Origin of the sequence: Marinactinospora thermotolerans DSM 45154, from assembly GCF_900167435.1 — a bacterium.
Classification (GTDB): domain Bacteria; phylum Actinomycetota; class Actinomycetes; order Streptosporangiales; family Streptosporangiaceae; genus Marinactinospora; species Marinactinospora thermotolerans.
On sequence record NZ_FUWS01000008.1, the window covers coordinates 167,404 to 225,074 of the forward strand.

Annotated in this window: 42 protein-coding genes and 1 pseudogene; 27 read left to right on the forward strand and 16 right to left on the reverse strand. The window is 72.5% G+C overall.

What is annotated here, in order from left to right; translation table 11 throughout:
• Together B5D66_RS25515 and B5D66_RS15710 are read right to left on the reverse strand one after the other, a co-directional pair.
• Positions 1–824: pseudogene (locus B5D66_RS25515) on the reverse strand (hypothetical protein); the annotation flags it as partial.
• 485 nt (positions 825–1,309) lie between these two features.
• On the reverse strand, positions 1,310–1,897 hold the full coding sequence (locus B5D66_RS15710; RefSeq protein ID WP_078762486.1) for a YbhB/YbcL family Raf kinase inhibitor-like protein: 588 nt from the start codon (positions 1,895–1,897) through the stop codon (positions 1,310–1,312).
• A 235-nt stretch (positions 1,898–2,132) separates the two neighbouring features.
• Here B5D66_RS15710 and B5D66_RS15715 point away from each other — a divergent pair, with 235 nt between their 5' ends.
• The 3 genes from B5D66_RS15715 to B5D66_RS15725 all read left to right on the forward strand — a co-directional run bounded on the left by B5D66_RS15715 (position 2,133) and on the right by B5D66_RS15725 (position 8,545).
• Positions 2,133–5,459: an AfsR/SARP family transcriptional regulator gene (locus B5D66_RS15715; protein WP_159457274.1), complete on the forward strand. Its 3,327-nt coding sequence runs from the start codon at positions 2,133–2,135 to the stop codon at positions 5,457–5,459.
• Positions 5,460–6,275: 816 nt separating this feature from the next.
• Complete coding sequence (locus tag B5D66_RS15720) at positions 6,276–6,794, forward strand: PH domain-containing protein (RefSeq protein ID WP_235001030.1); 519 nt, start codon at positions 6,276–6,278, stop codon at positions 6,792–6,794.
• Positions 6,791–8,545, forward strand: a complete 1,755-nt coding sequence (locus B5D66_RS15725; RefSeq protein ID WP_078762489.1) for a PH domain-containing protein — start codon at positions 6,791–6,793, stop codon at positions 8,543–8,545. Before B5D66_RS15720 ends, B5D66_RS15725 begins: the two co-directional genes overlap by 4 nt.
• A 12-nt stretch (positions 8,546–8,557) precedes the next feature.
• On the opposite strand, the gene sepH is transcribed toward B5D66_RS15725, so the two are convergent.
• The gene (gene sepH / locus B5D66_RS15730; protein ID WP_078762490.1) at positions 8,558–9,583 is read right to left on the reverse strand and encodes a septation protein SepH; all 1,026 of its coding nucleotides are present in this window, start codon (positions 9,581–9,583) and stop codon (positions 8,558–8,560) included.
• 557 nt (positions 9,584–10,140) lie between these two features.
• Between sepH and B5D66_RS15735 the strand changes: the two genes are divergently transcribed.
• Positions 10,141–11,250, forward strand: a complete 1,110-nt coding sequence (locus B5D66_RS15735; RefSeq protein ID WP_078762491.1) for a hypothetical protein — start codon at positions 10,141–10,143, stop codon at positions 11,248–11,250.
• Positions 11,251–11,315: 65 nt separating this feature from the next.
• Here the strand turns inward: B5D66_RS15735 and B5D66_RS15740 are convergent, their stop codons facing one another.
• Positions 11,316–12,617, reverse strand: coding sequence for a D-arabinono-1,4-lactone oxidase (locus B5D66_RS15740; protein WP_078762492.1), 1,302 nt, complete (start codon positions 12,615–12,617; stop codon positions 11,316–11,318).
• Between the two features lie 113 nt (positions 12,618–12,730).
• Between B5D66_RS15740 and B5D66_RS15745 the strand changes: the two genes are divergently transcribed.
• From B5D66_RS15745 to B5D66_RS15755, 3 genes are all read left to right on the forward strand, one after another.
• Complete coding sequence (locus B5D66_RS15745) at positions 12,731–13,765, forward strand: ferrochelatase (RefSeq protein ID WP_078762493.1); 1,035 nt, start codon at positions 12,731–12,733, stop codon at positions 13,763–13,765.
• Positions 13,766–13,868: 103 nt separating this feature from the next.
• On the forward strand, positions 13,869–15,896 hold the full coding sequence (locus B5D66_RS15750; RefSeq protein ID WP_078762494.1) for a S9 family peptidase: 2,028 nt from the start codon (positions 13,869–13,871) through the stop codon (positions 15,894–15,896).
• A gap of 44 nt (positions 15,897–15,940) precedes the next feature.
• The gene (locus B5D66_RS15755) at positions 15,941–16,765 is read left to right on the forward strand and encodes an inositol monophosphatase family protein (RefSeq protein WP_078762495.1); all 825 of its coding nucleotides are present in this window, start codon (positions 15,941–15,943) and stop codon (positions 16,763–16,765) included.
• A gap of 73 nt (positions 16,766–16,838) precedes the next feature.
• Here the strand turns inward: B5D66_RS15755 and B5D66_RS25520 are convergent, their stop codons facing one another.
• On the reverse strand, positions 16,839–17,009 hold the full coding sequence (locus B5D66_RS25520; RefSeq protein WP_159457275.1) for a hypothetical protein: 171 nt from the start codon (positions 17,007–17,009) through the stop codon (positions 16,839–16,841).
• Positions 17,010–17,548: 539 nt separating this feature from the next.
• Here B5D66_RS25520 and B5D66_RS15760 point away from each other — a divergent pair.
• From B5D66_RS15760 to B5D66_RS15775, 4 genes are all read left to right on the forward strand, one after another.
• A complete protein-coding gene (locus tag B5D66_RS15760) occupies positions 17,549–18,202 on the forward strand; it encodes a response regulator transcription factor (RefSeq protein ID WP_078762496.1) in 654 nt (217 codons plus the stop codon).
• Entirely contained in the window at positions 18,199–19,509 is a 1,311-nt protein-coding gene (locus B5D66_RS15765; RefSeq protein WP_078762497.1) for a sensor histidine kinase, read from the forward strand. Before B5D66_RS15760 ends, B5D66_RS15765 begins: the two co-directional genes overlap by 4 nt.
• A gap of 449 nt (positions 19,510–19,958) precedes the next feature.
• Positions 19,959–20,258: a DUF4193 domain-containing protein gene (locus B5D66_RS15770; RefSeq protein WP_078762498.1), complete on the forward strand. Its 300-nt coding sequence runs from the start codon at positions 19,959–19,961 to the stop codon at positions 20,256–20,258.
• Positions 20,259–20,434: 176 nt separating this feature from the next.
• Positions 20,435–21,325: a hypothetical protein gene (locus B5D66_RS15775; RefSeq protein ID WP_078762499.1), complete on the forward strand. Its 891-nt coding sequence runs from the start codon at positions 20,435–20,437 to the stop codon at positions 21,323–21,325.
• Positions 21,326–21,368: 43 nt separating this feature from the next.
• Here the strand turns inward: B5D66_RS15775 and B5D66_RS15780 are convergent, their stop codons facing one another.
• Positions 21,369–21,653, reverse strand: coding sequence for a DUF4235 domain-containing protein (locus tag B5D66_RS15780; RefSeq protein ID WP_078762500.1), 285 nt, complete (start codon positions 21,651–21,653; stop codon positions 21,369–21,371).
• A 186-nt stretch (positions 21,654–21,839) separates the two neighbouring features.
• On the opposite strand from B5D66_RS15780, the gene valS reads away from it, so the two are divergent.
• The 10 genes from valS to B5D66_RS15830 all read left to right on the forward strand — a co-directional run bounded on the left by valS (position 21,840) and on the right by B5D66_RS15830 (position 40,239).
• On the forward strand, positions 21,840–24,413 hold the full coding sequence (gene valS, locus B5D66_RS15785; protein ID WP_078762501.1) for a valine--tRNA ligase: 2,574 nt from the start codon (positions 21,840–21,842) through the stop codon (positions 24,411–24,413).
• Between the two features lie 105 nt (positions 24,414–24,518).
• Positions 24,519–25,007 (forward strand): dUTP diphosphatase, encoded by a 489-nt coding sequence (dut, locus tag B5D66_RS15790; protein ID WP_078762502.1) that lies wholly within the window; start codon positions 24,519–24,521, stop codon positions 25,005–25,007.
• 53 nt (positions 25,008–25,060) lie between these two features.
• Positions 25,061–25,924, forward strand: coding sequence for a DUF3710 domain-containing protein (locus B5D66_RS15795; RefSeq protein ID WP_078762503.1), 864 nt, complete (start codon positions 25,061–25,063; stop codon positions 25,922–25,924).
• Between the two features lie 84 nt (positions 25,925–26,008).
• Positions 26,009–26,740, forward strand: a complete 732-nt coding sequence (locus tag B5D66_RS15800; RefSeq protein WP_078762504.1) for a PIG-L deacetylase family protein — start codon at positions 26,009–26,011, stop codon at positions 26,738–26,740.
• Positions 26,741–27,282: 542 nt separating this feature from the next.
• The gene (locus B5D66_RS15805) at positions 27,283–35,775 is read left to right on the forward strand and encodes a non-ribosomal peptide synthetase (RefSeq protein WP_078762505.1); all 8,493 of its coding nucleotides are present in this window, start codon (positions 27,283–27,285) and stop codon (positions 35,773–35,775) included.
• Positions 35,772–37,118 (forward strand): cytochrome P450, encoded by a 1,347-nt coding sequence (locus tag B5D66_RS15810; RefSeq protein WP_200813661.1) that lies wholly within the window; start codon positions 35,772–35,774, stop codon positions 37,116–37,118. Before B5D66_RS15805 ends, B5D66_RS15810 begins: the two co-directional genes overlap by 4 nt.
• Before the next feature lie 56 nt (positions 37,119–37,174).
• A complete protein-coding gene (locus B5D66_RS15815; RefSeq protein WP_144390162.1) occupies positions 37,175–38,299 on the forward strand; it encodes a tryptophan dimethylallyltransferase family protein in 1,125 nt (374 codons plus the stop codon).
• A 65-nt stretch (positions 38,300–38,364) separates the two neighbouring features.
• Positions 38,365–39,117 (forward strand): glucose 1-dehydrogenase, encoded by a 753-nt coding sequence (locus B5D66_RS15820; RefSeq protein ID WP_235001031.1) that lies wholly within the window; start codon positions 38,365–38,367, stop codon positions 39,115–39,117.
• The gene (idi, locus tag B5D66_RS15825; protein WP_078762509.1) at positions 39,114–39,662 is read left to right on the forward strand and encodes an isopentenyl-diphosphate Delta-isomerase; all 549 of its coding nucleotides are present in this window, start codon (positions 39,114–39,116) and stop codon (positions 39,660–39,662) included. Before B5D66_RS15820 ends, idi begins: the two co-directional genes overlap by 4 nt.
• Before the next feature lie 58 nt (positions 39,663–39,720).
• Positions 39,721–40,239 carry a GNAT family N-acetyltransferase gene (locus tag B5D66_RS15830; protein ID WP_078762510.1) on the forward strand — a complete coding sequence of 173 codons (519 nt, stop codon included), beginning with the start codon at positions 39,721–39,723 and terminating at the stop codon, positions 40,237–40,239.
• A gap of 10 nt (positions 40,240–40,249) precedes the next feature.
• On the opposite strand, the gene B5D66_RS15835 is transcribed toward B5D66_RS15830, so the two are convergent.
• A complete protein-coding gene (locus B5D66_RS15835; protein WP_078762511.1) occupies positions 40,250–41,344 on the reverse strand; it encodes a serpin family protein in 1,095 nt (364 codons plus the stop codon).
• A 286-nt stretch (positions 41,345–41,630) separates the two neighbouring features.
• On the opposite strand from B5D66_RS15835, the gene B5D66_RS15840 reads away from it, so the two are divergent.
• Complete coding sequence (locus B5D66_RS15840) at positions 41,631–42,413, forward strand: DUF3159 domain-containing protein (RefSeq protein ID WP_078762512.1); 783 nt, start codon at positions 41,631–41,633, stop codon at positions 42,411–42,413.
• A gap of 46 nt (positions 42,414–42,459) precedes the next feature.
• On the opposite strand, the gene B5D66_RS15845 is transcribed toward B5D66_RS15840, so the two are convergent.
• Both B5D66_RS15845 and B5D66_RS15850 read right to left on the reverse strand, forming a co-directional pair.
• Positions 42,460–43,128, reverse strand: coding sequence for a potassium channel family protein (locus tag B5D66_RS15845; RefSeq protein WP_078762513.1), 669 nt, complete (start codon positions 43,126–43,128; stop codon positions 42,460–42,462).
• Entirely contained in the window at positions 43,128–43,817 is a 690-nt protein-coding gene (locus B5D66_RS15850; RefSeq protein WP_078762514.1) for a potassium channel family protein, read from the reverse strand. The genes B5D66_RS15845 and B5D66_RS15850 overlap by 1 nt, the downstream gene beginning before the upstream one ends.
• A 272-nt stretch (positions 43,818–44,089) precedes the next feature.
• On the opposite strand from B5D66_RS15850, the gene B5D66_RS15855 reads away from it, so the two are divergent.
• Positions 44,090–45,349: a class I SAM-dependent RNA methyltransferase gene (locus B5D66_RS15855; protein ID WP_078762515.1), complete on the forward strand. Its 1,260-nt coding sequence runs from the start codon at positions 44,090–44,092 to the stop codon at positions 45,347–45,349.
• A gap of 590 nt (positions 45,350–45,939) precedes the next feature.
• On the opposite strand, the gene B5D66_RS15860 is transcribed toward B5D66_RS15855, so the two are convergent.
• Positions 45,940–46,449, reverse strand: coding sequence for a lytic polysaccharide monooxygenase auxiliary activity family 9 protein (locus tag B5D66_RS15860; RefSeq protein WP_078762516.1), 510 nt, complete (start codon positions 46,447–46,449; stop codon positions 45,940–45,942).
• A gap of 958 nt (positions 46,450–47,407) precedes the next feature.
• On the opposite strand from B5D66_RS15860, the gene B5D66_RS15865 reads away from it, so the two are divergent.
• Both B5D66_RS15865 and B5D66_RS15870 read left to right on the forward strand, forming a co-directional pair.
• A complete protein-coding gene (locus B5D66_RS15865) occupies positions 47,408–48,340 on the forward strand; it encodes an LLM class F420-dependent oxidoreductase (protein ID WP_078762517.1) in 933 nt (310 codons plus the stop codon).
• A 358-nt stretch (positions 48,341–48,698) separates the two neighbouring features.
• Complete coding sequence (locus B5D66_RS15870) at positions 48,699–51,482, forward strand: aconitate hydratase (RefSeq protein ID WP_078762518.1); 2,784 nt, start codon at positions 48,699–48,701, stop codon at positions 51,480–51,482.
• A 105-nt stretch (positions 51,483–51,587) separates the two neighbouring features.
• Here the strand turns inward: B5D66_RS15870 and B5D66_RS15875 are convergent, their stop codons facing one another.
• From B5D66_RS15875 to B5D66_RS15895, 6 genes are all read right to left on the reverse strand, one after another.
• Positions 51,588–52,016 carry a lasso peptide biosynthesis B2 protein gene (locus B5D66_RS15875; protein ID WP_078762519.1) on the reverse strand — a complete coding sequence of 143 codons (429 nt, stop codon included), beginning with the start codon at positions 52,014–52,016 and terminating at the stop codon, positions 51,588–51,590.
• The gene (locus B5D66_RS15880) at positions 52,013–52,300 is read right to left on the reverse strand and encodes a lasso peptide biosynthesis PqqD family chaperone (RefSeq protein WP_078762520.1); all 288 of its coding nucleotides are present in this window, start codon (positions 52,298–52,300) and stop codon (positions 52,013–52,015) included. Before B5D66_RS15880 ends, B5D66_RS15875 begins: the two co-directional genes overlap by 4 nt.
• Complete coding sequence (locus B5D66_RS15885; protein ID WP_078762521.1) at positions 52,297–54,105, reverse strand: asparagine synthase-related protein; 1,809 nt, start codon at positions 54,103–54,105, stop codon at positions 52,297–52,299. Before B5D66_RS15885 ends, B5D66_RS15880 begins: the two co-directional genes overlap by 4 nt.
• 44 nt (positions 54,106–54,149) lie before the next feature.
• Complete coding sequence (locus B5D66_RS25525) at positions 54,150–54,287, reverse strand: hypothetical protein (protein ID WP_159457276.1); 138 nt, start codon at positions 54,285–54,287, stop codon at positions 54,150–54,152.
• 353 nt (positions 54,288–54,640) lie between these two features.
• On the reverse strand, positions 54,641–55,045 hold the full coding sequence (locus B5D66_RS15890; RefSeq protein ID WP_078762522.1) for a nitroreductase family deazaflavin-dependent oxidoreductase: 405 nt from the start codon (positions 55,043–55,045) through the stop codon (positions 54,641–54,643).
• A gap of 100 nt (positions 55,046–55,145) precedes the next feature.
• Positions 55,146–55,721: a nucleoside/nucleotide kinase family protein gene (locus B5D66_RS15895; protein ID WP_144390163.1), complete on the reverse strand. Its 576-nt coding sequence runs from the start codon at positions 55,719–55,721 to the stop codon at positions 55,146–55,148.
• 182 nt (positions 55,722–55,903) lie between these two features.
• On the opposite strand from B5D66_RS15895, the gene B5D66_RS15900 reads away from it, so the two are divergent.
• Entirely contained in the window at positions 55,904–56,275 is a 372-nt protein-coding gene (locus B5D66_RS15900) for a hypothetical protein (RefSeq protein WP_078762524.1), read from the forward strand.
• A 121-nt stretch (positions 56,276–56,396) separates the two neighbouring features.
• Positions 56,397–57,578 (forward strand): ROK family transcriptional regulator, encoded by a 1,182-nt coding sequence (locus tag B5D66_RS15905; protein WP_078762525.1) that lies wholly within the window; start codon positions 56,397–56,399, stop codon positions 57,576–57,578.
• Positions 57,579–57,671 lie beyond the last annotated feature (93 nt).

A 57,671-nucleotide genomic window follows, 5' to 3' on the forward strand; every position in this document is an offset into this window, starting at 1 on the left:
GAGGAGGGAGCGCTCAGCGACGAGGAGGCCGCGAGCGGGTCCCGTTCGGCAGGAGCGTCCTCCCACTGCCGCTGCTGGGGGGAGGAGCCGGCCGGGGGGTTCCACACGACCGTCGCGTCCGTGGCGGAGGAGGTGGACGACGAGGACGGCGGGGGAGGAGAGGCCTGCGGAGCGTCGTCGCTGTGGCCGAGGCTGGCGAGCATGGCCAGGTTCGGGTCCGCGATGGTCGCCCCGCCGTCGGCGGGCGCCTCCGCTGGACGGGGCGCGTCGTCGCGGGAGCGACGGCCACGGGACGGAGGGGCGGGCTCGTCCTCGTAGAGGTCGTCGTAGTCCTTGTCCCGCACGGCCTCCATGGCCTGCGTGGACTCGTTGCGCGTGTCGCGCCGTCCGGCGGCACGGTCGGACTCGCGGGGTTCGTCGCGGTCCCGGTCGTCGCGCTCCCCGAAGGGGGTGTCCTCCTCGTCGGCCAGGCTCGACCAGAAGGCGTTGTCCGACATGCCGTCGGAGTCGTCGCCCCAGTCGTCGTCGCGCGGGCGGCGGCCACGGGAGCGACGGGCGGGACGGGGCTCGTCCTCGTCCTCGTCCCGCGACCGGCGTTTGGCGCGTTGGCGCGGGGCCGGCTCGTCGTCGGGATCGTCGTCGCGGGCGGAGGCCCGGCGGGAACGACGCGGCCGTTCCTCGGGCTCCTCGCCGCCCTCCTCGGTCTCGTAGTCGTCGTCGTAGTCGTCGTCTCTGGCGGCGTTGGGGCCCAGAGCGCGCATGCCCAACACGACGAGGATGAGCACGACGATGATGACGACGATGGCAACAAGCGCAATGATCATGGTGAACACACCACCCTAGGCCCCATGGCCTTGTAGAGGACAACAGGTGCCACCGGCGGTGGTGATGGTACTGGCCGGTAACGGACCGCGCCCGTGACATGGGCGGCCGGACGGTCGGCCGTCCGGACCGGTCCTTCTGGCACGCGATGGAAGCCGGGGCAGCCCCGGACGTGCCCGCCGGATCCGGCGGGCTGGGAAATGGACCCCCCGGCGTGGCCGGCGAGGCGCGCCCGACCGGGCGCGGTCCGCTCTGAGGCTCGACCGCTCCGGCGCGACTGCGTACACGGAAAGAATTCGGTCATCAGAAAATCAACGGGGGGCACGGCCCCACTTTATGCATAGATGTGTGGTGCGTGCAGTGGGCGGCTGAAGACGCGTGCTGTGACCGTCCGAGGCGTGATGTCGTGAATCCGCGCCGGAGAGCCGAGGCGGAGCCGGTGACCGTGGCGGATTTCACCGCCACGTCCCCTGAGCGGCCACCGGGATCACCCACCGGTCGCGCTGAGCCGGCCCCGCGCCAGCGTGTTGCTCGCGATCGCGCCCAGCGCCTCGTCCAGTGGGGCGCTCTCGGGCAGGTCGATCTCCGAACCGAGCGCGTAGACGGTGAAACGGAACTCGTGCTCGTCGCCGTCCGACGGACAGGGGGGCTCATAGCCGGTCGCGCCGGAGCTGTTCACTCCCTGACGGCCGGGCTGGGGGACACCCCCTTCGGGAAGCTCGGGGTTCTCCGGGTCCAGGCCGTAGACCACCCAGTACACCGTGGCCCCCGCGTCGGCCTCGGGGTCGTCGACCACCACCGCGATCGACTCGGTCCCCGAAGGCAGGCCGGACCAGCGCAGCGGTGGGGAGACGCCGTCACCGTCGCAGGTGTAGCGGGCCGGGATCGTCTCGCCCTCTCGGATCATCGGGCTGGTCACGGTGATGTCGTCGGTCGTTTCGCCGTTGGCGCCGCCGGTCAGGATGCCGCAGCCGGTGGACGCGGCCAGGAGGACGGCGACCCCTCCGGTCACGACGGGCAGCCGGCGCCCTCGGGTGCGCCAGGGGACCGGAGAGAGACGTGCGACCGGGATCATGGGGCTCCTGCGAAACGCGGCGATCGGGCGGGACGGACGGACACCCGCCGGAGCGCGCCGGCCGGCCCGACAGAAAGGGCGGCGGCCCGCTCCCCGGCGGAGTTCCTTCCGAACCTTACTGCGGTCTACGCCCACGCGGACCCTGGATGCGCACAGTGCAACCGTGGCGTGACAAGGAGTCACCTCCATGTCGGCGCGGTACCGGGCGCGCGATCCGATCGGTGACCATGGAACCGTGCGGTTTTCGATCCTGGGTCCGTTGACGGTCCACGACGTGGAGGGACGCGACGTCCCCGTCGCCGGCGCCAGGTTGCGCGCGTTGCTCGTGCTGTTACTGCTGCACCCCGGTCGCGCGGTCGGCGCCGACCAGCTCGTCGACGGGATCTGGCCCGACGCCCCGCCCGCGGGTGCGGCCAACGCGCTGCAGGCCCTCGTGTCGCGGCTGCGCCGGATCCTCGGCCGGCGGGCGCCGGTGCGCGGCGAGGCCGGCGGGTACCGTTTGGAGATCCAGGCCGACCAGGTCGATCTGTGGTGTTTCGAGGAGTCGGTGCGACGGGCCCGGGCGGCCCGCGACGCCGGTGACCCGCTGGCCGCGGAGCGGGAGTACGCGGGGGCCCTCGCGCTGTGGCGGGGACCGGCGCTGGCCGACGTCGCCGGAGTCGACGCGGCCGAGGGGATCGCCATCCGGCTGTCCCGGCTGCGCCGAGCGGCCGTCGTCGAACGGTTGGAGGCCCTCGTGGACCTGGGTCGGTACGCCGAAGCCCTCCCCGACATCGAGGCCGAGGTCGCGCGCGACCCCCTGAGCGAGCCGCCGGTGGGCCTGCTCATGCGGGCACTGGCCGGCGACGGGCGGCAGGCCGAGGCGCTGACGGCCTATGAGCGGCTACGCCGTGACCTGGCCGAAGAGCTCGGTGCCGACCCGTCCCGGCCCCTGCGCGACCTGCACACACGCCTGTTGCGCGACGAAGCGGGGGGAAGGCGGCCCCCCGTTGCCGAGTCCTCGGCAACGGTCTGCCTGCCCCACCAGATGACCAGCTTCGTCGGTCGCGACACCGAGGTGGAGACGGTGATCGGGCTGCTGGCCCGGGAGCGGCTCGTCACGCTCACCGGCCCCGGAGGGGCGGGGAAGACCAGGCTGTCCATCGAGGCCGCGGCCCGTCACGCGCGGCGCTGTCGACATCGGGCCGTGGGGGTGTGGTTCGTCGAGCTGGCCCCGGTCACCGACGGCGCGGCGGTCGCCAACACGGTCCTCGCGGCGTTGGGCCTGCGGGAGCGCGCAGTGGTGGGACTGGGCGTCGGCGGGGCGATGGCCGTCTCCACCCCGTTGGAGCGGCTGCGCGAGGCCCTGACGGACCGGCCCGTCCTGCTGGTGCTGGACAACTGCGAGCACCTGGTGCGGGAGGTCGCGGAGTTCACCGCGCGCCTTCTGGCGGCCTGCCCGGAGGTACGGGTGCTCGCCACCAGCCGCGAACCGCTCGGCGTGGCGGGCGAGCACCTGGTCACCGTCGGCTCCCTTCCGCTGCCCCCGGCCGACGCGACCCCGGCCCAGGCGCTGGCCTCCCCCTCGGTGCGGTTGTTCGTCGAACGCGCCGCGGCCCTGTCACCGGGCTTCGCCGTCGACGACGAATCGGTCGGCCACGTCGTGCGGATCTGCCGCGAGCTGGACGGCATCCCCCTGGCGTTGGAGCTGGCGGCCGCCCGCGCGCGGGCCATGCCGCCGGCCCTGCTCGCCGCGCGGCTGTCGGACCGCTTCCGCCTGCTCTCCAGCGCGCAGCGCCTCGCGTCGCCTCGGCACCGGACGCTCCAGGCGGTCGTCGACTGGAGCTGGGACCTGCTCGACGACGCGGAACGGGCGCTGCTGCGGCGCCTGGCCGTGTTCGCCAACGGCGCGACGCTGGAGGCCGTGGAGCGCGTCTGCGCCGATCCCGGCGCCCCGGGGCTGGTAGGCGGACGCGACGTCTGGTCGACGCTGTTCGCCCTCGTCGACAAGTCCCTCGTCACCGTCGAGGAACGGCCGGGTGACACTCCCCAGACGCCCCGCTACCGGATGCTGGAGACGGTGCGCGCCTACGGACTGGAGCGGCTGGCCGAGGAGGGAGAGCGGGAGAGGGTGGGCGAGGTCCACGCCCGGGAGGTGCTGAGGTTGTGGACCCGGGCCGATCCACGACTGCGCGGTCCCGACCAGCTGCGCTGGATGGCGCGGCTGCACGCCGAGTGCGACAACCTCACCGCCGCGTTGCGCTGGGCCTCGGACCGGCGCGACGTCGAGCTCGGACTCGACCTGGCCCACGCGGCCCAGTGGTACTGGCAGACGAGTGGGAGGTGGTCGGACGCGGCCCGATGGTCCTCGACGCTCGTCGCGCTGGCCGGGGAGCGGCCGACCGCGGGACACGTGGTCGCCTACGCCGAATGCCTGACCGTCATGGCCGTCGACGGCGAGGACCCGGGGGAGATCGACGCGCTGCTCTCCCGCGTCGAGGAACTGATGGGGGAGGCCGGTGAGGAGCTCCAGGACCACCCCAACCTCGTCTTCGTGCCGCTCTACCACGCCCTGCTGGCCGCGGGAACGGAGGCGGTGAGCGGACTGGGCACCGTGGCCACGTTGGAGTCCGCGCTGGAACGCATCATGGCGTGGCCACGCCAGGACGACCCGTGGCTGCGGGCGATGCGGGCCTTCCTGGAGGGGATCATCTCCTTCCAGGTCGGTCGGGCCGAATACGCCCGAGAGCGGTTGACCGCGGCGGTCGAGGGGTTCCGACGGAGCGGGGACCGCTGGGGGATCGCTCAGGTGTTGACCTCGCTGGCCGAGATCCTCCGTTTCTCCGACGTCGAGGCCGAACGCGCCGCCCTGGACGAGGGCATGCGGCTGGCCGAGGAGATGGGACTGATCGACGCCGTGGCGGTCTTCCGGATCAGGTTGGCATCGGTGGAGGCCGAGCAGGGCCGTCTCGACCAGGCGTACGCGCACCTGAGGGCCGTCAGGAGGCCTGCGGACAGCGGGATCCTGGAGGGACAGCTGTCCACCGTCGTGCGGCTCGCCGAGGTCGAGGTGGCCTGGCGGGCCGGCGACCATGACCGGGCCGAGGAAGTGCTGCGCGGACTCCTGCCGGTTCCGGAGTCGACGGGGGTGGCGCTGCGGGCCCAGCTGCAGGTCATCTGGCACTGGTATCACGCCCGCGTCGCCATCGACCGCGGGCGTCATCGGGCGGCCGGTGAGCATCTCGCCGCGGCCTGGGACAGCGCCCAGGGGTTCGCGGGCGGCCCCGATCTGGCGGCTCTTCTGGAGACGGTGGCGGTGCTGTTCGTCGCCGAGGGGAGACAGGAGCGGGCCGCGACGCTCATGGGCTACGCCGAGGCGTTGCGCGGCCTGCCCGATCTGACCGGTCATGAGGCGGCACGCGTGCGCGAGGCGCTCCGGGAAGTCGACACGGCCGCGATCCACGAGCGGGCCCGCCAGGCCACGCGGGCCCAGATCATCGCCGAGGTCGACGGCTGGTTGCGCGACCACCGCCGCGCCTGCGAGGAGGGGACGGCGGGCGCGCGGCCGGCCCATCGGGAGTAGCCCGCTCGGTGGGGGCTGCCCGGGGCGAAGGCCGTGGTGCCGGCGATCGGCCGGATCGCGTCCCGCCGCGACGGCCGGGCCGTCCGGCGTCGCGTCCCCGGTGTGGGCGAGCGCGCCCCCTCCGGGCGTCCGCTCGGCCTCCACGTGTGTGGGGCCGCCGAAGGCCGCGGGAACGCCCGTGGCGGGCCGAAGACGCTGATCGTCGCCGGCGCGCGGCGACGGTCCCATGGACGTCGGGGTCGGCCAGGGAGGAACCGGGAGGAACGCGGACGTCATGACCGCCTTGGCCGTTGCCGCGACGCCCGGCGCCATCGTCGCGGTCGGCGGGCGGCGCGCCCCGTCACCGGGGATCGCGCCGTTGGGAGGCCGGGGGACGAACGGCGGCCGGCGGAAGCGCTCGACGAACCCCGTCTCGGTGACGGTGGTGGGCGCGACGCCGGTGCCGGCCGTCGCGAGGGGTGTCGGCCGCGCGGTGAGGTCGGGGACGACGCGCCCCCACTGGGCCGCCGGCCGCCCGCCGTGGCCTCGCCCGACACGGCACGAACAGGCCGGCGGAGAGGCCGCGGGCCGGGCGCGGCTCTCTTCCCCGGCCGCCGCGGATCCCGGCCGGAGCGCGTCACTTCGGCGGGAGAGCGCGCCGCGCGGCGGTTCCCGGACCAATACGGCGGCGGGATGGGGAGCGGAACCGGGTGTGGCCTCCAGCGGCGTGCCGGCGAGGCCGGCGTCGGAGGGGCGAAACGGTGGGGTCGGACCGTGGCCGCGGCCGGCCCGGCGGGGCAGGCCGGCACGGGCGCGCCACACCCTAGACTCACACGGGTGAAGACCGCCACGCTCCGCCCTCCCCGCAATCGGGTCTCGCCGCGCGCGGTCCACGTGTGGACCGTTCGCCGGGCGATGGGGGCACTGATCATGACCGCCGGGTTGGCCGCGCTGGTCTGGGCCGCCTGGTACTTCGAGTGGTCCTGGATCCCCGCCCCGATCGCCGAGCGGCTGTGGTGGATCCCCACCCTCTACGGGATCTACCAGGTCGCCGCGACGCTCGTGGTGCCCCGGTGGCGTTACCGCGTGCACCGGTGGGAGATCGCCGCCGACGTCGTCTACACCAGGGTCGGCTGGCTCAACCGGCACTGGCAGCTCGTCCCGGTCGGCCGGATCCAGACGGTGGACCACACCCAGGACTGGCTGGAGCGCCTGTTCGGGGTGGCGACCCTGGTGTTCCAGACGGCCTCCCACGAGGGCTCCTCGCGGATCGAGGGGCTGGACGCCGCGCAGGCCCGGCAGCTCTCCGAGGAGCTGGCCGCGCGCGCCGGGGAACTCAGGGACGACGCGACATGAGCGGCGAGGAGGAACGCCACGCCGCCGAGGGCCGGCCCGAACCGGAGGCCGGCGAAGGCGGGAACACGTCCCAGGAGGCCTCGCGGTCCGCGTTCGCCGCCGGATCGCAGGGGCCGGGGGAGGAGCGCTCTCCCGTGGCCGGGTCCCCGGATCCGCTGCCCCAGGCCGAACCGGAGTACCGGCTGAGCCCGCTGACGGTCATCACGGCTCCGATCCGGTACCTGAAGTCGTTCATCGTCCCGATCGCCGTGGCCCTGGTGGCCGGCAACTTCAACCCGTGGGTCCTGGGCTCCTCGGCCGCCGTCCTGCTCGGCATGCTGGTCACCGGGTTCGTCACCTGGCGGACCTTCCGCTACCGGGTCGGCGCCCAGCGGCTGGAGATCCGCAAGGGACTGCTCAACCGGTCTCGGCGGACCATCCCCCTGGAACGCATCCGTGGGGTCGATGTCACCTCCACCCTGCTGCACCGGCTGCTCGGCCTTGCCGTCGTCAAGGTCGAGGCCGCCGCGGGCGGGGGCAGTGAGGAGGAGGGCCGGCTCGACGCGGTGCCCCGGGAAGAGGCCGAGCGGCTGCGCGACGTCCTGTTGCACCGCAGGGCCGTCCTGCGCGGTGAGGAGACGCCCGGGGAGGCCGGGGCCCCGGCCGACCACGCCGCTTCGGGGGCGACGGTCCCCGAGGACGGGAACACGCCGGAGACGGACGGATCGCACGACGTCGTCTACTTCTCGATGCCGCCGGGGTGGTACCTCTACGCGGTCTTGAGCCTGGGCTACCTGCTCACCCCGTTCGCCGCGCTGGCCGCCCTGATCGGTTTCGTGGGGCAGATCGGCGGCGACCTCGGTGTCGACGTGGCGGACGAGGCCGCCGACCTCATCCCCCTCCTCATGCGCGACGGCGCGGCGCTGCTGACACTCATCGCCATCGCCGGGGTGGTGACGCTCATCCTGCTCATGCCGGTCTTCGCCGTCGTCACCTACACGGTCGGCAACTGGGGTTTCACCCTGCGGCGCCGCGACCAGTCCCTGGTCACCGAACGGGGGCTGTTCACCAGGCAGAGCGTGACCCTGGAACACCGCCGCATCCGTGGCCACGAACTCATCGACAACCCGTTGGAACGGCTGCGCCGGGCGGTGCGCCTGCGGGCGATCGTCACCGGGCTGGGGGACGTCTCGACACGCGCCGCCCTGCTGCCGATCGGCCCGCGCGAGCGGGTGCACGAGGTGGTCGAGGCGGCGTTGACGCCCTATCGGGGGACGCTGACGCCCCACCCGCCCGCCGCCCGCTCCCGCCGGCTGTTCCGCGCGATCGTGCCCTTCCTGGCGCTGGGAGCCGCCGCCGCGCTGGCGGACCTGCCCTGGGTCGCCGCGGCGTGCGTGCTGGTGGCCCTGCTGGGGGTTCCGCTGGGACTGGACCGCTACCGTTCCCTCGGGCACGGGTACGACGGCCGGCAGGTCAGCGTCAGGTCGGGGTCGCTGCGTCGGGAACAGTCCGTTGTGCGGCGCGACGCGATCATCGGTTGGAAGTGGAGCAGCAGCCCGTTCCAGCGCCGGGCCGGTCTGGCGACGCTGCGGGCCACCGTCGGGGCCGGGCGGGGCGGCTACGACGCGATCGACGTCGGGTTCGCCGCCTCCGTGGCGTTCGCCCAGGAGGTGACGCCGGAGATGGTGCGGCCCTTCCTGGCCGAGGGGGACGCGGACGGAGGGGAGCCGCCGCTCACCGGGGGCGACGGCGGGCCCCGGCCGATCGGGTGATCGGCCGCGGGCTCACTCGGGCTTCTTCGCCCCGAACATGATCTCGTCCCACGACGGGACCGAGGCGCGTCGGCCACGTCCCTTGCGACGGGCCGCCTGGGCGCCGCCCCCGCCCGCGGCCGCGGCGGGCAGCGAGGTCTCCTCCTCGGGGGAGGGGGCGGGGTGGCGTGCGGGCTGCTCGGTCCGGGCCGCCGGCGCGGCCGGGTCCGAGGGGTCGGTGGCGGCGGGGCGGGAGGCCGGGGCGGAGTCGGCCACGGGCGAGACCGGGCGGACGAGCTCGGGGGTGATCGAGACGCGGCCGGAAGACGAGGCGGCGGGAGCCGGCGGCGCGGCCTCCCCTTCGAGGTCGGCCGGGGGCGAGGAGGGCTCGCCCGTCGCGGCCGGGGCCTCGCGCGTGGGCTGACGGCGGGGCACGAAGGGGGTCACGTTCGCGCTTCCCGGCCCGAGGTCCAGCGGTTCCTCGGGGACGGGGGAGGAGAAACGGGCGGCCTCGTCGTCGGCCGGGGTCACACAGCGGCGGCGTGGCTCATAGATCCAGTGGGCCAGTCGGGCCTCGCCGTCGGACAGGAAGGACAGTTGCACCTGCCAGGCCCCGTCCTCGCGTTTCCAGGAGTCCCACGTGGCGTCGCCGGTCTCGATCTGGTGCTGGCCGACGCGCTCGGCGACGATGTCGCCCAGGACCGGACCGGGGGCGGCGTCGCCCTGCCGGCGTACGGTGGCGCGCTGCGCCTGCTGGGCCATGTACTCGCGTTCCTGTAGCACCGGACCCTCGAACCAGCGCACACGCTCGATCGGGATGCCGGCGGCCTCGGCGATGGCCTCCGCGGTCTCACCGGCGCGGATCCTGGCCTGGATCTCCTTGGGGCGCAACGGATTCTCCACTTCGATCTCGTACTGGCCGAGCCGGGAGAACTGGCCGCGCACGGCGGCGCGGAGACGGTCGTCAACGGGCAGCGTGAAACGGGTCCCCCGGCCGGCGCTGGCCAACACCAGGTAGGTGCCGTCCTCGCTGACGGCGACGAGGCGGAGCTCCTGCATCGCCCTCCCTTTCGCGTCCCGTCGAGGGTAGGTCCTAAGCCATCCCCCATGTCTCAAGTGTCGTCGGCGTACGCCCGTTCGGCCAGTACCCCGTCCGGCATGTCCGAACCGCGCGGCCGTGGGACCGTCGGTGCCGCCCGCCGTCGCGATGCTGAAACGGCGGGGATGTGGCCCTGCCGTCCCCCATCTTGACATGGGCGGCCTCCCCATCCCCGTCAGCCGGGAACGGTTTCGGTCCGTCGGGTCTTGACGCCTGACGGCGATGCTATCTCCCGCCGGGCACCACCGCCCGATAGGTCCACTCCGTCGGGAACTTCCGCCCCTTTCGCCGGGAAGCAGGAGCTCATCGCGGGACTGAACGCAAATCGACACGCCGTATGCTGCGCAAAGGTGATCTATCAAATCTCTTTTGGTTATCGGAACATCGATGGGCGCGGCGGAAGTTGTCCACTTATGGACGAGAAGCGCCGGCGACGGCCGGCGTCCGCAAACGGGGCACGCCACCCCGACGAGCAACGGGGAGACCACCGCGTCCGGCGCGGTGACGGAGGGGGAGGATGAGCGAAGGCCAGGACGAGAAGAAGAGAAAACGCATCGACCTGAGCATGTCGCAGGTGGTCGGTGGCGGTCTGGCCACGCTGACCGCGGCGACCGCGGCGTCCTACCTCGGTGTCTACGGCACCATCATCGGCGCCGCGGTCATGAGCGTCATCAGCACCGCGGGGACCGCGGTGGTCCAGCACTTCCTGAGCCGAAGCGGGGACAAGGCCCGTGACTTCGCCGGACGCGCGCACCTGACCAGGAACCGGCGGCCGGAACCGCGCAGCGCCACCGAGGAGTTGCGCGCCGCGGGGCCGGGGCGGGTCGGCGACGCCGACACGCTGCTGGCGGCGACGACCGAGATCGGCGAGACATCCGCCGAGAGGGACGACCCCGCCACCCGGGTGCTCCCCACGGTGGGAGACGCCGCTCCCACGACCGTCTTCCCGGCGACCGGGCGGACGGAGGGACACGACGCCACCGAGCTGCTCGCCACGGGACGGAAGACGGGCGCGGCCCGTCCCGACGCCCCCGATGGGGAATTCCCGGACGAGCGCGTGGACCGGGGAGGGCCGGACAGCCGCACCTGGTGGCGGCGCAAGGAGATCATCATCCCCGCGGTGGGGATCTTCCTGTTGGTCATGGCCGTCATCACCGCGTTCGAGCTGTTCTCCGGCCGGACGCTGACGGCGACCGTGCACGGACAGGACGGCCGGTCCGCGCCCTCGTTGCTGGGCGGCAACGCGGCGCAGTCCACGGAGGAGACCCCCTCCCAGGAGACCGGGCCCGACACGGGCATCGAGGACCAGCAGGAGCCGACCGGCCAGCCCACCACGGCCCCCACCGAGGCGCCCGGAGGCCAGGGCGGTCCCTGGGGACAGCAGGACGAGTCCACCGATCCCACGGCCCCCGCGACCCCGGGAGACGAAGGCGACCCGACCGGCGCACCCACCGCGCCGGGGTCGGGCGAGACCGGGGACGGCACGTCCGGGCAGGACGGCCAAGGAGGCCAGGACGGGCAGGACGGCCTTGACGGCGGCGCCGACGAAGGCGCCGGAGGCGGCGGCCAGGGGAGCGGGGCGTTCCCACCGGCCGCTCCGCAGCAGCAGGGCCAGCCGGTGCCGTGACGCACCGGTGGGCGACGCGAGAGGCCGGGCGCCGCTCCCCGCGGGGAGCGGCGCCCGGCCGCCTGTCAGGGCCCGAACACCTGGTCCAGGTAGGCGTTGGCGAACCTGCGCTCGGGGTCGACCCGTTCCCGCACCTCCAGCGCGTCGCCCAGCCGCGGATAGACCGATTCGAGATAGGCGCGGTCGCGGGTGTGGATCTTGCCCCAGTGGGGCCGTCCGCCGACCTCCGTGAAGATCGGCTCCAGGTCGCCGAAGTACTCCAGGTAGGGGGAGCCCCGGTAGACGTGGACGGCGACGTAGGCGGTGTCACGGCCATAGGCGGTGGACAGCCACACGTCGTCGGCGGGGGCGAAGCGCACCTCGATGGGGAAGCCGATCCGGTGGTCGCCGCGCTTGAGCACCGCGCGGATCCTGCGCAGGACCTCGCGCAGGTGATCGGCCGGGATCGCGTACTCCATCTCGACGAACCGCACCCGGCGGGGGCTGGCGAACACCCGGTACGAGGCGTCGGTGTAGGAGCGCGCCGACAGCGCGCGCGCCGACACCTGGTTGATCGCGGGGATCGCCCGAGGCGCCCGCCGTCCCAGCCGGTTGACCACCTCGAACACCGAGTTCGACAGGAACTCGTCGTCGAACCAGGCGCGGAACGAGGACAGCGGGTCGGCCGGTCCGGCCACGCGGTTGTTGCGCTTGGTGTTGGTCAGACCCGTGTGCGGGAACCAGAAGAACTCGAAGTGGTCGTTGTCCGCGCGCAGTTCCTCCAGCCGTTCCAGGACCTCGTCCAGCGGCATGGGCTCCTCACGGGCGTGCAACAGGAAGGCCGGCTCCACCGCCATCGTCAGCGCGGTCACGATCCCGAAGGCCCCCAGCCCCACCCGGGCGGCGTGGAACAGCTCGGGTTCCTCCCGGGGCGAGCAGGTGACGACCCGCCCGTCGGCGAGCACCATCTCCAGGGCGCGCACCTGCGCCGCCAGCCCGCCGGCGTCGCGTCCGGTGCCGTGCGTGCCGGTCTGGACCGCCCCGGCCATGGTCTGCACCGCGATGTCGCCCATGTTCGCCAGTGCCAGGCCCCGGGCCGCGAGCGCCTCGTTGAAGTCGCACAGGGGCCTGCCCGCCTCGACGGTGGCGGTGCCGGCTTCGAGGTCGACCGAGCGCAGCGCGGTCAGCGCGCTGGGGGCCAGGAGGAGCCCGTCGGTGAGGGCCACCCCGGTGAAGGAGTGTCCCGTGCCGACCATGCGTACCCGCAGACCCTCCGCCGCCGCCGATCGCAGCGCCGTGACCACGTCAGCGGTGCTGTTGGGAACGGTCCACCGCTGAGGAACCGTCTCGTAGGTGCCCGACCATGTGCGCCACGTCACATTCGTCATGGTCCAGGAGGCTACACACGCCGGGCGCCAGGGGATAGGGTCACCGGCCCGGGTGACCTCCATTACGCCGGGTCACGGCTTTGTCGTGGCCGTGACCTGGTTTCATGGAGACCATGAGGCCCTACGACGCGTTTCTGCTCATCTCTTTCGGCGGCCCGGAGAAGACCGACGACGTCATCCCCTTCCTGGAGAACGTCACCCGCGGCCGCGGCATCCCCCGTGAGCGGCTGGCCGAGGTCGGCGAGCACTACTTCCTCTTCGGTGGTGTGAGCCCGATCAACCAGCAGTGCCGGGACCTGATCGACGCCATCCGCGCCGATTTCGACGCCGCGGGCGTCGACCTGCCGATCTACTGGGGCAACCGCAACTGGGACCCCTACCTGACCGAGACGGTCGCGCAGATGGCCAAGGACGGGGTGCGGCGGGTCGTCGCCCTGGCCACCTCGGCCTACAGCAACTACTCCAGCCACCGCCAGTACCTGGAGGACATCGACCGCGCCCGCGAGGCGGTCGGCCCCGACGCCCCGCAGATCGACCTGATCCGCCCCTACTTCGACCACCCGGGGTTCATCGACTCCTTCGTCGACCACACCCGGGCCGCGCTGGACCGCCTGCCCGCCGACCTGCGCGGCGAGGCCCGCCTGCTCTACTCCGCGCACTCCATCCCCATCGCGATGGCCCAGGCCAGCGGCGACCCGCGGCGTGAGCACGGCCCCGAGGGCGCCTACGTCGACCAGCTCGCCGAGGTGGCCCGGCTCATCACCGAGAGGGTCGGCGGGGAGCACGCCTATGACCTCGTCTACCAGAGCCGCAGCGGCCCGCCCAGCCAGCCGTGGCTGGAACCCGACATCAACGACCGGATGGAGGAGCTGGCCGCCGAGGGGGTCAAGGCCGTCGTCGTGGTGCCCTACGGCTTCGTCTCCGACCACATGGAGGTCAAGTACGACCTCGACGTCGAGGCGGTGGCCACCGCCGAGCGGCTCGGCCTGCGGATGGAGCGGGCGTTGAGCCCGGGCACCCATCCCGCGTTCGTGGCGATGGTCCGCGACCTGGTCGAGGAACGGGCCGAGGGACGCGAGCCCGCGGGGCTGAGCCGGCTCACCCGCGAGTGCCACGACTGCCCGCCGGACTGCTGCAAGCTCCGCTGACCCCGGCCGCCGCGCACATCCCATGGTCGGACGCCGCTCTGTCGAGCGTCCGACCGGTCCCGATAGGGTCGGAGGGATCCGGTGCCGGAGAACGGGGGTTGTCGTGGCTCGTCCTTGGTATGAACTGTCGGAGTACGTCCGGCTACGGCGGGTGGGGGGACTGCGTCTCTCACCGGACGGGACACGCCTGGTCGCCCCCGTCAGCGAGCTGAAGCCCGATGGGAAGTCGTTCGGCACCGCGCTGTGGGAGATCGACCCGCGCGGCCAGGCCGGAGCGCGCCGGCTGACCCGCTCCGCCGAGGGCGAGTCCGCGCCCTGCTTCCTGCCCGACGGCTCGCTGCTGTTCACCTCCAAGCGTCCCGACGCCCAGGCCGAAACCACCGACGCCTCCGTGCCCGGGCTGTGGCTGCTACCCGCGGACGGGGGCGAGGCCAGGCAGGTCGCCGCGCGTCCGGGCGGGATCGGCGCGGTCGCGGTGGCCGCCGAGGCGGGCACGGTCGTCTTCGCCTCCGCGACCTTCCCCGGTGCCGCCGACGCCGAGGCCGACGAGAAGGCGCGCGCGGCGCGGACGGACGCGGGGGTCACGGCGATCCTGCACGAGGAGCACCCCGTGCGCTTCTGGGACCACGACCTGGGGCCGGCTCGGCCGCGGCTGTTCGCCGCCGACCCGCCCGCCACCCCCGACGAGCCGCTGGGACCCCGGCGCGACCTCACCCCCGAACCGGGCAGCGCGCTGGAGGGGACGGCGCACGAGGTCACGCCGGACGGGCGGACCGTCGTCACCTCCTGGGCCGTCCCCGACGGCCCGGGAACGCACCACCACGACCTCGTCGCGATCGACCTGGCGACGGGGGAACGGAGGAGCGTCGCCGAAGGGGGCCCCGGCCGCGACTTCGACGGTCCGCGCGTCTCCCCGGACGGCACCCGCGTGGCCGCGATCCACTCCTTCGACGGCGACTACGACAACGAGGTCCGTGACGCCACGCTGTGGGTGGTCGACCTCGCCACCGGTGAGGGACGCGACGTGCTGGCCGGACACGAGCTGTGGCCCCTGGCCCTGGCCTGGGCGCCCGACTCCTCCGCGGTCTACTTCACCGCCGACCATGCGGGGCGCCGTCCGATCTTCCGAGTGGACCTCGCCACCGGCGACCTCCTCAGGCTCACCGCCGACGACGGCGCCTACAGCGAACTGTGCCCCGCCCCCGACGGGCGGACGCTGTACGCGCTGCGCGACTCCTGGGACGAGCCCCCCACCCCGGTCCGCCTGGCTGCCGATGAGGCCGGACAGGAGCCGGTGCGGCTGCCCGGCCCGGAGCTGCCCTTGGAGATGCCGGGGCGGCTGACCGAGGTCGAGACGACCGCGGACGACGGGACCCGGATCCGCGCCTGGCTGGTCCTGCCGCCCGGCGCCTCGGCGCAGTCGCCCGCCCCCCTGCTGTTGTGGGTGCACGGTGGCCCCTACATGAGCTTCAACGCCTGGTCGTGGCGGTGGAACCCGTGGCTGCCGGCCGCCCGGGGATACGCCGTCCTGCTGCCCGACCCCGCCCTGTCCACCGGGTACGGTCAGGACATGCTCCGCCGGGGCTGGGGCCAGTGGGGGCCGCGCACCTTCGCCGACCTGATGGCGATCACCGACGCGGCGGTCGCCCGCGACGACATCGACGCCGGGCGCACCGCGGCGATGGGCGGCTCCTTCGGCGGCTACATGGCCAACTGGATCGCCGGGCACACCGACCGTTTCAAGGCGATCGTCACCCATGCCTCCCTGTGGGCCCTGGACGGCTTCCACGCCACCACCGACTCCCCGCCGGTGTGGATGCGCGAGTTCGGGGATCCGCGCACCCAGCCGCAGCGCTACGAGCTGAACTCCCCCCACCGCCACGTCGCGGCCATCCGCACCCCGATGCTCGTCATCCACGGCGACAAGGACTACCGGGTCCCCATCGGCGAGGGGCTGCGGCTGTGGTGGGACCTCGTCAGCCACCGGGTCGACGCGAAGTTCCTGTACTTCCCGAGTGAGAACCACTGGATCCTGTCCCCGGGCAACATCAGGGTCTGGTACGAGACGGTGTTCGCGTTCCTGGACCACCACGTGCAAGGCAAGGAGTGGCGCCGTCCCGACCTGCTGTGACCCCGCAGCGCGCCGGGAAACGCCACGATCGTGAGGGGAGAAGCATGACCACGTCCGCATCGGCGACCGATCCGCGGGAGCTGCTGACATTGGCGGTGGAGGCCGCCGAGCACGCCGGCCGGCTGGCCGCCGAGGGCCAGGCCAAGGTCGGGGTGCTCGCCACCAAGTCGACGCCCACCGATGTCGTCACCGAGATGGACCGCGCCGCCGAACGCCTGATCCGCGAGCGCCTGCTCGGCGCGCGGCCGGGCGACTCGCTGCTGGGCGAGGAGGGGGGTGCCAGCGGTGGCTCCAGCGGGGTGCGCTGGATCGTCGACCCGATCGACGGGACCGTCAACTACCTCTACGGGCGGGCGGAATGGGCGGTCAGCATCGCCGCGGAGGTCGACGGCGAGGTCGTCGCGGGTGTGGTGGCCGCCCCCGTCCTCGGCGAGGTCTACACGGCCGTGCGCGGTCAGGGCGCCTGGTGCGCGGGGGAGCGGCTGCGCGTGAACGAGGGGGTTCCGCTGGAGATGGCGCTGGTCGCGACCGGCTTCGGCTACGCCGCGTCGCGGCGTGCCCACCAGGCCCGGGTGCTGAGCGAGGTCCTGCCCCGGGTGCGCGACATCCGCAGGGCCGGCGCGGCGGCGTTGGACCTGTGCGCGCTGGCCCACGGCCGGATCGACGCCTACTACGAGCGCGGACTCAACCCGTGGGACTGGAGCGCCGCCGCGCTGGTGGCCGAGGAGGCCGGAGCCAGGGTGGGCGGACTCGACGGGGCGCCGGTCGGCCCGGATCTCGCGATCGCGGCCGCCCCCGGCCTGTTCGAGGCCCTGCACGACCTGCTGGCGCCCCTGGGGGCCGACACCGATGGCGGGGACGGCCGGTAACGGGCCGCACGCGGCCGGCCGGGACCTGGGGTGGGTCCCGGCCGGCCGTACGCCCTGGGGTGTCGGGTGATCGCTAGGCGCAGTGGGGGTCGATCCCGTTGCGGACGGCGATGCGATGCAGGTCTTCGAGTTCCGACGCATGGGCGTCGACAAGGAACTCGTCTCCGGCCGCGCGAGCGGCTTGGAGGGAAACGGAGATCTCGGCGATACGGACGCGGAGCTCCGCCAGAAACTCGCCCATCATCACACTCCTCTCACCACATGGACAGCGGTTGCTGGGCATACCCATGTGAGGTCTTGGCTCAAACCTTGACTTTGGTCCTCTCCTGACCGGAGACGACCGGGCCCCAGCGTGTGGGGAGGGGGCGCCGACCCTGGGAATCGGTCCCCTGTTGGGCTCTTCCAGGGTGGCATGCGCCACAAACACCCGTTTGTTCTATTTCTTATTTCTTTCTTATCCCGGATGTGTCAGATTTGAGATGTGCGGGGTGAACGTCGCTGCCGGTGTGTTGGGGGATGCGCCGGCAGCGACTCCGTTCTTCCAGGGGCAGGAGCGCTCCCGGGAACGTTTCGAGACCACCGCGCCCTAGTCGCCTCCCCCTCGAAGGGGATAGCCTGACCTGCGTGTTCACCGACCTGTGGGTGAGGGATGGTTTACTCCATCCTTATCCGAAGTGTGGGAGAACGGTAGACGCAGCCGGGGGTTGACGCCGCTGCCGGTGTGTTGGGGGATGCGCCGGCAGCGGCCAGACCGGCCGGCGCGCCGTGGAAACGAAGGACGAAGTGCGCGTACTGGTGGTCGAAGACGAGCAGGTCCTCGCCGACGCGGTGGCCGTGGGCCTACGGCGGGAATCAATGGCCGTCGACGTCGTTTACGACGGAGACAGCGCCCTGGAGCGCGCGAGCGTCAACGACTACGACGTCATCGTGCTCGACCGCGACCTCCCCGGAACCCACGGGGACGACGTGTGCCGCTCCCTGGCCGCCGAGAGCTACCCCGGACGCATCCTCATGCTCACCGCGGCGGGCGAACTCGACGACAAGGTCACCGGACTGACCATCGGCGCCGACGACTACATGGCCAAACCCTTCGCGTTCGCCGAACTCATCGCGCGGGTCCGGGCGCTGGGCCGCCGAGCGGCGCCGCCCCTGCCGCCGGTGCTGCGCCGCAACGGCGTCACCCTCGATCCGGCCAACCACACGGTGCAGCGCGACGGCCGCGACATCGCGCTGACCCCCAAGGAGTTCGCGGTCCTCGAGGTGCTGATGCGCGCCAACGGGACCGTCGTCAGCGCCGAGGGCCTGCTGGAGAAGGCCTGGGACGAAAACGCCGACCCGTTCACCAACGTGGTGCGCGTGACCGTCATGACACTGCGCAAGAAGCTCGGTGAGCCGCAGGTCATCCACACCGTCCCGGGCGCGGGGTACCGGATTTGACCCCGGGCGCGCAGCCGGGGCAGCCCCGCGAGGGCGACGGGGCGTCCGTCCCCCCCGGCGAGGTCCCGCCCACCCCGCCGGGCGACACCGGGACGTGGCGGCGCCTGGTGACGCCCTCCGTCGAGTTGGCCTCCTCCCCGCGGTCGTCGATGGTCCGCAGGGTCGGCCACCTGACCGACAACATCAGCCTGCGGATGCGCCTGACGCTGATCTACGGCGCGCTCTTCTTCGCCGCGGGCTCGCTGCTGGTGCTGCTCAACTACGTCATCGTCGCCACGGTCCTGGACAGCCTGGAGTTCACCGTCGCGCCCGGTTACGACTTCGATCCGGCCGTGGTGGAACAGGGCAAGAACGACTTCATCGAGGGCGTGCTCGGCGAGCTCACCCGTTTCTCCATCTTCGCCCTGGTCACCGTGGGGCTGCTGGCGCTGGTGCTCGGTTACGCCGTCGCCGGGCGCGCGCTGTCGCCGTTGCACAAGATCACCCGCATCGCGCGCCGGTTGTCGGAACGCTCCCTGCACGAGCGCATCGCCCTGAGCGGCCCCGATGACGAGATCCGCGAGCTGGCCGACACCTTCGACGCGATGCTGGAGCGTCTGGACCGGGCCTTCGACGGTCAGCGGCGGTTCGTCGCCAACGCCTCCCACGAGTTGCGCACCCCCCTGGCCATCAACCGCACCCTCCTGGAGGTCGCGCTGGCCGACCCCGAGGCGTCCAGCGACCTCAAGACGGTGGGCCGTACCCTGCTGGAGACCAACTCCCGGCACGAACGCCTCATCGACGGCCTGCTCTTCCTCGCCAAGAGCGACCGCGAGCTCGATGTGCGCACCGGCGTCGACCTGGGCGAGGTCTCCAGGACCGTGCTCAGCCAGCTCTCCGGCGAGATCGAGGCGTCCGGCCTGACCCTGCGCTCGGACCTGCGCGGGGCCCCCGTCATCGGCGACCCCGTGCTGCTGGAGCGGCTCGTCGCCAACCTGGTGGAGAACGCGCTGCGCTACAACGTCCCCGACGGGGAGATCACCGTCCGTTCGGGGATCAACGAAGGCGCCCCCGCCGTCCAGGTCGAGAACTCCGGTCCGGTCATCCCCGCCTACGAGATCGAGGGACTGTTCGAACCCTTCCGGCGCGGCTCCGGCGACCGCGTCCGGTCCAACAAGGGAGCCGGGCTGGGGCTGTCCATCGTCCGCTCGGTCGTGCGCGCCCACGGCGGTTCGGTGACGGCCTGGCCGCGTTCGGGCGGCGGCATCGTCGTGACCGTCCGCTTCCCCCAGGACACGCATCGGACGGACACGGAGAGTCCGCACTGAGACGGTCGCGGGTCCTTCGCAAGGCCCCCGAAGACCGGTGATACCGATACGTGTCCGATGACACGGGCCCGCGCGGTCCGAACCGGTCGCGGGGATAGGTATGCTCTCCCGGGCGTGGACACGGCGAGAATTCTCCCGCCGTCAACGTGCCCGTCCTGACCTCGTCACCTGCCGTGAGTACCCGCCTCAGGCCGGTGCGGTGAAGGACGCGAGAAAAGGTCGAAATCCTTCTGGCGTTGGGTAGCACATGGGAATGGACCGGGCCGCGGAGAGGTTTCCGTTGACCGTGTCCGGCCATCACGCGCTGCCATCGGGTGCGACCGCATCCGGGAGGGGTCACAGTCCACTTACGCCACGGGATTTTTCAAGCCGATTTGGGCACAAGATACGTCTCTCAAGCGTTACACCCGCGCGATGAGGCATAGATCGAGGGGGATGGAGTAAGGAAGATGGCCACCGACTACGACAGCCCGCGTAAGACCGATGAGGACCTGAACGAGGACAGCCTGCAGGAGCTGCAGGCCCGCCGGGTGGACAAGGGCACCAGCACCATCGACGTCGACCCCGACGAGGTCGCCGAGGGCATGGAGCTGCCGGGTGCCGACCTGTCCGGTGAGGAACTCGCCGTGCGAGTGCTGCCGCGCCAGGCGGACGAGTTCACCTGCTCGCGCTGCTTCCTGGTGCACCACCGCAGCCAGCTCGCCGAAGAGCGGAACGGCCAGCTCGTGTGCAAGGAGTGTGCCGCCTGAAAGGGCGGGGTCCCTCTCCGTCGCCTCGAAGGCCAAATCCGCAGTGGCGCACGATGCGCTCCCGGTGAACCGGGAGCGCATCGTCGTTTCCGGGGGAATGTCACGCTTCCGGCGGGCACCTTCGGCGCGTCGCCTACGTTGGGGTGGACAGAACAGGCCATCGAAGGGATGAGGACGTGACCACTGGGAACGGACCGACCGGAGGATCCGATCACGGGCGGGAGCCCGAACAGGTCGATGGTCCCGGCGGCGACCTGGTCCCCGCCGCCGACGGCGACGTCGGCGCGCTGGTCGCCCGCATCGTCGAAGAGGACACCGGGGAGGACGGCAAGGAGCGCCGCGTCCGGCTGCTCGCCCGATTGAGCGGGGCCCTGGCCGGCAGCGCCCGATCGGCCGGCGCCGCGGGGGTCGCGGGAGGACGCTGGATCACCGACCTGTTCACCGACGAGATCGCGCCGCGCCTGCCCATCCGCGACGCCGAGACCCTCAGCCGCCACCACGGCGGACTAACCGGCGAGGAACTCGCCGACGCGCTGGTGCGCAACGCGGCGCGGGCCACCGCCGCGGTCGGCGCGGCCGGAGGGGCGCTGGCGGCCGTGCAGTTCACCGCGCCGCCCCTGTTGCTGACCGCCCCCGCCCAGATCGCGGCCGAGACCGTGGTCGTCGCCTCGATCGAGGTCAAGCTGATCGGCGAGCTGCACGAGGTCTACGGCCGGGCCGTGACGGGCGGGCCGCTCCAGCGCACCTCCGGCTACCTGGTCTCGTGGGCCAAGCGACGCGGTATCGATCCGCTACAGGGCGCCGAATCCCTCACCGTCGCCCTGGGGGCCGCGGCCAAGACCGCGCTGCGCAACCGGCTCATGAAGCTCATGGGACGTCACCTGACCACACTGGGCCCCTATCTGACCGGCGCGGTCGCCGGCGGGACCCTCAACCGCGCCGGGACCCTGGCCCTGGCCCGGGCGGTCCGCACCGACCTGCGCTCGACGGGGCTGGCCGGCGGCTCTCCCACCCGCCCGGTGGCGCCCTCACGGATGCGTCTGCTGCCGCGCTCCCGGCGCGACTAGGGCGCGGGTGGGGCGCCGGGGCGCCCCACCCGCGCGGCCCCCGCTACAGCGGCAGCTCCTCGATGTCGCGGTGGCGACGTGGCGCGAAGCGCTTGTGGGTGGCGCGCACCGCGAGCACGCGGGCCACCTCCATGCCGACACCGGTCAGCACGGCCCAGCCCAGCGCCTCGGCCAGGCCGATGTCAGGGGACTCGGGGTCGATCGGGGGCTCCTTGCCCACCGCCCGGGTCCAGGCGAATGTCAAGACCTTGCGGGTCGCGTAGGCGGCCGCCAGAGCGGCGGCGCCGCCCGCGATCCGCGCGACGAGCTCACCGTCCTTGTCTGCCATGTGGATCGTCCACTTCCGTTGTCGTCGTACACGGGTATGCGGGATGTCGCCGGAAATACTGTCATGCCCCGCCGACGTGGCGCAGGGGCCCGGGCGGGTGTCGAGGTCGCCGGAGCCGGGTCCTACCGGCCCGGAGGCTGCGATGGGCGGAGCGAACACGGCCGCGAGAGCAATACCATTAGCCCTATGACCAACCGCTCCCGTTCCTTCCGCGTGCCCGACAAGCCCTCGCTCGACGGTATCGAGGCGAAATGGGTAGACGCGTGGGACGAGTCCGGCGTCTACCACTTCGACCGCACCAAGAGCCGCGAGGACGTCTACTCGATCGACACCCCGCCGCCCACGGTCTCGGGGTCGCTGCACATCGGGCACGTCTTCTCCTACACCCACACCGACACCGTGGCGCGGTTCCAGCGCATGCGGGGCAAGGCCGTCTTCTACCCGATGGGGTGGGACGACAACGGCCTGCCCACCGAGCGGCGGGTGCAGAACTACTACGGCGTCCGCTGCGACCCGTCGATCCCCTACGACCCGGACTTCACGCCGCCGGCCAAGCCCGACCCGAAGAAGCAGATCCCGATCTCGCGGCGCAATTTCATCGAGCTGTGCGACCGGCTCACCGCCGAGGACGAGAAGGTCTTCGAGAGCATCTGGCGCCGGCTGGGCCTCAGCGTCGACTGGCGCCACACCTACGCCACCATCGACACCGCCTCCCGCACGGCCGCCCAGCGGGCCTTCCTGCGCAACCTCGCCCGCGGCGAGGCCTACATGGCCGAGGCGCCCACCCTGTGGGACGTCACCTTCCGTACCGCCGTCGCGCAGGCCGAGCTCGAGGACCGGGAACGCCCCAGCGCCTACCACCGGGTGGCCTTCCACCGCCACGACGGCACGCCCGTCCACATCGAGACCACCCGCCCCGAGCTGCTGGCCGCCTGCGTCGCCCTGGTCGCCCACCCCGACGACGAGCGCTACCAGGACCTGTTCGACACCACGGTGCGGACCCCGGTCTTCGGTGTCGAGGTCCCCGTCAAGGCGCACCGCCTGGCCGACCCGGAGAAGGGCTCCGGCATCGCCATGATCTGCACGTTCGGTGACACCACCGACGTCACCTGGTGGCGGGAGCTGCAGTTGCAGACCCGCCCCATCATCGGCTGGGACGGGCGCATCGTCGCCGAGCCGCCGGCCGGTATCGACTCCCCGCAGGCGCGCGAGGCCTACGCCAGGCTCGCCGGGGCCACGGTGCACACCGCGCGCGAGCGGATGGTCGAACTCCTGCGCGCCTCCGGCGATCTCGTCGGCGAGCCCAAGCCCATCACCCACCCGGTGAAGTTCTACGAAAAGGGCGACAAGCCGCTGGAGATCGTCACGACCCGCCAGTGGTACATCCGCAACGGCGGGCGCGACGAGGAGGTCCGGTCGGCGCTGCTGGAGCGCGGCCGGGAACTCACCTGGTACCCCGGGCACATGCGGGCCCGCTACGAGAACTGGGTCGAGGGGCTCAACGGCGACTGGCTCATCAGCCGGCAGCGTTTCTTCGGCGTCCCGTTCCCGGTCTGGTATCCGCTCGACGCCGATGGCAACCCGCGCTACGACGAGCCGATCCTGCCGGAGGAGGCCGCGCTGCCGGTCGACCCCAGCTCCGACGTCCCCCCCGGCTACACCGAGGAGCAGCGCGGTGTCCCGGGCGGCTTCATGGGCGACCCCGACGTCATGGACACCTGGGCCACCTCGTCGCTGTCGCCGCAGATCGCCGGTGGCTGGGAGCGCGACGAGGACCTGTTCCAGCGCGTCTTCCCGATGGACCTGCGCCCCCAGGGGCAGGACATCATCCGCACCTGGCTGTTCTCCACGGTCGTGCGCTCCCACTTCGAGCACGCGACCCTGCCCTGGCGCAACACCGCGATCTCCGGCTGGATCCTGGACCCCGACCGCAAGAAGATGTCGAAGTCCAAGGGCAACGTCGTCACCCCGATCGACCTGCTGGAGAAGTACAGCTCCGACGCGATCCGCTACTGGGCGGCCAGCGGCCGGCTCGGCACCGACACGGCGCTGGACGAGGGGCAGATGAAGGTCGGCCGCCGGCTGTCCATCAAGATCCTCAACGCCAGCAAGTTCGCGCTGTCCGTCGCCGGCGAGGACACCGTGCCCGATCCCGCCGCGGTCACCGAGCCGCTGGACCGGGCCATGCTCGCGGCGCTCGCCGACGTCGTCGACGACGCGACCGCGGCCTTCGAGGGCTATGACCACACCCGGGCGCTGGAGCGCACCGAGCGCTTCTTCTGGGAGCTGTGCGACGACTACCTGGAGCTGGTCAAGGCCCGCGCCTATGACACCGAGTCGGCGGCCGGGGCGTCGGCCCGGGCGGCCCTGCTGATCGCGCTGTCGGCGCTGCACCGGCTGTTCGCCCCGTTCGTCCCGTTCGTCGCGGACGAGGTCTGGTCCTGGTGGCAGGAGGGCTCCGTGCACGCCGCCTCCTGGCCGGAGGTCGCGGAGTTCCGCGCTGCCGCGCAGGACGGCGACCCCGCGGTCCTGGCCGCGGCCTCGGAGGTGCTGCGTTCGGTCCGCAAGGTCAAGTCCGAGGCCAAGCTGTCCATGCGCGCCGAGGTCGAGCGGGTCGTCGTCCGGGGCAAGCAGGTGGACCGGGCCCGGCTCGCCGAGGCCGACATCGCCTCGGCCGGGCGGGCCGGCGCCATCGCCTTCGAGAGCAGCGACGACGCCGAGCTGCGCGTCGACGTCACCCTGCCCGAGGCCGAGCAGTAGATCGACCTGTCCCGCGCGGGGGCGCGCCGCCGAAGCGGTGGCGCCCCCGCGCGTCTGCCGTCCGAGCGACGGCTGGGCAGGCGACTCGCGATAGGCTCGCGCAGTGTGAGTAGCAATTCCCTCGACACCGGTCCGACGGAGGTCCTCATCCGCCGGATCGATCCCGATCTGCCGCTTCCCGGTTACGCCCATCCGGGAGACGCAGGCGCCGATCTCGTCACGGCCGAGGACGTCGAACTGGGACCGGGACAGCGCGCCACGGTGCGTACCGGCGTCGCCATCGCCCTACCGGACGGTTACGCGGCGTTCGTGCACCCCCGTTCGGGACTGGCCGCACGTCACGGCCTGACCGTCGTCAACGCCCCCGGAACCGTCGACTCCGGCTACCGCGGCGAGATCAAGGTGACGTTGCTCAACACCGACGCCGCGACACCACTGCGGCTGACACGCGGCGACCGGATCGCCCAGCTGGTCATCCAGCGGGTCGAACGGGCCGTGTTCAGGGAGGTCGAGGCGCTTCCGGAATCCGTTCGAGGCGCGAACGGGTTCGGATCCACCGGGGGACACGAGGCCGCGCGGCCGGTGGCCCCATGACGGCACCGCGTCCCGGCAGGACCGGGAGCGACGAATCGGGAGAGGTGTAGGGCGTGTTCGGACGCCGACGCAAGAAGAGCGGCCGCAGCGATGCCGCCGACACCGCCGAGGCGGTCCAGGCGCTCGAGCGCCACAGTCCGGTCAAGGAGCCGACCAAGCCCGACGACCGGTTCCGCGCTCAGGGGCCCTGGGACGTCTCGGAGAAGTTCCCCGAGGTCCAGCGAGTGGACCTGGGAGCCCTGCGGGTGCCGGTCGGCCCCGACATCGAGGTGCAGGTCAACGTCGCCAAGCAGCACAACAAGGTCATCGGCGTGACCATCGTCAACGGCAAGACCGCTTTGCAGATACAGCCCTTCGCCGCGCCCAAGTCCAGCGGGCTGTGGGAGGAGGTCCGGGACGAGATCCGGCAGGAGATCGCCCAGACCGGTGGCCGCGTCGAGGACTTCGAGGGCACCTTCGGACCCGAACTGCGCGCCGTGGTCCCGGTCCCCGGCAAGAAGAACGAGCAGGGCCATCAGCTCGGCCAGCCGGCCCGGTTCATCGGTGTGGACGGGCCCCGCTGGTTCCTGCGCGGGGTGATCCGTGGGGAGGGCGCGGTCAGGCCGGACGTCGCGGCCCGTATCGAGGAGATCTTCGCGGGCATCGTGGTGGTACGCGGGGACATGCCCGTCCCGCCCCGGGAACTGCTGGAACTGGCCCTGCCCCCGCAGGCCAAGCAGCGCGCGGCCCAGCCCCAGACGGCCCCACCCCAGGGGGCCCCGGCCCCGACGGTGGACGCGGGCCCCGCGCAGGCCCGGCCCGAGACGCCGGCCGAGGCGGGAGGCGGCCGCCACGCCGCCCCGGGCCAGCAGGGCGGTCGCCACGCCGCTGCGCAGGACGGCGAGCGGGACGAGGACGGCCCGGCCCAGCGGTCCTAGTTCCCCTCCGGCCCGGTCCGACGTCCAGGGGGCCGGGCCGGACGGGACGTGCGCGCACGGCCGTTGGAACCTACCCTTGCGGCCATGACGACCTCAGACGACATCCCGCCCCTGCCCGAGGACTGGCAGCGCGCGTTGGCCGTGGTGGCGCACCCCGACGACCTGGAGTTCGGCGCCTCCGCCGCGATCACCCGCTGGGTGGGGCAGGGCCGGCAGGTGGCGGAGCTCCTGGTGACGCGAGGCGAGGCGGGCATCGACACGATCGCCCCGCAGGAGTGCGGACCGCTGAGGACGGCGGAGCAGCTCGCCGCCGCCCGTGTGGTGGGGGTGGAGGAGGTCGCCTTCCTCGACTTCCCCGACGGTTCCCTGCAGTACGGGCTCGACCTGCGCCGCGAGCTGGCCCGCGCCATTCGCAGACACCGTCCCGAGGTGCTCATCTCGCTGAACTTCCGCGAGACCTTTCCGGGCAGCGCCGCGTTCAACCACGCCGATCACCGTGCCCTGGGGCCCGCCCTCCTGGACGCCGTCCGTGACGCGGCGAACCGTTGGATGTTCCCCGACCTGTCCGACGAGGGGCTGCGACCGTGGTCGGGCGTTCGCTTCGCGGCGTTCTCCGGCTCCCCTCGGGCGACCCATCACGTCCCCCTCAGCGAAGGGGAACTGGCCGCGGGGATCGCCTCGTTGGCCGCGCACCGCGCCTACCTCTCCGCGCTCGGGGGATTCGACCACGAGGCGTTCCTGACCGCCGAGGCGCGTTCGGCGGGCGAGTCCTGCGGGACGGGGCTGGCCACCCTGTTCGAGGTGATCCCCACCTGATGTTCGGGGATAGGGAACTGAGGTAAGTCGGTATTTCAAGCCGTCCCTATCCCTCTTGTGTGCTCGGGGGAGGGACAGGAATCCTCCGATTCGGGAAAACCCTTTCTACGGTTCAACGGCACCTCGGCGGACGGCCGGGGTGCCGTTCTCGTCCGTGGTACGCGGAGGAGCAACGAATTCATCTTTTCTCACCGTGGATGGTGACCTAGAAAATATCTTGTGACATGTCGGGTTTTGTGTTGCTCGCGGCATACTTGCGAACCTGGTTGGGCATTCCCGGCTCGGATTTTCCCTCTGTGGAGGGTGAGGGGGATCGTTTATCGTGATTTCCTGATGGGTAACTCGATTCGGGTGCCTGCTCCCCCTTGGGACATTTTTGAATTTGTTTCACTCTGATGTTGGGAGTGGGCCTAGTGTTCCACCGATCGACGGGATCGATCTTCGTGTGCAATTCATATGGACCGTGGTCTCCGCTCACCTCCGCCCAAAACGCCGTGCTGGAGTCATGGCGTGCTGCGCGCCACGCACCCCAGGTGTGCGCGGTGGGGGAGTACGTCGACATCCGCGGCCCGTTGGACCCGACCCTCTTCACCACGGCGTTCCGTAGGGCGGCCGAGGAGACCGACGCGCTCCGCCTGGGGTTCGCCGAGATCGACGGGGAGATCCGGCAACGCCTCACCACCTCCCCGACGCCCGCCTTCCGGCGGATCGACCTCACCCACCTCGCCGATCCCTGGGAAGAGGTCCACGGGCTCCTCGCGCGCGAGCGCCTTCTCCCACGGCTCCCCGCCGCCCCCCACGAGGTGTACGACCACGCCCTGGTCCGACTCGCCCCCGACCGTCTCCTGTGGGTCCACCACGCCCACCCCCTTGCCCTGGACCGGACGGGGCTCGCCGCGCTGCGCTCCCGCGTCGCCGCGTACTACACCGACCTCGCCGGCGGACCGCCGGCCGACGCCACCCGACCGTCCCGGTCCCCCGACACCGACCGGCCCATCGGGGCGCGTCCTCCCCGCGGACACAGCGGAGCCCTGCCGGCGGGCCTGCGGGACCGCCTGGGGACCTTCGCCGCCGACCCGGGGGCCGCCGTCCTCGACCCGTTCCTGGCCGCCGCGGCGCTCCACGGCCGAGACGGCCACGACGAGGCCGTGGTCGGCCTGGTCACCGGGGAACCCGACCAACGAGGGCGGGCCGCGCCCTCCCACGCGCGACGTCACGCCCTCCGACTCGCCGCCGACCCCCACGTGAGCGCGGCCGAGCTGCTGCGGGCCGCCTCCCTGCTGCGCCGCGACGCCGCGACGCGCCCGGTCGACCCGCCCCGCGACGGGGAGGAGACGGCGCGCAAGCCTCCCCGCGTGGTGGTCGAGACCGACGCCTCGGTCGTGTTCCTCGGCCCCCACCGAACCACCGTCCACACCCTCGACCCCGGCAACGGCGACCACACCGCGGTCATCGTGCGCGAGGACACCGTCGAACTCTTCATCGGCGCGGGGGCCGACCAGGCCGCGGACCCGACGCTCCAGCACCGCCGGCTCCTCGAGCTGGTCGCCCAGGTCCTCGCCACCCCCGAGACGGGCACCGCGCAGGCCCGCGCGACGGCTCCCGCGGAGCAGCCGGGAAGGCCGCCCGAGGCGACCGGCGCCCCCTCCTCGGAGCCCTGGGCCTGCCTACCCGACCTGTTCCTACGACAGGCGCGTCGAGACCCCGACCGCGTCGCCATCGTGGACGGCGACGAGCAGATGAGCTACGCCGAGCTCGACGCCCGGTCCAACCGCCTCGCGCACCGCCTGGTCCACCGCGGCTGTTCCCCCGGGGCCAGCGTCGGGCTCGCGCTTCCCCGATCGGCCGACCTCCTCGTGGCCACCCTCGCCGTACTCAAGGCCGGGGCCGCCTACGTTCCACTGGACCTGCGCTCCCCGGGGCCGCGACTGCGCCGGATCCTCCAGGAGACCGGCACGCGGATCGTCATCACCGAGCCCGGGACGCACGGACATGACGCCTTCGCCGGGATGGCCCTCCTCCCCGTCGGCCCCGACCCCGCCGGCGCGGACCCGGGCACGCCCCGAAGCGCTCTCCACCCCGACAGCCTCGCCTACGTCATGTACACCTCCGGGTCCACCGGAGCCCCCAAGGGGATCGCCATCTCGCATCGCGCGGTGGCGGCGCTCGCGGCCGACCGGCGATGGGACGGAGGCGCGCACGAACGGGTGCTCCTGCACTCCCCGCACGCCTTCGACGCCTCGACCTACGAGATCTGGGTCCCCCTGCTGAGGGGCGGCACCGTGGTCGTCGCGCCCCCGGGCGAGACCGATCCCGTCCGACTGCGCCGGCTCCTGCGCGCGGAGCGCATCGGCGCGCTGTTCGTCACCACCGCCCTGTTCTCCCTCGTCGCCGAGGAGCTGCCCGACTGCTTCGCCACGGTCCGGGAGGTGTGGACCGGGGGCGAGCGGATGCCGCCGAAGGCGGTCGAGCGGGTGCTCGACCACTGTCCACGACTCCACCTGGTCCACGTCTACGGTCCCACCGAGTCCACGACGTTCGCGACCTGTCACCCGGTCCCCCGGGCCGAGGTGGGCGATCCGGTGCCGATCGGCGGCCCCATGGACAACACCCGCTGCCACGTCCTCGACGACCAATTGCGCCCGGTCCCGCCCGGCGTCCCGGGAGAGCTCTACCTCGCCGGGATCGGTCTGGCGCGGGGGTACACGGGAGCCGCGGGCCTCACCGCCGAACGCTTCGTCGCCGAACCGTCCGGTCCCCCTGGATCGCGGATGTACCGCACCGGCGACATCGTGCGCTGGAGGGCGGACGGCGCCCTGGAGTTCCTGCACCGGGCCGACGGACAGGTGAAGATCCGGGGGTTTCGCATCGAGCCGGGCGAGGTCGAGAAGGCGCTGTGCGCCCATCCGGGGGTCAGCGCGGCCGCGGTCGTGGCGCGCGAGGAGCGGCCCGGCGAGCGCAGGCTCGTCGGCTACATCGTGCCCGCCGACCGCGACGAGGGGGCCGCCGACGGCGAGGGCGACCAGATCGGCGAGTGGAGGGGGATCTACGACCGGTTGTACACGGCCCCGGCCGAGACCCCCCTCGGGACCGACTTCACCGGCTGGAACAGCAGTTACGACGGCACCGCCATCCCCGAGGAACAGATGCGCGAATGGCGCGACGCCACGGTGGAGCGCATCCGGGCCCTGCGCCCGCGGCGCGTGCTGGAGATCGGGGTGGGGACCGGCCTGCTGATGGCGGGACTGGCCCCCCACTGCGAGTCGTACTGGGGGACCGACTTCTCCGCCCCCGCCATCGAGGGGCTGCGCCGCGGGATCGCCCGCGATCCCGCCCTCGCCCGGCGGGTCGAGTTGAGGGTGTGCGCGGCCGACGAGCTCGGCGGACTGCCGGCCGGCTTCTTCGACACCGTCGTCATCAACTCCGTCACCCAGTACTTTCCCAACAACGGGTACCTCACCCGGGTGCTGGCCGGGGCGGCCGGGCTGCTCGCCCCGGGCGGGGCGATCTTCGTGGGGGACGTGCGGGACCTGCGACTCGCCCGCCCCTTCCACACCGAGGTCGCGCTGCGCCGCGCGGCCCCCGGCGACGACGCGGCGGCCGTGCGCGCCACCATCGAGCGCGACAGCGCCGCCGAGCAGGAGCTCATGGTCTCCCCGGACTACTTCATGGCGCTGTGCTCCCACGTCCCCCGGCTGGCCGGGGCCGACATCCAGGTCAAGGGCGGCCGCCACCGCAACGAGATGACGCAGTACCGCTACGACGTCGTGTTACGCGCCGACCGGCCGACCACGCCGGAGGAGGACGTCGACGTCCGCACCCTCGTCTGGGGCAGGGACCTGGCCGGACTCGATGAGCTGGCCGGGCTGCTGGCCGCCCGTACCCACCGGCACGTCCGTCTGCTCGACGTGCCCAACGCGCGCGTCGCACCGGCCGCGCTGGCCTGGCGGGCGCTGAGCGAGGAGCGGGACGCCGACCTCGCCCGGCGGCGTCTGGACGAGGCCGGGCGAGGACTCCCCGAACCCGCGGAGCTCGAGGAGGTCGGGCGCCTTCTGGGGCTGCGGACGGCGCTGACCTGGGCCGCGGACGCCTCCGACGGAGCGCTCGACGCGCACTTCCTGGCCCTGGGAGCCGAGGAGCCCGTGCCCTGCGGGCTGTACCGTTCGCGGGGCACGGCCGACGCGCCCCTGCGCGCCCACACCAACAGCCCCCGTACCTCCCGCGAGGCCGGCGCCCTGGTCGCCTCGGTGCGCGACCTCCTCGGCGAGCGCCTTCCCGACTACATGGTGCCCCACCACATCGTCGTCGTGGACCGGCTTCCCCTGACGCGCAACGGCAAGCTCGACCGCGCGGCGCTACCGGCGCCGAAACCGGGGACGACCCTTGACGGGCGCGCCCCCCGGACCCCGACGGAGGAGCGGCTGTGCGCCCTCTACACCGAGGTGCTCGGAGTCTCCCCGGTCAGCATCGACGACGACTTCTTCGAGCTGGGGGGACACTCCCTGTCGGCGACACGGCTGGTCGCGAGGATCCGGGCCGGGCTGGAGGTCGAGGTCCCGTTGCGCGCCGTCTTCGAGACCCCGCGGGTCGTCGACCTCGTCGAACGCCTCGGCCGGACAGCGGCCCGGCCCGCCCTGACCCACCGGGCGCGCCCCGAGCGCGTCCCCCTGTCCCCGGGACAGGCGCGCCTGTGGTTCCTGCATCGGTTCTCGGGCGCGGACCCCCTCTACAACGTGCCGTTTCGGATCAGGCTCTCGGGACCGCTCGACCACGCCGCGCTGCACGCGGCACTGTGCGACCTGGTGGACCGGCACGAGAGCCTGCGCACGGTCTTCCCCGAGCACGAGGGCGTCCCCTACCAACTCGTGACCGAGGCACAGGTACGGCTGCCGGTCGTCGCCAGCACGCCGCAACGGGTCGAGGCGGACGCGCGTGCGGCGGCTCGGTGCGGGTTCGACATCGCCACGGAGATCCCGTTCCGGGCGGTCCTCTTCCGCCTCGCCGACGACGCGCACGTCCTCCTGATCGTCGTGCACCACATCGCCTGCGACGGGTGGTCGCTGGGCCCCCTGTGGCGCGACCTGGCCACCGCCTACCGCGAGCGCCTGGCGGGGCGGCGCCCCTTCGACCGCCCGCTGCCGGTCCAATACGCCGACTACACCCTGTGGCAGCGGGACCTCCTCGACGAAGGGAACCCCGAGGGGACGGCCGAGACGCAACTGCGCCACTGGCGGGAGGGCCTGGCCGGACTGCCCGACCGGATCGTGTTGCCCACCGACCGGCCCCGCCCTCCGCTCGCCCGGCACAGCGGCGCGACCGTCCGCTTCTCGGTGCCCGCCGCCCTGCACGACCGGCTCGTCTCGGTGGCGCAGGAGCACGGGGCCACCGTGTTCATGGCGCTGCACGCCGGCCTGGCCGCCCTGCTGTGCCGGCTGGGCGGTGGAAGCGACATCCCCGTCGGTAGTCCCATCGCCGGGCGCACCGACCCCGCCCTGGACGACCTCGTGGGGTTCTTCGTCAACACCCTGGTGATCCGGACCGACACCTCGGGCGACCCGTCGTTCGCCGAACTCCTGGGCCGGGTCCGCGAGGTCGTCCTCGCCGCGCACGAACACCAGGACCTGCCCTTCGAGCGACTGGTCGAGGAGCTCAGGCCGGCGCGCTCCCTCGCCCACCACCCGCTCTTCCAGGTCATGCTGGCCCTCCAGAACGCGCCCGGATCGGATTTCCGGCTGGCCGGCCTCACCGCCGAGGCCGACCTGATGGACATCGGGACCTCCCGGTTCGATCTGGTTCTCAGCCTCACCGAACGCTTTGCGGACGACGGGACCCCACAGGGGATGGACGGGATCGCGGAGTTCGACACCGACCTGTTCGATCCCGGGAGCGTCGATGCGCTGGTGCGGCGGCTGCTCCGGCTGCTCGACCGCGTCACCGCGCGGCCCGGTCTGCGGATCGGAGAGGTCGACCTCCTCGAGGGGACGGAACACCGTCGGCTGCTGCGGGAGTGGAACGACAGCGGAGGACGGACCGCCCCCGCGACCTTCCCCGAGCTGTTCCAGCGCCAGGTCACCGCGGCTCCCGAGGCCACCGCGCTGGTCCACGGGGAGGACACGTGGTCCTACCGGGCCCTCAACGCCCGGGCCAACCGGTTCGCCCGCGCCCTCATCCGATACGGCGCCGGCCCCGAGACCCACGTCGCCGTCGTCCTGCCCCGCTCGGCCGAGCTGGTCACGGTCCTGGTCGCCATCATGAAAGCCGGCGCGGCCTATCTCCCCTTCGAGGCCGCGCAGCCCGCCCGGCGTCTTGAGGCGATGCTCGCCGAGGCCCGGCCGGCGCTGGTCATCGGCACGGCCGACACCCTCGCGGAGCTGCCCGGAGACTCACCCGTTCTCCCCCTCGACCGCCTTGAGGCCGAGGCCGCCCTCCTCGCCGACAACGACGTGACCGACGGGGAACGGGGCACGCCCCTGCTGCCCGACCACCCCGCCTACCTGATCTACACCTCGGGCTCCACCGGACGGCCCAAGGGGGTCGTGGTCACCCACAGCGGGTTCTCGGGGATGGCCGACATCCAACGCGAACGTTTCGGGGTGACCCGTGACAGCCGCGTCCTCCAGTTCGCGCCGATCTCCTTCGACGGCGCCGTGTGGGAGATCTTCGGGACGCTGGCCGTGGGGGCGACCCTCGTCACCGCGCCGGCCGACCAGGTCATGCCGGGTCCCGACCTGGTCCGGCTGCTGCGCGCGCGGGGGATCACCCACCTCACCCTGCCCCCCACGGCCCTGGCCGTCATGGAGCCCGCCGACCTCGACGGCGTCTCCTCCCTGATCGTCTCGGGCGAGGCGTCCTCGGGAGCGCTCGTCGCCGCCTGGTCGCCGGGGCGGCGGATGCTCAACGGCTACGGCCCCACCGAGACCACGGTGTGCGCCACGCTGAGCGACCCCCTGGCCGGCGCGGCGCCGCCCCCCATCGGCCGTCCCGCGATCGGCGCCCGCTGTTACGTGCTCGACGACCGGCTGCGGCCGGTTCCCCCCGGTTCCCCCGGAGAGCTCTACGTCGCCGGGGCCGGGCTGGCCCGGGGTTACCTCGGCGATCCGGGGCGAAGCGCCGCCAGGTTCGTCGCCGACCCGTTCGGCGTTCCGGGGGAGCGGATGTACCGCACGGGCGACCTCGCCCGCTGGACCCGCGGGGGAGTCCTGGAGTTCCTGGGACGCCGCGACGAGCAGGTGAAGATCCGCGGTTTCCGGATCGAGCCCGGCGAGGTCGCGGCGGCGCTCGAACGGCATCCGTCGGTCGGGCGCGCGGCCGTGGTCGCGCGCGAGGACCGGCCGGGGGACCGGCGGCTGGTGGCCTACGTCGTCTCCACGGGGGAGCCCGTCGACGCCGCCGAGGTGCGTCGGCACGCCGCCGACCTGCTTCCCGCCCACCTCGTGCCCTCGGTGGTCGTCCCGATCGCGGCACTGCCGACCCTGCCCAGCGGAAAGGTCGACCGGGCCGCGCTCCCCGCCCCCGTCGCGGTCACGGTGTCGCGAGGACGCCGGCCGAGCAGCCCGCTCGAGCACACCCTGTGCGGACTCTTCGAGGAACTCCTCGGCGTGCCCGGGATCACGGTGGACGACGGCTTCTTCGACCTGGGCGGGCACTCCCTGCTCGTCCCGCGTCTCCTGCGGGGCGTCCGTGACCGCACCGGCGCCGACCTGAGCGTGGCGCAGTTGTTCGAGACGCCGACCGTCGCGGGGCTCGCCCACGAGATCGGCGGTGGCCGGGGCGGGCGGGCGAGGCCGTCCGAGCCCGATCCCGCCGCCGACACCGTTCTCGACCCGCTTGTCAAGGTCCCCGCGGACGGGATCGACCTCGCGCGCAACGCCGCTCCCCGCCACGTCCTGCTCACCGGGGCCACCGGGTTCCTCGGCGCAGCGCTGCTCGACCAGCTGCTCCGCCACACCGACGCCACCGTGCACTGCCTGGTCCGCGCCCTCGACCGGGACGCCGGCCTGGCCCGGATCCGCGACAACCTCCACCGGCACGGAGTGGAACTGGACCCCGCGCGTGCCGCGCGCGTGGTGGCCGTCCCCGGGGACCTCGCGCGGCCCCGGCTGGGCCTGTCCGAGGAACGGTTCCACGCCCTGGCCGAGCTGCTGGACGCCGTGTACCACAACGGGGCCGGGGTGAGCGCGGTCGAACCCTACTCCCGGTTGCGGGCCGGCAACGTGCTCGGCACCCACGAGGTCATCCGGCTGGCGACGCGGGTTCGGGCCGTCCCGGTGCACTTCGTGTCGACCGCGGCGGTCGCGGTGTCCAGCGACGACGGGGACGGCCCCTTCCTCGAAGGGCAGCGGGCCCCCTCCGCCTCCCTCCTGCCCAGCGGTTACGTGGCCACCAAGTGGGCGGCCGAGGGGCTGGTGCGCGCGGCGGGAGAACGCGGGCTGCCCGTCACCATCCACCGTCCCGGCCGGATCAGCGGGTACTCCAGGACCGGCGTGGGGGGTTCGGGGGACACGCTGTGGCAACTCGTCCGGGCCATGCTGCTGCTCGGCGCGGTTCCGCGCAGCGCCGAACACGACGCGGCCATGGTCGACATGGTTCCCGTCGACCACGTCGCCGGGGCCATCGTCCATCTCGCGCGGCGGCCCGAGGCCATGGGACGTGTGCACCACCTGACCTGTCCCAGGCCGATCCCCTTCCCCCGGCTGCTCGCCCTGTTCCGCGACAGGGGCTACGTCCTGGCCCCGCTCGCCGACGAGGAGTGGGCCGAGCTGCTGCTGCGCCGGGCCGAGGACCCCGACACGGGCACCGGCCTGGCGGCCGCCGCGCTCCTCGTCGAGGCCCTTCCCGGCATCGTCAGGCTCGGCGCGCTGCGGTTCGACCGGCGCAACACCCTGCGGGGACTGGCGGAGGCCGGATGGGACCTCTCCGGAGCCGAGCCCGTGCTGCTCGAACGCTACATCGACCACCTCGTCCGCAGCGGTGTCTTCCCCGCGCCGGCGCGAACCCCCCAACAACCCCCGACAAGCGAAAGGGCCGAGGTGTGAACAACCTCTTCGCGGACCCCGAAGGAAGCTACGTGCTCCTCGTCAACGGCGACGGGCGCCGCTCGGCCTGGCCGGCCTCCGCGCCGCTCCCGCCCGGCTGGCGGTCGTCCGACGAGAGCGACGCCCTCCCCGAGCGGGGCTGTCCGGCAGCAGGACCCCCCGACCCGGTTCCCTACCCCTTCCGGGACTACCACCGGCTCGACGTGGACCCCGTCTACGCCGAGCTCCGCGCCGACCGCCCGGTCCTGCGGATCCGGCCTCCCTACGGGGACGACGCCTGGCTCGTCACCCGCTACGACGACGTCAAGACCGTCCTCGGCGATCCCCGGTTCAGCCGGGCGCTGACGGCCCACAACGACGAGTCGCGGCTCACCCCCCGGCCCGTCAACACCAGTATCCTGGGAACCGACCCGCCCGACCACACGCGGCTGCGCCGGCTGCTCGCGCGGGCCTTCACCGCGCGGCGGGCCGAACTGCTCCGCCCGGGCGTGCGCGCGTTCACCGCCACCCTCATCGACGAGATGACGAAGCGGGGCGCGCCGGCGGACCTGGTCGAGGACTTCGCGCTCCCCCTGACCGCCCTGGTCATCTGCGAACTCCTCGGCGTGCCTTATGCGGACCGGCCCGCCTTCCGCGTCTGGTTGGACGCCTTCTCCAGCACCACGGCGCTGTCCGTCGAGCAGATCAACTCCCGGACCGAGGCGCTGTACGCCTACATCGACGGTCTCGTCGCCCAGCGCCGGAGCGACCCGGCCGGCGACCTGATCAGCGCGCTGGTCGACGCGCACGACGAGACCGCGGGCATCACCGGCCAAGAACTCGTCGAGCTCGTCAGCGTCCTGTTGATCGCCGGCTATGAGACGACCTCGGCGCAGCTGGCCAACTCCGTCCTCGTCCTGTTCACCCACCCCCACGCCCACGAGGCGCTGCGCGCCGATCCCGGCCTCCTGCCCGGCGCCGTGGAGGAGCTGATCCGCTTCGTCCCCCTCGACGCCCACGTGGCCTTCGGCCGCTACGCCCGCGAGGACGTCGAGCTGAGCGGGGTCCGCATCCGCGCGGGCGAGGCCGTGCTGCCCGTGCTGCCCTCGGCCAACCGCGACCCCTCGACGTTCCCCCGGCCTGACGAACTCGACCTGTGCCGTGGCCGCAACCCCCATCTGGGGTTCGGCTACGGGATCCACCGCTGTATCGGCGCGCCGTTGGCGAAGGTCGTGTTGGAGGAGGGGCTGGGCGGGCTCCTGGCCCGTTTCCCCGGGCTGTCCCCGGCGGTGCCGCCCGAGGAGATGGTCTTCAAGGAGGGGGTCCAGGTCCGGATCCTCCAGACCCTCCCCGTGACATGGTGAGCCCGCGCGGATCCGAACGGGGCCCTCGGGAGACGGCGGACACGTCCACGGGCGTGATGGCCGGCGACCCCTTCGTCGACAACGGGACGGTCTCCTCCCAGCGCCCGTTGCGGGCCGTCCCCGGCCGGTACCCGCCGGGAGCCACCCACCTCGACGCCGCCGTCGACACCCTGGTCCGCTGTCACGCGGCCCTGGGCCGGGCGCCGTCCGAGGCCGAGGCGGCGGTCTGCCTGCTTCGGCGGCTGTGGGGCCGTTGGGGGAACACCCCGGTCGAGCGGCCCGGCTGGCGCAGCTACGTGGCGGTCGACGGTTCCCCCTTCGAGCTGTCCGCCGCCTGGAACGGTGACGGGCCGGCGGAGGTGCGCGTCACCGTCGAGGCGACGGCCGACCCGCCGACGCCCGAGGGGAACCAGGAGGCCGGCTGGGAGTACCTGCGGGGACTCTCCCGGCACCCGGGGGCCGCCACCGCGCGCGTCCTCGCGCTGGAGGACCTCTTCCGGCCCCAGACCCCGCACGACCGGTGCTGGATCATGCACGGCATGGCCAGCCGGCCGGGCGCCGATCCCCTGTTCAAGGTCTACCTCGATCCCGACGCCCGGGGGGCGGCCGAGGCGCCGTCCGTCCTCGACGAGGCGATGGACCGGCTCGGTGTCCGGGCCGCCTGGCAGGGACTACGGGGTTGGCTGGACGAACACGGTGGTTCGGGCCGTATCGGTTCGCTCGCCCTCGATCTCGCCGACACCGACGACGCGCGTGTGAAGGTCTACGTTCAGCACGCCGGCCTGGACTGGGCGGACATCGACCGACAGGCGGCGGTGGCCCGGGGGCACGTGCCCGGAGCCTTCTCGGCCGCGCTGGAGGAGATCACCGGCACGGAGGTTCCTCCCCACAAACCTCCCGTCACCTGCTTCGCCTTCCACCGTGGCGTGGGGGTGCCGACGGCCGCGACTCTCTACATCCCGATGCCGGCGGGGGTTCCCGAGTCCGATGCCCGCCGAAGAAGCGCCGCGTTCATGCGGCGGTCGGGCCTGGATTCCGCCGCCTACCTCGCCTTTCTCGCCGCTGCCACGGGGGACGGCGAAGGTGTGCGGGCGCTTCAGAACTTCGTGGCCTACCGGCCCGCCGCCCCTGGGGGACGGCCCCGGTTCGCCTGCTACGTCGCCCCGGGGCTTTACCGCTGACGGTCCCGGGCCGGCCCTGTCCGACAGCCCTGGACGGAAAGGGACACATGTCTTATCACGAACAAGTGCCGCAAAGGGCATCTGGTGCGCTGAAGGGAAGAATCGCGGTCGTCACCGGAGCATCGCGGGGGATCGGGCGGGCCATCGCCCTGCGGCTGGCGCGTGACGGCGCCGCGGTGGTGGCCGGATACCACCAGGACAAGGCGGGGGCGGACGCGGCCGTCGCCGAGATCGAGGCCGCGGGTGGGCGCGCCCAGGCGGTCCGGGTCGACCTGGCCGACCTCGCCGACATCGAGCGGCTGTTCGACGTCGCGGTCGCGCGGTTCGGCGCCGTCGACATCCTGGTCAACAACGCTGGAACGGTCACCGCCGGCCCTATCGCCGCCGTCACCGAGGCCGAATACGACCGGGTGATGGCGGTCAACACCAAGGGGGTCCTCTTCGCCCTCCGCCAGGCCGGACTGCGGCTGCGCGACGGGGGACGTGTCATCAACGTCTCCTCGCTCAACACCGTCATGCCCGAGGCCGAAGCCGCCGTCTACACCGGTAGCAAGGCGGCGGTGGAGGGATTCACCCGCGTCGCGGCCAGGGAGTTCGCCGAGCGGGGCATCACCGTCAACACCGTCTCTCCCGGTCCGGTTCAGACCGATCTTTTGAAGGGAAACCCACCCGACGTGCTCGAACAGATCGCCGCGGACACCCCGCTCGGCCGGCTCGGCCGCCCCAGCGACATCGCCGATGTCGTGGCCTTCCTCGCCGGTCCGGACGCCCGTTGGCTCACCGGCCAGAACCTGCGCGCCACGGGAGGACTCGCGTGAGGGGCACCGAAGAGGTCGAATCGGTGGTGCTGGTCGACGACGAGGGACGGCCCACCGGCGTCGCGCCCAAGGCCACCGTGCACACCACCGACACACCACTGCACCTGGCCTTCTCCTGCTACATCCTGGGACGGCAGGGAAGGGTGCTGGTGACCCGCAGAGCGCTCGCCAAGCGGACGTGGCCGGGGGTGTGGACCAATTCCTGCTGTGGCCATCCAGGGCCGGGTGAACCGACGCCCGCGGCCGTACGCCGGCGCGTCCGCGAGGAGCTCTCCCTGGAGCTGAGCGACCTCGCCGAGGTCCTGCCCGACTTCCGCTACCGGGCGACCGCGGCCGATGGCACCGTCGAGAACGAGATCTGTCCCGTCTACCTGGCGCGCACCGACACCGACCCGGTTCCCGCCGTGGCCGAGGTGGCCGAGTGGCGGTGGGTGGACTGGAGCGAGCTGGTCACCCTGGCCGAAACCGCCCCGTGGGCGGTGAGCCCGTGGGCCGCGTTGCAGATCCCGTTGCTGGCCCGGGCGGGCGTGGTCGGGGAGCCGTGACCGGGCTTACCGGGGCGGCCCGGAACCGGCCACGTCCGTGGTGGGACACAATGATCGGATGCTGATCCGACGCGAACGTCCCGCCGACATCGACGCCATCCGGGCCGTCACCACCGCGGCCTTCAACCGTCCCGGTCTCGACGGCGAACCCGTCGAGACCGGCCTGCTGGAGGAGCTGCGGGCCGACCCCGGTTGGTTGCCCGGACTGTCGTTCGTCGCCCAGGCGGACACGGGCGAGGTGGTCGGCCACGTCGTGTGCACTCGAGGCCAGGTCGGTCCGGTGCCCGCGCTGGGGCTGGGGCCGTTGAGCGTCGTCCCCGGCCACCAGCGCGCGGGGGTGGGGTCGGCGCTCATGCACGCGGTGCTCGGCGCCGCCGACGCGCTCGACGAGCCGCTCGTCGCGCTGCTGGGGGAGCCCGCCTACTACGGCAGGTTCGGGTTCCGGCCGGCCCGCGAGGAGGGGGTCATCGCGCCCGATCCGGCGTGGGGCGACTACTTCCAGGTGCGCCTGCTCACCGCCCACACGCCGCGGGCGCGGGGCGCGTTCGGCTACGCCGAGCCGTTCACGCGGTTGTGAACCGGCCCGCTCACTTCGCCGGCCCCGGGTCGAGCGGGTCGGTCACCCGGCCCAGGAACAGCACCGTCGCGCCGCGGCGCAGCGCGAAGACGAACGGCCGGTCCACGGTGAAGGTCACCGGCCGGCGGGGGGTGAAGGAGGCCAGCCGCATCACCACGGCGGTCGCCGCCGCGCCCTCGGCGCCCTTCTCGTCCACGCGCAGCCGTGCCTGGTGGACGACCGCGTCGATGCGCAGGGGCTGCGCCGAGACGCCCCCGAAGTCGGCGCGGTCGCTGAACATGGTCGGTGCTCCGGCCTCGGCCAGGGCGGTCGCCAGGTCGGCGCGCCAGGTCAGTTCGAAGCGCGGCAGCGACAGGTCGACCTCGACCCGGGAAGAGGCGCGGTAGAGCGCGCGGAGGGTGGCGGCCGAGGGGGGCGCGGGCGCCGGGGAGTCCTGTTCGGGCAGTAGCACGTCCAACGCGAGGTCGTGGTCGGCGGTGAGGGTCACCATGTGCCAGCCGTGGGTCCTGGCGTAGGGGAGGGTCGTACTGCGCCGCATCATGGCGACCTCGCGGGGGCCGCGCGGGGAGGCGAAGCGCCGCGGCGCGGTCTGCCCGGGATCGAAGGGCTCCCGCCAGCGCAGCCGGACCCACAGCGCGTTGACCAGAAGGGCCCGGGTGGCGGGGGAGACCGTCCCGGGGGCGAGGAGCTCGGAGATGAGGCCGCGGGTGACCTTGGCGACCTCGGCGTTGGCGGCGCGCCTGGCGCCCTCGGCGTCGTGGGCGAAATCGGCCGGGTGCACCGCGGCCCCGGGGCGGGAGCGTAGTTCCGCTTCGAACGCCGGCTCGATCGGGAGCCGCCGGTCCACCCACAGGGCCGTGGCCGTGGCGAGGTCGGAGTCGGCTTCCGCCGCGCGGTCGAGTTCGGCCAGGTGGCCGGCCAGGTCCTCACCGAGGAGTCCGACCAGTTCCGCGCGCGTGTCACCGCGTGCCCCCAGGGCGAGCAGACCCAGCGCCGAGCCGACGGAGTGGGGCGACCACACCAGGCCCGCCTCGCCCGGGGAGGAGAGGGCGGCGTCCAGGCGGGTCGCGAAGGCGAGGTGGTCGGGGCGCGGGGCGTTGGGCATCGCGGAGTTCTCCTCGGTGTGCTCGGCCGGTCCGTGCGGTCGCCTCGCCGCCAGCCTACGCATCCGTCGCCATGAGGACCATCCCGTGCTCCGACGAAGTAAGAGGAGAGGGCGGGCATAAGGCGATGAGGTGGGCATAGTGGTCAGAAAAGACCGCATGACCTCCGACTTCGTGGGGGGAGATCGCCCTGTCCCGAAGCCGATTCGCCTACGCTGGACGTCATAGGGCCATCATCGGACGCGCCATCCGCACCACGGCGCGTCGCCGAAATCCAGCGGGAGCAGCATGACCGACCAACACCGGACCGCCCAGACCAGTGACGCGACCGGAAGGACGGCTCCGTCCCGCGAAGGACGCGACGACGCCGGGCAGGACGAGGGAACGGACGGGCAGGCTCCCGCCCCGGTCGGTCAGCACACGGTCGAGGCGGTCGTCAGGGCCCAGTTGGCCAAGGCCCTCGGAGGCGTGCGCGGCATGCTCGAAGCCGCCGTGCCCACCGTCGCCTTCACGGTGACCTACCTGGTCGCCAAGGACCTCTACCTCGCGCTCGGGCTGGGGATCGGGGCGGCCGTGGTCCTGGCCCTCGTCCGGATCGTGCAGCGTTCCTCGGTCCAGTTCGTGTTCAACAGCCTGCTGGGCATCACCATCGCCGCGGTGTTCGCGCTGCGCAGCGGACAGGCCGAGGACGCCTTCCTGCCGGGCATCATCTACAACGCCGGCTACGCGGTCGTGCTCACGCTGACGATCCTGTTCCGCTGGCCCGCCATCGGTCTGATGATCGGCGCCGTCACCGGCGACCCCGTGGGCTGGCGCGACAACCCCGCCATCCTGCGGTTGAGCTCCCGGCTGACCTGGTTGCTCGTCCTGCCGTGCGTGGTCCGGGTGGTCGTGCAGTACCCGCTGTGGGCGTCGGGGATGGTCGCCTGGCTCGGCGCGGCCAAGGTCGTCATGGGGTGGCCCATCCAGGTCGCGGCGCTGGCGGCGATGGTGTGGCTGCTGGCCCGGGGCAACACCCCCATGGAGGAGCCCAAGGAGCGCGAGGACGAGGGCGGCGGGGCCGCCACCTGACCCGTTCCGCCCGGCACCGCCTCGATCGGTGCCGGGCAAAACGGGATCACTCCGGCGACAGCACCGCACCGAGCTCTTCGGAGGTCTGCGAACCGCTCAGGAAGACCAGGTCGTCCCCCGCCTCCAGCACCGTCTCGGGGCGGGGAGCGCGCACGTGCCCGTTGCGGACCACCGCCACCAGCACGGCGTTCTCGGGGAGGTTCCCCTCCAGTTCCCGTACCGGCCGGCCCGCGTGCGGCGCGCCATCGGGCAGGGTGAACTCCACCAGGTCGGTGTCGGGCAGGGTCATGAGCGAGACCGCCTCGCCGGCGACGTTCACGCCGGTGGCGTCCTCGACGAGCGCGGCCATCATCCGAGGCGGCGAGACGGCGACGTCCACGCCCCACGACGAGGTGAAGAGCCATTCGTTGGCCGGGTCGTTGATCCGCGCGACCACCCGGCCGACCCCGAACTCGCTCTTGGCCAGCAGCGAGACCACGAGGTTGACCTTGTCGTCGCCGGTGGCGGCGACCACCACGTCGAACTCCTCCAGGCGCGCGTCCTCAAGGGAACTCAGCTCGCAGGCGTCGGCGAGGAGCCATTCCGCCCGGTCGAGCGCGTCGACCCTGATCGCCCGCGTCTGCCTGTCGATGAGCAGCACCTCGTGGCCGTTGTCGAGCAGTTCGGCGGCGATGGAGCGTCCCACCCCGCCGGCTCCGGCGATCGCGATCCGCATCAGCGCCCTCCGTCCGTCGTCACGTCCGTCCCGCCGCGCAGCCGTTCCCGAACCCGGTCCAGGTCCTCGGCGCGAGCGAGCAGGTGCACGACGTCACCGGCCCGCAGCGTCGAGTCCGCGCGGGGCAGCTGGACCTCGTCACCGCGTCCCAGGTAGGCGACCCGCGCCGACAGGGCCGTCTCGAGTTCCTCGACCCGTCGGTCGGCCCACCCGGAGGGCAGCGGAGCCTCGGTGAGCACCAGCTCACCGGACGGGTCGCGCCACAGCGGTTCGGCCGCGGGACCCGTTCCCTGCGGCAGCAGCCGGCGCAGGATCGTCTCGGCCGTCCAGCGCACGGTGCCCACGGTGGGGATGCCCAGCCGCTGGTACACCTCGGCACGCCGCGGGTCATAGATCCGGGCGACGACCTCGCCGACCCCGAACGTCTCGCGCGCCACGCGCGCCGCGATGATGTTGGAGTTGTCGCCGCTGCTGACGGCGGCGAACGCCGAAGCGCGCTCGATGCCGGCCTGGATCAGGACGGCACGGTCATGGCCGAGCCCGGTGACGGCCGCCTTGGCCGTGCTCGAACGCAGCCGCCGAAACGCGGCCGGGTCGCGGTCGATCACGGCGACGGTGTGCCCCAGGTCCTCCACGGTGTGGGCGAGGGTCGACCCCACCCGTCCGCACCCCAATATGACGATGTGCACTGGTCACCCGCTCCCGAACCGTCCGACCCGCGTTGCGGGGCCGCGCCCGTTGGGATCGGCGCCGCCCCCGTCCGGGAGGATACGGTGATTCCGCCGCAGGCGCAGGTCGGGGAGGGAAAGGAACGGTCCCGGCCGGCCCCGTGGCCTGCGCCCCGGCGCGCGGGCGGGTCTGCGTTGTCTGGGTCTCGACTAGAGTTACCGCAGATGGGCGGTGGCTGACGGAGGGTCACCCGAGCGTTGCCCAGCAGTCCCGTCCACCGGAGGTCACCATCATGAGCCGTGTCGGAACCCGTCTTGAATTGCGCGTCGACGGAGTCGCGCACGGCGGGTGGTGCGTCGGCCGCCACGACGAACAGGTCGTCTTCGTCCGCCACGCCCTCCCCGGTGAGCGCGTCCGTGTCCTGGTCACCGAGGAGACCAAGCGCTTCCTGCGCGCCGACGCGGTCGAGGTCCTGGAGGCCTCGCCCGACCGCGTTACCCCGCCGTGCCGGTTCGCGGGTCCGGGCAAGTGCGGTGGCTGCGACTGGCAGCACGCCTCCCTGGAGGCGCAGCGGGCCATCAAGGGGCGTGTCGTCGCCGAGCAGCTGCGCCGTATCGCCGGGATCGAACGCGATGTCGTCGTCGAGGAGCTGCCGGGCACCCCCGACGGGTTGGGCTGGCGGACCCGGGTCCGTTTCGCGGTCGCCGCCGACGGCACGGCCGGACTGCGCCGGCACCGCTCCCACGAGCTGCAGGTCATCGACCAGTGCCCGATCGCCCACCCCGAGGTGAACCGGCTCGGTGTCACCGAGCTGAAGTGGGACGGGGTCTCCGAGGTCGAGGCGGTCGCCTCGGGGTCCACCGCCGACAGCGCGGTCATCGTGACCCCGCGCGGGGCGCGCCTGCCGCAGCTGCCCCAGCCCAAGGCCTCCTCGGCGCTGCTGCGCCGTTTCAAGGGGGGACGCACCCAGCCGATCAAGGGGCGCCGGGGGATCCGTGAGAACGTGGCCGGCCGCGAGTGGCGGGTCAGCGCGGGCGGTTTCTGGCAGGTCCACCCGGCCGCCGCCGAGGTGCTCACCGAGGCGGTGCTGGCCGCGCTGGAGCCCAAGTCGGGCGAGACCGCACTGGACCTGTACTGCGGGGCCGGGCTGTTCGCCGGGGCGCTCGCCGACGCGGTCGGCCCCGAGGGCCGTGTCCTCGGTGTCGAGGGACAGCCCGACGCGGTGCGCGACGCCCAGCACAACCTGCGCCACCAGCCCCAGGCCAGGGTGGACCGTGGCGACGTCGCCTCGCGGTTGCGCGAGTGGGCCGATCTGCGGGCCGACATCGCGGTGCTGGACCCGCCGCGGGCGGGCGCGGGCAGCGCGGTCGTGGAGTCGCTGGCGGCCCTGCGGCTGCGCCGTGTCGCCTATGTCTCCTGTGATCCGGCGACCCTGGCCCGTGACATCGCCACGTTCGCCGAGCGCGGCTACCGTCTGGAGAACCTGCGCGCCTTCGACGCCTTCCCGATGACCCACCACGTGGAGTGCCTGGCGGTGCTGGTCAGGAGTTAGGACCCGCGGCCCTCGGGCGCCGGATGCGTCGCCGGCCCCCCAAGGGATCACCCTGGTCGGTCCAGCGCGCCGTGCGCGTCCCAGGTGGGGGAGTACCGCGCCATGGTGCAGGTCTCGTGGTCGGGCAGTACAGCGCTCCGACCTGCGCGGGCCGTGACGCGCAGGCGTACCGGCCGTCGCGAGCCGTCCACGTCGGGGTCGGGCCGGCTTGGTCCCGGCGCAGGTCCGTGGTTCGGTTTCTGCTGCCCGTTCCGCGCGTCGGCGATGACGCGGCGTGGTGTGCCTGGTGGTGCCGGGCAGGGCGTCTTCGTCTCCCGAGTCGTCCGCGCGGCGCGGGGCACCGCGCGTCCAGGCGGGGCGGACCGCGGCCCGGGGGCCTACCTCCGTCGGAGGGGAACGGCGGGGAGGCCGGGGCGCCCCACCGGCTCGGGACCCTATCGATGCCGCCGGCACGGCGACGACCGGTGTGGACCTCGTCCGTGTCGGCGCTCTCCAGGGGCGCGGCCGCGCCCGGAAGGGACGCGGCTGCTCGCCGGTGTCGGGCGTGGGCGCCGCCGTCGGGATCGGCGCCCACGCTCCGGTGTGGTGGGTCAGCTGACGTTGATGTCGATGCAGGAGTAGAAGGCGTTGGCGGTGTCGGCGATGTTCCAGACGGCGAGGAGCTTCTGCTTGCCGCTGTAGCCGTTGAGGTTGATGGTGTGGTTGACGGTGGAGCCGGGGCGGGCGCCGCCGTCGTTGAACACGGCGACGCGGGTGGAGCCGATGTAGTACTCCCACGTGCTGGTGGCGTGGCTGACGGTCAGGTGCCAGGTGAGGTTGAGGGAACGGCCGACCGGGGTGACCCGCCAGCCCTTGTTGTCGTCGTCGAGCTCGGCGAAGCGGCTGTTGCCGCCGCTGCAGCTGCGCAGCCCCTTGGGGCCCTCGACGCTCTGGGGCTCCCACTGGATCTGGCCGCAGGAGACGACCCGGGCGGCGCACTGGGCCTGCCGGCTGGCGGGGGAGGAGACGTAGCCGTGGGCGTGGGCGGTGCTGGCGGGCAGCAGGGCGAAGACGAACGGGGCGATCGCGGCGGCGGAGAGCAGTTTGCGCTTCAACGACATCGCGGATCCTTTCTCGGGAATCGCGCCCTCCGGTTCCCGGCGACGCGGGAACCGGAGGGCGTGGTGCGCGGGAAAACGGGGCGGGGACGGGCACGGGTTCCGAGGGGGAACGTTCCGCGGAAAGTCGCTCGGGTATCGGCCCTTCGGTCGATACGACCGCGGTGGCGGAGCCGGGTGGCGCGCACACCCGCTCGGCCCTGTTGATCGCGGGAACGGGTCGGGAACGGTTCCGTGGTGTGGACGGCGTCGTCCGTGAATCGCCGGTGCCACAGGGCGGGGCCAGCGGAATCCATGTCCGTTAATCTGGTCTAGACCGTAATTCGGTGTTCTCCCGTGGTCAAGAGGGGATTCCCCGCAAAGGCGTGCCGAAGGCGGCGAGAAAAAGATCGTCGCCTTTCCTGGGATGGTTTGCGGAGCGCGGCGAATGCCCTTTCGGGGAATTGGTACGGTCGCTGAGCTGGACCCCGCCGGAAAAGGCGGTGGGCTTCTCGGGTGTTCGGTCGAATCGCGATCGGTGAAAAGCGTTGTGCAATGCACAAACCGTAAGAACATTCTGACCTGCGGGTCAGGCGCGCCCCGTCCGTCCCCTGGCCCGCTCCCGCCGGTGCCGAAGTGGCCGCTGGCCGCTTCCGGTACCCGCGGTGACGTCGGCCGCGCGGGACGGCGGCGCCCATAGGGAAGGGGCGAGGGCGGTCCGATCTCCCGGCGCGCCGCCCCGGTCCGATGGCCAGGCGCGCGCCGTGGGAGGAGGCCGACGTCCGGGCCACGCGGTCCGCTGCCGGCAGGCCGGAACCGGGCGAAGACCCGGCGCCCTCACGCGGGAAGCGGGATCCGCGTCCGGCGCCGGCGCGCTCGGCGAGGGGAGGAGGGGCCAAGGGCGTCAAAAATCGGTCTCCGGTGGAACACGCCCCGGGACGGCGATTTCCGTCCGCCGCGCTCTCGGTAGGACAATGCGGGCATGCGTTTGAGGATCTTCACCGAACCGCAGCAGGGCGCCACCTACGACACCCTGCTGACGGTCGCCAAGGCTGCCGAGGACCTTGACTACGAGGCCTTTTTCCGTTCGGACCACTATTTGAAGATGGGAAGCGTCGACGGGCTGCCCGGCCCCACCGACGCCTGGATCACCCTCGCGGGGCTGGCCCGTGAGACGTCCCGGATCCGTCTGGGCACGCTCATGACCGCGGCGACCTTCCGTCACCCGGGGCCGCTGGCGATCAGTGTCGCCCAGGTGGACCAGATGAGCGGTGGGCGCGTGGAGTTCGGCTTCGGGGCCGGATGGTACGAGGAGGAGCACGCCGCTTACGGCATCCCCTTCCCCGCGTCGGCGCGTGAGCGGTTCGACCGCTACGAGGAGCAGCTCGACATCATCACCGGCCTGTGGGCCACGCCCGAGGGCGAGACGTTCAGCTACGAGGGCAAGCACTACCGGCTGGGAGAGGGGCCGGCGCTGCCCAAGCCGCAGCAGTCGCCGCGTCCGCCGGTGCTCATCGGGGGGACGGGGCTCAAGCGGACGCCCCGCCTGGCCGCCACGCACGCCGACGAGTACAACGTGCCGTTCAACTCCGTGGACGACACCTCCGCCGCCTTCGAGCGGACCCGCGCCGCGGTGCGCGCGGCCGGGCGCACCGCGCCCATGGTCTACTCGGCGGCCCAGGTCGTGTGCTGTGGGCGCACCGAGGCCGAGGTGGCCCGGCGGGCCGCGGCGATCGGCCGTGACGTCGACGAGCTGCGGCGAAACGGGCTGACCGGCAGCCCCGCCGAGATCGTCGAGAAGATCGGGCGCTTCGCCGAGATCGGTGCCGAGCGGATGTACCTCCAGGTTCTGGACCTCTCCGATCTGGACCACCTGGAGCTCATCGCCTCGCAGGTCGCGCCGCAGCTCGACTGAGCGGGTCCGGGCGGGGCGGCGCCGTCGAGGGAAGGCGGTGCCGCCCCGGCGGGCGGCGGTAACTTGATGTCGAGATACATGTCCGATACCTTGATATCGAGATAAATGAGAGCGAATCACTGAGCACGTGAGGTTGACCGCGATCGCGTGCCGCCGCTGCGATGATGAGGCCGGGCCGCTCGGCCGCGTTGACGGAGGGCCAAGGCCGTCGCCGCAGGTCGAAGGCTCACAGGGGCGCGGCGCGAGCGGATCCGCCTCCCGTGCGGGGCGATCTCGTTAGGGCAGCCTCAGTGATTTCCCGGTGCCGCCCCTAGGGCAGGATGCTGGGAGAAAGTGGCGAGATCAGGAGGCAAACACCGTGTCCGCGAACAGCTTCGGCAGCCGTGACACGCTCCGCGTTGGCGACGAGTCGTATGAGATCTTCCGCCTGGACGCCGTCGAGGGCTCCGAGCGGCTTCCCTACAGCCTGAAGGTGCTGCTGGAGAACCTCCTGCGCACCGAGGACGGCGCGAACGTCACCGCCGAGCACATCCGGGCCCTGGGCAACTGGGACGCCAGCGCCCAGCCGAGCCAGGAGATCCAGTTCACCCCGGCCCGCGTCATCATGCAGGACTTCACCGGCGTGCCCTGCGTCGTGGACCTGGCCACCATGCGCGAGGCCGTCAGCGACCTGGGGGGCGACCCCGCCAAGATCAACCCGCTCGCCCCCGCGGAGCTGGTGATCGACCACTCCGTCATCGTCGACGTCTTCGGCCGTCCCGACGCCTTCGAGCGCAACGTCGAGATCGAGTACGAGCGCAACCGCGAGCGCTACCAGTTCCTGCGCTGGGGCCAGACCGCCTTCGACGAGTTCAAGGTCGTCCCGCCGGGCACCGGCATCGTGCACCAGGCCAACATCGAGCACCTGGCGCGCGTCACCATGGTCCGCAACGGCCAGGCCTACCCCGACACCTGTGTGGGCACCGACTCCCACACCACGATGCAGAACGGCCTGGGCATCCTCGGCTGGGGCGTCGGCGGTATCGAGGCCGAGGCCGCGATGCTGGGCCAGCCGATCTCCATGCTCATCCCGCGCGTCGTCGGCTTCAAGCTGAGCGGCGAGCTCAAGCCCGGCACCACCGCCACCGACCTGGTGCTCACCATCACCGAGATGCTGCGCAAGCACGGCGTCGTCGGCAAGTTCGTCGAGTTCTACGGCGAGGGCGTCGCCGCCGTCCCGCTGGCCAACCGCGCCACCATCGGCAACATGAGCCCGGAGTTCGGCTCCACCGCCGCGATCTTCCCGATCGACGACGAGACCATCCGGTACATGAAGCTCACCGGCCGCGGCAAGGAGCAGACCGACCTGGTCGAGGCCTACGCCAAGGCGCAGGGGCTGTGGCACGACCCCTCGGTCGAGCCGGTCTACTCCGAGTACCTCGAACTCGACCTCGCCGACGTCGTCCCGTCCATCGCCGGCCCCAAGCGCCCGCAGGACCGCATCGCGCTGTCGGAGGCCAAGCCGACCTGGCGTAAGAACGTGCGCGACTACGTGCACGACGACGGCATCGAGAACGGCGTGGACGAGGCGTCGGCCGAGTCCTTCCCGGCCTCGGACTCCCCGGCCTTCTCCGCCGTCTCCGCCGATGGCGGCGCGCCGGCCGACCACACCACCGGCCGCCTGGGCCGGCGGCCGAGCAACCCGGTCAAGGTCACCCTGGCCGACGGCACCGAGACCGAGATCGACCACGGCTCCGTGGTGATCGCCGCGATCACCTCCTGCACCAACACCTCCAACCCCTCGGTCATGCTCGGCGCCGCCCTGCTGGCCAAGAAGGCGGTGGAGAAGGGGCTGTCCCGCAAGCCGTGGGTCAAGACCTCGCTGGCGCCCGGCTCCAAGGTCGTCACCGACTACTACGAGCGCTCCGGTCTCACGCCCTACCTGGACAAGCTGGGCTTCAACCTGGTCGGGTACGGCTGCACCACCTGCATCGGCAACTCCGGTCCGCTGCCGGAGGAGATCTCCAAGGCCATCGCCGACGGCGACCTCGCGGTCACCTCGGTCCTCTCGGGCAACCGCAACTTCGAGGGCCGGATCAACCCCGATGTCAAGATGAACTACCTGGCCTCGCCGCCGCTCGTGGTGGCCTACGCGCTGGCCGGTTCGATGGACATCGACATCACCACCGAGCCGCTGGGCACGGGCTCCGACGGCGAGCCGGTCTACCTCGCCGACATCTGGCCCTCCGCCGAGGAGATCCAGGAGGTCATGGACTCCGCGATCGCCTCGGACATGTACGAGCAGGCCTACTCCGACGTGTTCGCCGGCGACGAGCGGTGGCGTTCGCTGCCCACGCCCACCGGCGACACCTTCGAGTGGGCGGAGGACTCCACCTACGTCCGCAAGCCCCCCTACTTCGAGGGCATGGCCGAGACCCCCGAGCCGGTGACCGACATCGTCGGCGCCCGTGTCCTGGCCAAGCTCGGCGACTCGGTCACCACCGACCACATCTCGCCGGCCGGCGCCATCAAGGCCGACAGCCCGGCCGGACGCTACCTCAAGGAGCACGGCGTCGAGCGCCGTGACTTCAACTCCTACGGTTCGCGCCGTGGCAACCACGAGGTCATGATCCGCGGCACGTTCGCCAACATCCGGCTGCGCAACCAGATCGCTCCGGGGACCGAGGGCGGCTACACCCGCGACTTCACCCAGGAGGGCGGCCCGGTCACCTACATCTACGACGCCGCGCAGAACTACGCGGCTCAGGGCACCCCGCTCGTCGTGCTCGGCGGCAAGGAGTACGGTTCGGGATCCTCGCGTGACTGGGCGGCCAAGGGCACCAGCCTGCTGGGCGTGCGCGCGGTCATCACCGAGTCCTACGAGCGCATCCACCGCTCCAACCTCATCGGCATGGGCGTCCTGCCGTTGCAGTTCCCGGAGGGCCAGTCCGCCGACTCCCTCGGGCTGACCGGCGAGGAGACCTTCTCCATCACCGGTATCACCGAGCTCAACGAGGGCCGCGTCCCCGCGACGGTGAAGGTGTCCACCGACACCGGTGTCGAGTTCGACGCCGTGGTGCGCATCGACACCCCGGGCGAGGCCGACTACTACCGCAACGGCGGCATCCTGCAGTACGTGCTGCGCCAGCTCATCGCGAAGTAGTCCCGCCCAGGAGCGTCTCGCCGGATCCACCCGGTCCGGTGCGGTGACACGAAGGCCCGCCGGCGTCCAGAAGACGCCGGCGGGCCTTCGCCGTCGGGCGGCCGGTCACCCCACGGTGATCAGCTTGCTGAAGTGCTCGCTGTCGCCGCGCTCGCCCCTGCCCTCGCCCACCATCCTGCCCTCGGCCTCGACCCAGGCGTGGGCCATGAACGGCGGCCGGCGCAGCACTCCGACGCACCAGGACACGCGGGTCCCGCGCATCCGGCACAACAGGGTGACGGCCAGCGAGCGGGGCAGGCACGCCTTGGGGCCGGCGCAGCGCAGGCTGACCGCCAGTACCGCGTCGCGGGCGGCCTTGGCCTCGCTGTAGGAGGCGGGGCGTGTTCCGCGCAGCGCCCGTTCCAGCACCACGCGGATGCGCTCGGGGGGAGCCTGGGCGAGGAGGCGTGCCGCGCCGACCGCGCAGCGGGCCAGGAGCCCCTCCACCAGGGAGGGGCGGGTGTCACCCTGTTCGGGGGCCATGTGGAAGGTCATCGCAGCGCCATCCCCCTCCCGACGATCTCGTCGAGGAGGGAGCGCACGTCACGTTCGGCCTCGGCGGGGTCGACCTCGTACTCGGCGGCGAGGAAGCCGGCGACCGCGCCGACCTCTTCGCCGTCCATCAGCCGGCGCAGGATCTCGGCTCCGGTGGAGTTGAGCTGCCAGTACCTGCCGTCCCGCCGGTCCAGCAGCACCAGCCCGTAGTCAGTGTCGGCCATCGAGACCTCCGGGTGCAGCCGCACCAGGGCCCGCGCGTTCTCGGCCGTCCCCCCTGTCATCCGCGCTCCCGGGAACGCAGCCACAGTTCGCAGGCCAGGGTCATCTCCATGCTCCAATCATGGTCGTCGGGAGTGTAGGACCCGGCCGTCAGCTCCAGGAGGGGGGCTGGATCGATCAGTCCCATGCGCGCCAGTCGGGAGTCCTCCCACACCCCGGTTATCTCGTCACGGTTGTGCGCGAACCCCTCGGCCGCGAGTGTCGACCCGTCGGTCTTGGTCCGGCGGCGCAGGAACTCGTCCGGGAGGAGACCGGACATCGCGGCCTTCATCAGGGGTTTGAACTCGAAGGGGGTGATCCGCTCCTCGGTGCGCAGGCTCAGGCAGGCCTCCACCACGCGGTCGTCGAGGAAGGGGGAGTCGGCGCTCGGGCCGTCCGGCAGGCCGATCTGGTGCAGGACGCGCACCTCGCGGCCTGCCGTGCGGACCGCGGCCAGGTCGGCGTGGCGGCCGCGGCTCTTCGCCAGCGGCCGGGCGTGGTCGCGGGCCCGTTCGAAGTGCCCGACGATCGCCTCCCTGGCCTCGCCGGTGAACCAGGGCGGGATCACGGGGAGCATGTCCCAGCCGAACAGGTCGCCGGGGCCGGGCGGACGCCCCGACAGCAGCCGCGCGCGGGCGTCGTCGAACCACTCCCGGTAACCGCGCCGGTCGGCCATGGCGGCGGTCAGCACGCCCATCGGGACCCGGCCCAACAGCCCGTACCCGCGCAGTCGTCGCGCGGCCAGCAGCGGGCGGCTGCGCATCAGATCGTGGTAGAGGACGGGCGGTCCCATCAGGAGCTGGTCGCCGCCCAGGCCGTCCAGGTGCACCCGGGAGCCGTACTCCCGCGCGAGTTCCAGGCGGGCCATGGCCCGTGCCGTGCTCATGAAGGCGGCGGAGGGCTCGTCCATGAGCGCCGGCACGTCGTACAGGCCCGAGTAGAACGAGGGCAGGCTGCGTTCCGGCTGGATGACGTGTTCGATCGTGGGCATCGCCCGCAGGGCGATGCGCGCCCAGTGCAGGTCGTCGTCGCTGTCGAGGTCGCTGGTCATCGTCACGCCGACGACCTTGGCGGGGCCCAGGGAGGCCAGGTAGCACAGCGGCGTCGAGTCGAAACCGCCGGACAGGTCCGTGCTGATGACGAGGCCGTCGCGGGTGCGCACGTCCACCGCCTCGGTGAGCGCCGCGCGCAGGGCGTCGGCCCCGGCGGGAAGGTCCAGGTGCGCCTCCGGGGGGACCCACCAACGGGTCACCCGGTGGCCGTCGCCGTCCGCGGCCAGGTCGAGGTAGTGGTCGGAGGGGACCGCCGTGACCCCGCTCCACACGGAGGAGTCGCCGAGGGGGTGCGCGAGGGTGTTGAGCATCCGCAGGGCCAGCACCGTGGGGTCGGGGGCGGCGCCGGTCGCGGCGGCCAGGACGTCGGAGCGGTCCGAGGCGATGACCGTCGTTTCGGCCGCGGTGGCGTGGAAGACCCGCCGTAGTCCGCTGGCGCTGCCCTGCACCCGGATGCGTCCGCCGAAGGCCGCGACGAGGTGGAGGCTGCCGGGGAGCGAGCGCGCGATCCGGTCCAGGGCGGAGACGTCGCCGAGCCGGGCGATTTCCTCTTCCAGCCTTCGCGTGGGGACCGGGCAGCGGCCGATGAGCATGAGACGCCGCTCGCCCGCCACCACCGTCCTGACCTGTTCGGCCGGGAGCCGGCCCAGGATCCAGGGACGTCCGGAGGGGTGGTCGGCCAGCCGTTCGGCGTCGGCCGGCAGGCGACCGGTCACGGAGACCGGGAGGGCGACGTCCGGCAGAACGACGAAATACGAACCGATGTGACCGACCACTTTTCCTCCGGATACTGGACCTTGCCGAATGCCGAGCGATCGCTTTAGTTGAAGAGCCGCGGCCAGATGAAGATGATCTCCAACTTGTTGATCGCGTTGTATCCGGTGGCCTTCTTGAAGGCGCCCATTTCCGTCAGCCTGGGCGGCGCGTATTTCCGGCGCTTGCCCTGTTCCTTTTGCATGGGCCGGTCACCTCTATTCCATTGGTGATGGCACGGGTGCCTTTATGGCACCCGACATTCCGGCGTAAGGCTAAGGCGCGTATTAGTCGTAGAGCAACAGTCCAGGTAGGGAACGGGAGGAGGGGGAAATGCGCTGGTGAGGCCAGTGGCGGGAAAACGGGTAAGGGGTGGGCGTCTGCGCCGGGCGAAGAACGGCGGACGGTGGAGCAGAAGGGGGAAATATCGAGAAATCCCTGTTCCCGGGCTGGGACGCCGGTGACGTGAGGGAGTGCTGTGACGCGAGGTGGCCGGATCCGGCCTGGGGAGGGAGACCGCGAAAACCGGGCGGCGGGACGCCCCGCCGCCCGTCTCGCCTACTTCTCCCGTTGCAGGATCACAACAGGGATGGATCGGTCGGTCTTGGTCTGATACTCGTCGTAGGCGGGCCAGGTGGCCGCCATCCGCGGCCACAGCCGCGTCTTCTCCTCCTCGCTCGCGGTGCGAGCGCGCGCCCTGAACCGGTCGCCCTTGACCTGGACCGTGACCTCGGGGTCCGCCAGCAGGTTGCGGTACCACAGGGGGTGCTCGGTGGCGCCCCCGTTGGAGGCGACGACGACGTAGTCGTCCCCGTCGGTCCGGTAGATCAGCGGGGTGCTGCGCGGCTTGCCCGACTTGCGGCCGGTCGTGGTCAGGATCAGGGTGGTGGTGCCCTGCCAGTCGTGTCCCTCTTCACCGTTGGTCTCGATGTAGCGCTTGACGTGCTCGGCGCCGTACAACATCGTGTCCTCCTCTGCGCGCGGGACGCCTCCCGCATCAGGTGCCCCCAGCCTCTGCCCCGGGCGGGGGCGGGCGCAACACCCCGCGCGGGATCATGGGCGCTCACGGTGCCGGATCGGGGTTGTCGATGCGCAGGTCGGCGGCCGCGGGGAGGCCGTTTCGGGTGTGGAAACGGAACTCGCGCTCCGCCCAGGCCCTCCGGTGCGGCGCGTAGGCGACGGCGTCGTCGCGCAGGTCGAGCCGGGCCGCGCGCACCGGAGCGGGGGCCTCGATCCAGGCCAGGAGGGACAGGTGCGGGCGCAGCTCCCGCGCGCCGCTGCCGCACCCCTCGACGACGAGGGTGTCGCGCACGGGTGTGTGGTGCCATTCCCGGAACTCGCCGGCCGACCAGTCGTAACGCCGCCACCGGGGCTCCGCGCCGCGCAGCAGCGGTGCGATCACCCACGCGCGCGCCAGGGCGACACCGGCGTCGAGCCCGTCCCAGCCGGGGTACAGGTCGTCCATGTGGATCACCGGCCAGCCCAGCCGGTCGGCCAGCAGCGCGGCGACGTGGCTCTTGCCGGAGCCGGAGCGGCCTTCGAGCGCGAGGACGCGGCGCCCTCCGGCCCGGGGCGGGGCCGCGCCCACCAGGCGGGCCAGGTGGGTCGCGAGCGCGGGGTCGGCGGGCAGGGTGAGCACGGACGGTAGCCTAATCGCCATTGCGATTCGAACACGAGTTCGAATATAGTCGTCTTTCCGGTACTCGGGGGAGACCGGGTCGGTGAGCCGGGGTGCCCGCCGTGGGGCGCCGGGGTTCGCCACGACGTCGAGGGATCGGGGGAACCGTGAACGGCGGGAGCCAGGCCGGGGAATCCGGCGGTATGACCACCAACTACAACACGGTCATCAACAACGAGGGGCCGGGCGGTCAGTTCGTCATCGGGGCGCAGGGCCAGGTGCGCCAGGCGGCCGGGCACGCGCTCTCCTCGGCCGAGGCGCTGGCGTTGGTCCAGCACATGTGGGACGCGCTGGAGGACCTTCGCCTGGACCAGGTCGACCAGGCCGACTACGTCAGCGCGGTGAGCCACATCGAGGAGGAGGTCGCCCGCCCCCAGCCCAAGCGCGGCCGGTTGCGCCGTGGGCTGGAGACCGTGACCGAGTTCCTGCGCGGCCACCCGATCGAGTCGGCGCAGCTCGCGCTGTCGGCCGCCGCCACGCTGGGCCGCTTCTACGGTGTGATCGTCACCGCCTGACCCCGTTCGCGGCCCCACGCGGCCCGAATGCCGTGTGGGGCCGGCCAGCGCCACGTGAGTTCAAGGCTTGTAAGCTCCCTTTCAGCAGCGAACACACGGATCGGCACGCTCAGGAGGCCCGTTGGCGACGGACGCGGAGGTCACCCCCGGTTCCCAGGCCGCGTTGCGACAGGCCAACCGGCAGCGGGTCGTCGAGGCGCTGCGCGCCGCGGGCACGATGACCCAGGCCGAGATCGCGCGGGCCACCGGCCTGTCGGCGGCGAGCGTCTCCAACATCGTGCGCGACCTGCGGAGCCTGGGGACGGTCTCGGTGCGCGAGACCTCCTCGAACGGCCGCCGCGCCCGCGCGGTCACCCTGGTGAGACCGCCGGGCGTGGTCGTGGGCATCGACTTCGCGTTCTCCCGGATCACGGTCGCGTTGGGGGACAGTCAGGGGCGCACGCTGCTGGAGGAGACGATCGTCTACGACGTCGCCTCCGACGCCGGCCGGGGTGTGCGCCGCGCGGTGTGGCTCGTCGAGACCCTGCTCACCCAGGCGCGGATCGACCACTCCACGGTCATCGGGGTCGCGGCGGCCGTGCCGGGGCCGGTCGACGCCGTCAGCGGAGAGATCGGGACCATCACCTGCATGCCGCGCTGGGCCGGCGCGCGCCCGGGGGAGGAACTGGCCGAGCGGCTCGGGCTCCCGGTGGCCGTCGAGAACGACGCGAACCTGGCCGTTCTCGCCGAGGCCGCCGAAGGGGTGGCGCGCGGGCGCGAGCACGTCATCCATGTCAGCCTGTCCCAGGGGGTGGGGGCCGGACTCCTCGTTTCGGGCCGCCTTTTCCGCGGGGCGGGGGGGACGGCCGGCGAGATCGGGCATATCGGCCTCGACGAGCGGGGGCAGGTGTGCCGGTGCGGCAACCGGGGATGCCTGGAGACCCTCGTGGGGGAGCCCTACCTGTTGGCGATGCTGCCGCAACTGGGGCACGTGGAGGACCTGGCGACGCTGGGCGACGTTGTGGCCGCGGCGCGCGACGCCGATCCGGGATGCCGTCGCATCGTCGCCGAGGCCGGTGCGGCGCTGGGCCGTGGCGTGGCGATCGTCGTGAACATGTTCAACCCGCAGATGGTCGTCGTCGGCGGGGAGCTGGCCGACGCCGAGGAGCTGTTCCTGGAGCCGATGCGCCGGGCCATGGAGCTGGGGACGCTGGGCAGCGCACTTCGCGACGTGCGCGTCGTCCGGGGGGAGCTGGGCGCTCGGGCGGCGTTGCGGGGCGCGCTGCGACTCGCCCTGTCCACAATGGGTGAATCCATAAGGTAAAAATTCGGCCCCCTAACAGAACTTCACAACCTGGGGGTGACCGCTCTGACCTGCGTGTTCACTGTGTTTAAAGATTGAACACTACCGTCGTGA

Excerpts from the sequence above, each read along its gene's own strand:
- B5D66_RS15710 (WP_078762486.1), bottom strand. The coding sequence starts at position 1,897 with ATGATCCCGGTCGCACGTCTCTCTCCGGTCCCCTGGCGCACCCGAGGG.
- B5D66_RS15725 (WP_078762489.1), top strand. The coding sequence starts at position 6,791 with ATGAGCGGCGAGGAGGAACGCCACGCCGCCGAGGGCCGGCCCGAACCG.
- sepH (WP_078762490.1), bottom strand. The coding sequence starts at position 9,583 with ATGCAGGAGCTCCGCCTCGTCGCCGTCAGCGAGGACGGCACCTACCTG.
- B5D66_RS15735 (WP_078762491.1), top strand. The coding sequence starts at position 10,141 with ATGAGCGAAGGCCAGGACGAGAAGAAGAGAAAACGCATCGACCTGAGC.
- B5D66_RS15740 (WP_078762492.1), bottom strand. The coding sequence starts at position 12,617 with ATGACGAATGTGACGTGGCGCACATGGTCGGGCACCTACGAGACGGTT.
- B5D66_RS15745 (WP_078762493.1), top strand. The coding sequence starts at position 12,731 with ATGAGGCCCTACGACGCGTTTCTGCTCATCTCTTTCGGCGGCCCGGAG.
- B5D66_RS15755 (WP_078762495.1), top strand. The coding sequence starts at position 15,941 with ATGACCACGTCCGCATCGGCGACCGATCCGCGGGAGCTGCTGACATTG.
- B5D66_RS25520 (WP_159457275.1), bottom strand. The coding sequence starts at position 17,009 with ATGATGGGCGAGTTTCTGGCGGAGCTCCGCGTCCGTATCGCCGAGATC.
- B5D66_RS15770 (WP_078762498.1), top strand. The coding sequence starts at position 19,959 with ATGGCCACCGACTACGACAGCCCGCGTAAGACCGATGAGGACCTGAAC.
- B5D66_RS15780 (WP_078762500.1), bottom strand. The coding sequence starts at position 21,653 with ATGGCAGACAAGGACGGTGAGCTCGTCGCGCGGATCGCGGGCGGCGCC.
- valS (WP_078762501.1), top strand. The coding sequence starts at position 21,840 with ATGACCAACCGCTCCCGTTCCTTCCGCGTGCCCGACAAGCCCTCGCTC.
- B5D66_RS15800 (WP_078762504.1), top strand. The coding sequence starts at position 26,009 with ATGACGACCTCAGACGACATCCCGCCCCTGCCCGAGGACTGGCAGCGC.
- B5D66_RS15815 (WP_144390162.1), top strand. The coding sequence starts at position 37,175 with ATGGCCGGCGACCCCTTCGTCGACAACGGGACGGTCTCCTCCCAGCGC.
- B5D66_RS15830 (WP_078762510.1), top strand. The coding sequence starts at position 39,721 with ATGCTGATCCGACGCGAACGTCCCGCCGACATCGACGCCATCCGGGCC.
- B5D66_RS15835 (WP_078762511.1), bottom strand. The coding sequence starts at position 41,344 with ATGCCCAACGCCCCGCGCCCCGACCACCTCGCCTTCGCGACCCGCCTG.
- B5D66_RS15840 (WP_078762512.1), top strand. The coding sequence starts at position 41,631 with ATGACCGACCAACACCGGACCGCCCAGACCAGTGACGCGACCGGAAGG.
- B5D66_RS15845 (WP_078762513.1), bottom strand. The coding sequence starts at position 43,128 with ATGCGGATCGCGATCGCCGGAGCCGGCGGGGTGGGACGCTCCATCGCC.
- B5D66_RS15855 (WP_078762515.1), top strand. The coding sequence starts at position 44,090 with ATGAGCCGTGTCGGAACCCGTCTTGAATTGCGCGTCGACGGAGTCGCG.
- B5D66_RS15860 (WP_078762516.1), bottom strand. The coding sequence starts at position 46,449 with ATGTCGTTGAAGCGCAAACTGCTCTCCGCCGCCGCGATCGCCCCGTTC.
- B5D66_RS15865 (WP_078762517.1), top strand. The coding sequence starts at position 47,408 with ATGCGTTTGAGGATCTTCACCGAACCGCAGCAGGGCGCCACCTACGAC.
- B5D66_RS15875 (WP_078762519.1), bottom strand. The coding sequence starts at position 52,016 with ATGACCTTCCACATGGCCCCCGAACAGGGTGACACCCGCCCCTCCCTG.
- B5D66_RS15880 (WP_078762520.1), bottom strand. The coding sequence starts at position 52,300 with ATGACAGGGGGGACGGCCGAGAACGCGCGGGCCCTGGTGCGGCTGCAC.
- B5D66_RS25525 (WP_159457276.1), bottom strand. The coding sequence starts at position 54,287 with ATGCAAAAGGAACAGGGCAAGCGCCGGAAATACGCGCCGCCCAGGCTG.
- B5D66_RS15890 (WP_078762522.1), bottom strand. The coding sequence starts at position 55,045 with ATGTTGTACGGCGCCGAGCACGTCAAGCGCTACATCGAGACCAACGGT.
- B5D66_RS15900 (WP_078762524.1), top strand. The coding sequence starts at position 55,904 with ATGACCACCAACTACAACACGGTCATCAACAACGAGGGGCCGGGCGGT.